This window comes from Synergistaceae bacterium (assembly GCA_017443945.1).
Classification (GTDB): Bacteria; Synergistota; Synergistia; order Synergistales; family Aminobacteriaceae; genus JAFUXM01.
Genome location: JAFSXS010000021.1, coordinates 1 through 57,671, shown reverse-complemented (window position 1 = coordinate 57,671; position 57,671 = coordinate 1). Strand labels below are relative to the sequence as shown.

Here is a 57,671-nt window from a genome sequence, read left to right as displayed (position 1 = left end):
GCGACCCTTGACTCGATAAAAAATTCGCTTTTCCTGTCAGTAACAGCTGGTTTAGTGTGTATGTTCTTGGGCGTAATGATTGCATATGTAATAAACCGCATAAAACCGCGCGGAAAAAGTATATTAGAGATTCTCTCGATTCTGCCTTATTCGATTCCCGGCACAGTTTTAGCAATCGGAGTAATTTTATCGTGGTCAGGCTCAATCATGAACATAACGCTATATAATACGATTTGGATAATTTTAGTTGCTTATATGGCGAGATATTTATCATTCTCGATGAAGAGTGCGAGTGCGTCATTATTGCAAGTTAATTCATCACTTGAGGAGGCTTCGAGGGCTTGCGGTGCGACACACACTGAGTCATTGCGTGATATAACTCTTCCATTAATAAAGCCTGCTATGGTGTCGGGATTTTTCCTGATATTTTTGCCTGCGATGAGAGAGCTTACGACTTCGATTTTGCTTTACGGACCTTATAGCCGCACATTAGGAGTGCAAATTTTCGCGTTACGTGATGCAGGGATGATTCCTCAGGCTGCTGCGTTAGCTTCTGTTGCAATCGTGATAATAATTATCTGCAATGCGATAGTAACATGGATAACTAAGGACAGGAAGGGAGCATAAACAATGAGTGAGCAAATTATTTCACGGCATATAAATATTTTTATGTGTGATTCTCTTGTCCGCTGTTGTTCTTGCTGCAATAAAAACATGAAGCACTTTATCAGGAAGGGAGCGTAAATAATGAATCAAGTAGTTTTACGGCATGTAACGAAAAAATTTACTACACGCACAATGGGAACTGTTACGGCTGTTGATGATTTCAACCTCGAAATAAAAGAAGGCGAGTGCTTCTCATTTTTAGGGCCTTCAGGGTGCGGGAAGACTACGACTTTGCGAATGATTGCAGGCTTTGAAGATTTATCAGAGGGCGAAATTGAATTATGCGGGCGTTTAGTGTCGAGTAAGGCGAAAAATTTATATATTCCTCCTGAAGAGCGCGATTTAGGAATGGTATTTCAGGCGTTTGCGGTATGGCCTCACATGAACATATTTGATAATGTTGCGTTCCCGTTAAAGATTCGCAAGGTCGCAAAAAAGGAGATTGCAGCAAGAGTCAAAGAGGCGTTAAAGCATTGTTCACTTGACGGACTCGAAAAATTATATCCGTCAGAATTATCCGGAGGCCAGCAGCAGAGAATTGCTCTAGCACGCGCAATAGTTACGAATCCAAAAGTAATGTTGCTTGACGAGCCTTTATCGAATCTCGACCCGAAATTACGCGAGACAATGAGATTTGAGATAAAAGAGTTACAGCGCCAATTTGGATTCACGATTATATTCGTAACTCATGACCAGTCCGAAGCAATGGCAATTTCTGACAGAATGATGGTGTGCGATATGGGGAAAATCATGCAGATAGATACGCCCGAAAATTTATATAAGCAGCCTAATTCGAGATTTGTGCATAATTTTTTAGGTGAGTCAACGTTTATAAATGTCGAGATCAAAGACGGTCGAGTCTTCCCGAAAAATGATTATTCGCAGGCGATTAATATTGCGATTCCCAACAGTGCAAATAGTGAAATGGTCATAGCAACGAGGCCGAACGCTATAAAATTAAGCAAAGATTCAGGCTTCATGACTCGAATCGAGAAAAGAATATTTCTCACTGATAAGACAGAGTATTTAGTCTCAGTAGGTGAACAATTAGTGAAGATTCAGACTCCTCATAGAGTAGTATTTGCTCCGGGTGAATCGTGCGGAATAGAAATAACTTCACCGGGCTGGTATCTTCCAGAGGACAAAGCAGCAGAGGCCGAACGCGCAAGAAGACAAAGATTTTAATCTGCACATAAATAAACCCTCCCTGAATGACTCAGAGAGGGCAAAATTTTTCATAAATTATTAATCGTCGAGCTTGAATTTAAGCACCTGACCTGTTACCGCGTCAATGTCAATATCATATTCTTGACCGCCAGACAAGCACTCAATCTGATAAACCGGCCTGAAATTTGTTCCGTTGGGGTAATCGTCGGCTTCATTGTCGAGATCTACATCTTTGAAGATTACATTGCGTGAATTTAATCTGCCTTCTGCAATTGATTTAGCCTGTTCGACGCTGATTAAATGCATGTTTCTGCGAGCTGCTTCCTCGCGGACAAAATAACTGTCATCGGCAAATGCTGCCCCCGCGAAAATTCCTAACACTAGCGCGAAAATAATTGCTGCAAAAAATTTCCTGCTCATTATTTCACACTCCTAAAATATAAATTCTTTCTCGTAATCAGGGCTTGAATCCGGGTAATCTGTCCTGTTATGAGTCCCGCGGCTTTCTTTGCGGTTCAATGCTGCTGCTGCGATTAAATTAATTGCTAGGGCTGTCTGCATTGTTAAATCATCGCGTTTTGCTTCGGGTGAGTTCATTATATCATTTGTAGCGGATAAAGTTTTTTCGAGGTCTGCTCCGTTCCTGTAAACGCCCAAAGAATGACCCGCAATTTTCTGCAATTCAGCAAGATATTTTTCACGCACTGAGTCATCGCGGTTATATATGACGGGTGAGTCTTGAATCTCTCTATCAAATTCGCCGGTTTTCATGATACCTTCAGCGCATAAGAGTCCGGATAGTGTCGCCTGACTCGCTGCATTGCCCGCACACCTGCAAGCGCCGTGAATCCCTCCGCAAGCCTCGCCGATAGCATAGAGTCCTTTAACGTCTGACTCGTAATTGCTGTCGATTCTGATTCCTCCTGAAAAACTGTGCGGCATGGGCCCGACTTCTAATAATTCATTCTTTGGATCGCACCCGCTTTGAATCAACCTATTATAGAACCACGGATAAGCCTTCAAAATGTTTATATCGATATGGCGCAAGTCTACCCAGATTCCGCCGTGAGGGTTGCCTTTGCCTTTTGCGACCTGCTTCCAAATTTCGTGATTGATTAAAGATTTCGGCGCGCCTGCTTCACCCTGAGGACGTACCTCAAGTAAAAATCTTTCTCCGTCAGAGTTAAGCAAATAACCGCCTTCACCTAACATTGCAGTCGGACATGGTTCACCTACAGCACCGGGAGGAGACATCATGACCATTGGCTCAAATTCGATAAATTCAATGTCAACGAGTTTTGCTCCGGCCTGTTTTGCCATTCCTAAAGTATTACCCTTGACATCATCGGGATATGTTGACGTGCCTAAAAGATTCCCGACTCCGCCCCATGATGCTACGACTACAGGCGCATAAACGTTATAAGGCTCTCCGTTGTTCTCAATTACTGTGAAGCCCTCGATTTTTCCGGAAATTTTATTTGTCAGCAGATTAACGACTTGTGAATGATTATGAAATTCGATTCCGGCCTCTGCTAATTTGGGGAGCATAATTTTTTCGATCTCAACGCCGATTAAATTTGTAGTCTGACAAAGTGAACGCGGATAAGTATGTCCCGACACATGACGCAATTTTATAGAGCCGTCTTCATTGTGAGCAAATGTTACGCCCCATCTGCATAAAAGCTCATAGCCCTTGAAAGTATTTGCGGCCATTTCGTTGACTAATTGTTTGTTGCCGATGTTGTAACCGGCCTTTAACATGTCCTGCGCGTAAAGTTCCGGAGTGTCGCCGTATGGATTACCGGGCAGGACGAAATTTATTGCTGCAATGTATGGAGTACCGCCGAGTCCGTTTGCGTAAATTGCGATGTCATTGACTCCGAGTTCATGAAGTCTAGCAGCTGTTGCGAGTGCCGCCAGACCACTCCCGGCGATTATTACTTTGTGATGTTGATTCAAATTGTGCACCTCCTAAAAATTTTTGCCTATTCGCGCTACCCCTTCAATTCGGGTGGGTGGGTGGGCAGAACGAACGATATTTGCACGATAAATTTTCTTGCTATTGAATGCTAGATAAAGTCAAAAGCTAAAACCTTTTTTGCAACCGGGGCAGATTGCGCGTCATTAATTGTATAAATAAAAAATTTTGTTCTATATGCGAGACAACCCCAAACCCGTTTTCTCGCGTTTTTGCCGAGCCTTTCCCCGTCCTTATTTTTACGCTGTTAAGAGTCCGAGAAATTAAATTATCTTGCTGTGTCGCCTCATTGTCGATAAAAAATTTTTTCCTGTATGCGGGGGAACCCCTAAAAACCCGTTCCCCCGTACCCCCTCCCCACCCGTAAAGACTGCCGGGAAAGAGTTTATCGGACGTTATTTCTTCGCATTACGTGCATTGATGAATAAAATCGCAATTCCCAACACTGCACCGACTATAGAGCTTATAATTTCAGGAGCAATCAAGCTCAAAGCAGCAGCAAATAATAAAATTCTCTCAATCGTGTTTAAATGAGTCTTGAAATATCCCGCGACCATTACGGCCAAGAAATATGTTCCTAACGCAAGCTGAATCACTGCAATAATTATTTCGCTCCACTCACCTTTAAGCAATAACGGAGGATTATACACGAACACAAACGGGACTAAGAATCCGACCATAGCGAACGTAAAGCCCTTCAAGCCTGTTTTCATTGCATCAGCTCCGGCAATACCTGCGGCAGTGTACGAGGCCACACAAACCGGCGGAGTTATCTGCGCCATTATCCCATAATAGAACACAAACATATTCGCGCATAAATCAGCAGTCGCACGCGGAAGCCCTGTCTGCAACAAAATCGGCTGAATACACGGCACAAATAAAATTACTCCGACCAAATACGCCGCAACAGTCGGTAACGCCATTCCTAAAATCATGCAGCCAATCATCGCAATAACAAGAGCCAAGAATAAATAACTAGTCCCAAGCGAACGAATCAAAGTCGATAAATTTGTAGCTAATGAAGTCTGCTGAGTAACGACATTTATAATAATTCCGCACGCTGCTGTAGGAATCGCAATCGCCGCGGCCTGTTTAGCTCCATCAACGCAGCATCCCCATAATTTTTTGAGATCTAAGAAATCAGGTTTGTTCACGAAATAATTAATCACGTCGCACGCAAGACACGAGAAAATTCCGACCATACCGGCCCGCATAAGTGAATAACCTCGAATAATCCAGACAACTAATAATATCGCAGGAATCAATAAATATAATCTCGTCAAAATCGGTCTGTCTACTCTGATTGAAGCGTCTGCAGTCGTATCAAGATTTGCTGCTCTCTTGGCCGCTAACTTGTCAACGAGAACAAATACAGCAAAATAATACGCAACCGCAGGAATTATCGCACTCGCCGCAATCGACATATAATTTACGCCTAACATTTCAGCCATTATGAAAGCTCCGACTCCCATAATAGGGGGCATAATTTGTCCGCCTGTTGAAGCTACTGCCTCGACTGCTCCGGCCTCTTCAGGTTCATAACCTATTTTCTTCATCATTGGAATTGTCATAACGCCTGTAGTAGCGACATTTGCGACTGCCGAGCCTGAAATCATGCCCATCAATCCGGAAGATAATACAGCAGCTTTTGCCGGGCCTCCTGATGATTTATTTGATAATTTCATGCCCATATCGATTAAAAGTTGTCCGCCTCCGATTGTCGAGAAAAACGCGCCGAACACGATAAAATAAAATAAAGTATTTGCGCTCGTCAATAATGGAGTACCGAAAACGCCGCTCTCTGTCATTGTCATTCCTGACGTGAACTCTTCTATAAATTGATCGAAAGGCTTTAAATTTGTGTGCAAGATTCCGGGCATATAGGGCGATGTCCACGCGTAAATTATGAAAACTGTAATAAATCCCGCAAGAATCCCGCCGAGAGTTCTATATACAGCAACGAGCAATAATAAAATCGTGATTATCATAGCTGCGTGATCCATCGGGAGGACTTCTTCAACGCCGATAACAAATTCATTTAAGCGCGTAAATTGAGTCAAAATGTACCACACTAAATAAGCTATTCCGGCAAATGCAAAAATGTCTATCCAGTTGACCCAAGAATATTTATTTAATATAACGGGGTCTGGAAGCTCTCCGATGTCTTCAGCTGCTTTCTTGACTTTCTTGCGATAATAATTGTCAGCCGGAAAATAAATAAATACCAGAGTCAGCGCAAAAATTAAGTGTACCGGACTTTGTAACATAGGTGCAAATTGCTTAATAAGCGCGATATACATCTGGAATGCAAAAAACGCTACTGTTACAATAATTGCTGCGATTGAACGCAAACTCATAAAATTTTCAGCTCCTTATTTAATTCATGTACTTACCGCCGTTAATATTTATGCTCTCACCTGTAATAAAACTTGACAGATCTGACGCGAGAAAAACTGCTAAATTTGCAATATCTTCAGGCGTTCCCAAGCGTCTTAAGGGAATATCAGAAATTATTTTCTCTCTGTAGTCTTGAGTCCATTGCAGAGACATATCAGTTTCTACAGGGCCGGGACAAATTGAATTTACACGAATCCCTGAAGGCGCAAAATCGTAAGCAAGTTTTCTAGTGAGTGAGTCAATTCCTGCCTTAGAGACCCCGTAACATAATGACGCGTTCGGGTGTGCTGTTTTTCCTGCGGTTGATGAAAGATTTATAATGCTGCCAAATTTTTGCTCTAACATATGAGGAATAACACTTTTGCACGCGTAAAATGTCCCTGTTAAATTAACTTGTAAAACTTTCTGCCATTCTGAAGGGTCAAGCTCTAAAAATTTCGTTCGTGTGTTAATGCCTGCATTGTTGACGAGAATATCAATTTTGCCGAAATTCTTCATGCACTCGTCCGCAAGTTTTATAGAAGTCTCAAGCTCGCTAATATCTCCGGCAACATAAACGCATTCAATATCGGGTTTACTTGTTAATTTACTGCCATTAAGAACGAGGCTCGCCCCGTTGTCAGCAAAGGCCTTAGCTATAGCCCTGCCGATACCGCGAGTCGAGCCTGTAATAATTGCTGATTTTCCTTCGAGTAACTTATTTGAACTCGTCGAACTCATAGCCTATTTCTTTGTAATACTTCATTGCGCCAGGGTGAAGGGGAGCACCGTTTAATTCATGTTTGCCGGCTGTCTTAGGATCAAACCATTTTAATGAAGCGACTGCTGCTGCGATATCGTCTTTGTTCTCGCAGATACCTTTTACGAGCGCATATGCTACATCGTCGGGCATTGAAGCGGGTACGATAACATTCTGCTGTGATCCCATTGACTGAATGTCATGATCTAAACCGTTCCAAGTTCCTGCAGTAATCGTGATAGGAGCATAGCCCATTGTGTTGAGATTTGCGAGAGTCTCAGGCTTTAACTGTACAAAATGCATTTCATGAGTTAAGCAAATTTCTGTTGTTGTTGCCTGTCCTGCGTCGACGTGGTCAATAGTTGCGTCATATAAATCGTCCTGAATGCCGGATTTAATTGCGTCAGTGCCGGTTTTCTCCCATGTAGCAAACTTTAAGAAATCTGCAACACTGATCCCGCAAGCCTCGATTACGCGTTCTGCTGTAAGTTCGCCGAGAGTACCGTTTTTCTTAGTGATTAATTTGATGGGTACTTTCTTAGCGATTACGTCTTCCATAGTAGTGCAGCCGGTTCTGTCAACAAATTTTTTCGTGAACATTATATTTGCAAATGCGTGGCCGAGACCTCCTGCAATACTTCTGACGTTAGGGCAGTCTCCGAACTGATAATCACTTTTTGAACGCTGATAACTCCAGAGTGAAGGCCCTGCATTACCGACGATTAAATCTGCTCTGCCTCTCTGAATCAAAACGGGTGCGCCGACTCCGCCGGGTGAGTTAGTTGTCAAATCGATAGTAGAACCTTCCGGAAGACCCTTCAACATTGCGCCCTGAATAGCTGCACTGACTGAATATGCGCCTGTGCCGACTTCCTGAGCCGCAAAAATTAATTTCACGGGTGCATCAAGTGCCGCAAATGCTGCGAACGCGAGACAAAGAACTAATACTGCTGCTAATGCTACTTTCTTCATGAAAAATTTACCTCCATAAAATTTTATATTTATGCCTGCAAAGATTTACAAGCATTACTACTCGATTTCAAGAATAGGAACAAGGCTCATAAATAAATCTCTCTGAGCTTTGAGATTCGCTATACTTCCTTCAACGTCAAAATAAAATGGATCTTGCCACGAGAAGTCATTAACTATTTTCTTCCATTCAGGAGTCGCACATGCCTTCATTACAGCGGCGTTCATAGCTTTTACGATTTCTGCGGGCGTTCCCTTAGGTGCTAATAAGGCGTATTCTGTATCGAGCTTTAATTGCGGGATAACGTCAGAAGCTGCCGGCTGCCCGGGTAAAAGTGTAGGCGATTTCGATAAAACTGTGCAAAGGCTCCTTAATTCGCCCTTCTCGATGTAATCTGCTGCGCTCGAATAGGGGATCGATGTTGCGTCAATTGCGTCGCCTAATAAAGCTGTGAGTCTGTTTGCCGCGTCTCCTGCCTCAATAATATTAAATTGTGCTTTGCCGATGTTCATTAGTACGCAGGCCATTATGTAAACTCCTCCGCCCATTGAGATTCCTAGTCTAATTGTGCCGGGCTTGGCTTTGGAAGCGTCAATTAAATCCTGAAGAGTCTTATACGGTGATGATGCTTTGACTACGATATTTTCGCCTGACTGAATCCCATAAACAGCAACCGGTTCAAACGCGTTATAACCAAAATCTACCATTCCGGTGGCCTCGTTGCCGTTAAGAGCTGCCGTATTTGTCGCTATGAAAGTGTAACCGTCTGTAGCTCCGTTTCTGTACTGCTGCATACAAGTTGCACCGTTAGAGCCTGTTACATTGCTTAATACAACGGAAACACCGAGAATTTTCTCAAGCTGCGCACCTAATTGACGAGCCATATAATCAGTATCTCCGCCGGCCGCGTGGGTTACGTAAATATTGATTGTCTTCGTCGGCCAGTCCGCTGCAAATGCACTCGATACAAGAACTAACAATAAAGCTAATGCACAGAAAAATTTTTTTGCCATAATAAAGCCTTCTTTCATAAAAATTTAATTATTTAATTCCTCTGCACGTTCGCGGGCTGCATCCTTCAAATTTGCCCTGACAGAGAAAATTACTACTAAAACCGTTGCGACAATTAATACACAGAAAATCGGATGATTATAAAATGGATCACTTGAAGCTAACTGCGAGACCCTGCGCAAATTCTGCTCAAACGTCGGGCCGAGAATAAAGCCTAATATCATAGGTACTGTAGGAATCTTAGCTTTTATCATCAAGTAAGCCATTAACCCAAAGCCGACCATTACATATGTATCAAATAATTGATTCGCGTTCCCGATTGCACCGATCCCGCATAAGACCATTACAATGGGAAGCAAATAATTTTTTGGAATCTTGAGAACTGACACAAAGAATCTCATTCCCCATAACATGAATAACAGCATGAAGACAGCTGCAACTAACATTGCCGTAAAAATTGCGTAAACGACTGCTCCGTTTTTCTCATAAATCAACGGGCCGGGCGCAACATTGTGAATCATTAATCCGCCGAGTAACATTGCTGTTGCAGGGTCGCCAGGGATTCCAAGCGATAATAACGGGATAACTGCTCCGCCGATTGTCGCATTATTTGCAGTCTCTGACGCTACAACCCCGTCCATTATTCCTGTGCCGTAAAGCTCTCTATGCTTTGATGTATTCTTTGAGACAGTGTAAGAAATCATGCAGGAGACTCCGCCGCCGATACCGGGTAAAATTCCGATTCCTACACCGATTAAAGCCGACACTATTGCATTTGGAATCTGCGCGATAAATTCAGCAAATGTAAAACCGGCTCCCTTCATCTTTACATTTTGCTCGATCGTGAAATCCTGCTTCTTTCTGACTGACTCAGCGAATGACATTACTTCAGAAATCGCAAATAAGCCTATTAACAGCACAACGAGCGCAAAACCGTAATTCAGCTGGTATAAATCAAATGTGAATCTAGGACGAGAGTCAATCGGGGCAAGTCCTACAGTCGCAAGCAATGCACCTAATACAGCACTGATTAAACCCTTTGGCATGTCAGTACCCGTTAATGCTACGACCATACTTAACGAGAACAAAGCAAGCGCGCAATATTCATAAGCCTGAAACTTTAACGCAAATTCACACAAAATAGGCGCAAGAACAATTAATATTGCAATTCCTATTAGAGTCCCGACAAACGAGAAAACGACTCCAGTTCCTAGAGCTTTCCCCGCTTGACCCTTATTCGCCATTGGTTTCCCGTCAAAACATGTTGCAACAGATGAAGGAGTACCAGGAATATTTAACAATATCGCAGAAATCAGACCGCCCGAAATTCCGCCGATATACAACGCCATTAACATTGCAATCCCCTGCGAGGCCGACATCGAATAAGTTACAGGCAAAAACATTACTATTGCCATTGTTGCTGTAAGTCCGGGAATCGCTCCGAAAATTATTCCGACTGCTACTCCGATTGCTATCCATAAAATTGTAAGAGGCTGACAGACCGCTAATATTCCTTCAAGAATCATAATTTCCGCCTCCTATAGACCAAAACCGAACATGCCGACGGGTAATAATACATTCAGCATGACTCTAAACACGTAGAACAGCAAGAATCCCGTTATTACTGCCGTGATTAGCGCAGGAATAAAATTTTTCGCCCATTTCTCAACAGGAGTCAATATCAAAATCTGCACGAAAGTATATATACATGTCGTTATAACAAATCCGATTGACTCCATAAAGCCGACATACAAAGCTAGAGCAATGAAGCTGAAGATTACTTCTCGTTTTTCCCATAAGGATGCAAATAATGACTCGCTTTCAGGAAGTGCACCGGAAATTTTGAGTCTTCTATATTTCATTATCCCGCGAATAATCAGCCAGAGACTCAACGCAAGCATTGAACCTCCCCAAAGCCACGGGATAAAATGATTCGTTAATGGAGTCGCGCCTAAACTCTTGAAGACTCGAATCCCGGAAATTTTTGACATGTAGAAAACTGCAAATACAGCTAGCACTATTCCCGGAATAATATCTAATTTATATTGCTTGTCCCTCTTCATAACTGCGCCTCCGGTCTTCCCTGCCATTTTTCGTGATTGTAGACGCTTTTATCAGCAACAAACGGCCATTTATTACCCTTGAGAATCTCTACACAGCCTCTAACACACATTAACGCCATTTTTATGACTGCTTCTCTTGTCTGGGCTGCTGAATGAGGACTCACAATTAAATTTTTGCAGGTCAATAAGGGATCATCAGTCTTCAAAGGTTCTGCGCAAAAAACGTCTGTAGCTGCTCCTGCAATATCGCCATTATTAAGCGCGTTGATTAAATCTGACTCGTTTATGATTCCTCCCCTGCTGCAATTTATGATTATTGCTGTATTCTTCATTTCGGCGAAATTTTTTGCGTTAATCATATTTCGAGTCTCATCAGTTAAAGGCACGTGAATCGTAACAATATCTGAGTCGCGTAATAATTCTTCATAATCGGCGTAATATTTTGCTCCGAGAGACTCAATTTTTTCCTGACTCAAAAACGGATCATAACCGGCGATTTTCATTCCGCAGGCCTGACAAATTTTTGCTGTCTCGCGGCCTATTGCACCGAGTCCGATAACACCTGCTGTCTTGCCCTCAAGCTCAAAAGTTTTCTTTGCGCCTCGAATCTCCCAATTTCCTTTGCGGGTCTCTGAGTCGGCCTCAACGATATTTTTTGCAAGGGCGAACATCATTGCTACTGCGTGTTCTGCTACACTGCGATTATTTGCGCCTGGTGTAATAACGACGGGGATTCCTTTTTCCGCAGCTTTCTTAACGTCAATTGCGTCATAGCCGACTCCAGTTTTGCCGATAACTTTAAGATTCGGGCTGTTCTCGATTGCGTTTGCGTCGCACTTTGCTATTCTGACGATTAATGCATCAGCGTCCGCCATTTTGTCGAGATAATTATTTGGATCCGGATTATCGGCAGCGTAAATTTCTGTGAAGAGTCCGGAGTCCTCAAGTGCTTTAACTCCTTCAGGGCAGACTGATTGAGTCATCACTATTTTCATTTTATTTGCTGCCTCCTGCGAGTCTGATTCCGTAATCCATAGCATTAACGAGACTCAGTGCATTTGCTCCGCCGTCCCCTGCATGGCCGAAACCTGTCCCGTGATCGACGCTTGCACGAATAATCGGAAGTCCCAGCGTTACATTTATTCCCGCGACCGCTTCCCAGTGATGAGCTTCTTTATTGTAAACAAAGCCTTTGACTTTCAACGGGATATGGCCTTGATCGTGATACATTACGACAACTATATCATACCAACCGCCAAGAGCCTTGCTGAAAACTGTATCAGGGGGAGTAGGCTTCTTTTCGGGAATGTTCACGCCTTCTGACATTGCTTGATCGATTGCGGGTTGAATCTCGTCAATTTCTTCACGTCCAAACATGCCGTCTTCACCGCAATGAGGATTAAGCCCGGCGACTCCGATTTTAGGATTCTCGATTCCAATTGCTTTCATCGCGTTATTTGCGAGTCGTATGCAGTCTAAGACTCTTTCTTTCTTGACTCTGTCGCAGGCCTCTCTTAATGAAACGTGCGTTGATACATGAATGACTCTTAAATCCTCGTGAGCTAACATCATCGCATATTTTTTCGTCTTGGTCTCGTCGGCGTAAATTTCTGTATGACCTGAATAATGATGCCCGGCCATGTTGATAGCTTCTTTGCTGAGTGCGTTAGTGATTGTTGCGTCGACTTCTTTATTTAACGCCATGTGAATAACTTTCACGACATATTGATATGCAGCTTCACCGCCTAATTTTGTAGCACCGAGTCCAAAAGGTTTGGGGTTATTGCAATCTCCGGGAATATCTGAAGGCTTGATTAATCCCATGTCGTAAACGTCAATAGTTCCGTACTCAAATTTTGCGTCCTTGACATCTTTGACGGGGTTAATTTTTACGTCGATTCCTGAAACTTTCTTTGCGACTTTTGCGGCGTATTCCATGCTTGATAAATCACCGACAACAAGAGGCTTGCAGCGGTCATAAACTGTTTTGTCTGCGAGTGCTTTAACAGTAATTTCCGGGCCGTTGCCGAATGGGTCGCCCATGCTGATTCCTAAAATTGGCCGTGTCATGATAAAAATTTCTCCTCCTCACAAAAAATTAATGCAGTCCGTTAGCTTTGCATGTCTCAAGAGTTTTCTTTAATGCTTCCATGCCCTCAGGAGTAATTTTGCTGAATGGCCGTCTGCAAGGTCCTACGGGATTCCCTAATAAACCGGCAGCAAGTTTTACAAGCGTATTGGGGTTGCCGTATTTGAAACAGTTGCGGAAGATTCTAATACTGTCCTGAACTTTTTTCGCGCGTTCCATGTCTCCGGCCTCGAAAGCCTCATAAATTTCTACCATTGTGCGCGGGAAAACATTTGCACAGCCTGCAATACCGCCTTTACCGCCGAATACAAGCGCAGGAAGAATCAGCGAGTCATTTCCTGACAAAACGCTAAAATCTTTGCCGATATTGCTTGTAAGCTCGATATATTGTTTCATGTTGTCGAAATTTCCGCTTGAATCTTTTGCGCCCAAAATGTTGGGTACATCTTTTGCGAGTCTTGCAACTGTTGCGGGTGCTAAAGCGTTTCCGGTTCTTGCAGGAATATTATAGAGAACTACAGGAATTTTCACGGACTCGGCGACTGCTCTAAAATGGTCGTAAAGCTCGTCCTGCGAGGCTGCTGCAAAATAAGGCACTATTACTGACAAAACGTCTGCTCCGATTTCTTCTGCTTCCTTGCTTAACGTGATTGTCTCTCTAGTTGTAGGGCAGCCTGTACCGGCATAAACGGGGACTCGTTTCTTGGCCTCGTCAACTACATTTTTGAGAATCTCGACTTTTTCTTTGTGACTCAGTGCGTAGGCTTCTCCATTAGTACCGAGTGCAAAAACTCCGCTTACTTTCGCGTCTATCATGCGGTTAACTTGATTGCGAAGTTCAGAATAATTAATGCTCTCGTCGTCGTTCATGGGCGTTAAAATGGGCGGGATAATTCCTTTAATGAGCGTCATAATAAATTTTTCCTCCTAATAATAATTACATAATTTCGAGATAAATTTTTCTCGCGTCATCGGGCGTAACTTTCTTGCGATTATTAACTAATAAACGCGTTACTTGCATTCCAGCATCAACAAGCCAATCTAAATCACTCTCAGGGACTCCGAAATCTTTTAAGCTCTTGGGTATGTCCAAATGTTTAACAATTTCGTCAAGCCTCGTGATTACTGCCTGACTCTTTGCTTCTTCCGTCGACGCATTACCCTTCATGCACCTGTCATAAACTTTTGCAAATAAACTCCTGCAATCTGACTCGTTAAATTTCATGACGGGAACTAACAAAATCGCGTTCGAGACTCCGTGTGCAATGTGATATTTGCCGCCTAATGGATAGCTTAACGCGTGTACGGCCGTTGTTCCTGATGCTGTAATTGCTACTCCGCCGTAAAAGCTGCCGATCTGCATATTTAATTTCGCCTGCATTGCGTCAGGATCATCACAAGCTGGGATAATGCTGTTTAGAATCAAGTCAAGTCCTTCAAGCGCAAATGTATCACTGAAGGGGTTTGCTTTGTTGCTCGTGAAACATTCGATACAGTGTGCAAGTGCGTCAATTCCTGTAGCAGCTGCAATTTTTCGCGGCAAATTCTTAATCATTACTGCGTCGAGAATTACATAATCAGAAATCATCGCATTATTGACGATCCCGACTTTTAACTCTTTCTCAGGTACTGCAACTATAGCATTAGGAGTCGCCTCGCTGCCTGTGCCTGCCGTTGTAGGGATAACAAGAGTCTTGATATATTTTCGCGCTCGTGTCGGATCATCAAGCAAATCTTTTATCGTGTAATCTTCCGTCATTAAAACGCTTGAAAGTTTTGCAGTGTCCATTACAGAGCCTCCGCCGACTGCAAGAATAAAATCTGCGCCGTACTCCCTGCACTGGTCTACAAGTTTTTGAGCCTGCATATAACTCGGTTCGGGCGGTAAATCATTTAATATTTCGTAAGCTACTCCCGTTTTCTTGACCTCGTTCAACGGAAAATCAAGAAGTCCCGCGTTTTGTATGCCCTTATCAGTGAAAATTGCTAGTTTCTTCACGTCTTCAGCCTTGAGAATTGCGCCGATGTTGCTTAATGAGTCCTCACCGCTGAAAACTTGTTTTGGCATTCCTAAAGTATATTTCAATTATGATACCCCCTTTATAATTTTCCGGCCAGCTTCACGAGTAAATCAGCCTCGCCGAACCCGCCGGATTTGGTCATGATGTAATAAATTTTTCCGCCGTAAATAAAACTTGTCAGCACGACACCTCTTGCAAGCTCGCAGACAGGGATTAATTCTTTCACGTTTACCGCGTTCATGAGAGCTAATAAAGTATCTCCGCCGACACACATTAAACGCGCTTCAAGTCCCAAGTCCAACAAATTTTTTGCTGCGATCGTAACTGCGTGGGAAATATTTACTCTTACGTCGTCAATGCTTAATTTATGAGCGTTTATATATTCGTTTGCTAAATCTGAATCGTTATCGTTATTTGCGTCAAGAATGGCATTAAAATTTTTTATCTCGTCATACCATTTTTTAGCTGACTCTCTGCACTCTTCACTATCAGGCCAAGAAGGATTCAATTTTTCCCTGACTGATAAAGCTATGTGCTTGAAACCGTTTTTGACCGCAAATTTTACTTGTTCGCGCGTTACAGGATTGACAGAGCCGCAGACCATAAAAAATTTTTCGGGCATTTCCGGAACCTTTGCGCCCCGACCATTAAAGCCGAGAACATCAGCAAGAACCCCCGCAAAACCTGCACACCCAGCAGAGAGTCTCAAATTATTATTTTTCGCGATTAATTTCATGTCTGAGTCTGACTCTGCGTCAAAAATTTTTATTCCGGTCTTGTCTGTCTGCGATGAAATAATTTCCTGAACACTTGAGAATTTCACCGGCTCGAATGGATCTGAACCGAACATACTTTTTGCGACAGGGACTCCGTCGATGTAGTGAACGCCGTTTTTTGTTACGCGATTCATTGCAGGGAATGCAGGCACAAACACGAGCGAGTCATAATTTAGTGCGTCCATGCAGGCCGATAACTCTGCGCCGATATTGCCTCGTAAGCCTGAGTCAGTCTTCTTATATATGTAGGGGGCATTAACGCGCTTTAGAAATTCATACACGATTTTATATGCTTTATCGGGTGATAAGTGGCGTGTCTCTGCGTCAAATATAAGAACGTCAACATTATCTGAATCCGCAAAATTACAGCGCGGATCGGTAACAACTTTTACATTTGCGCCTCTTGCTGCGAACTGGACTCCAGAGTCTAATGAGCCTGTGAAATCGTCCGCTATGATTAATAATTTCAGCACGTTTGACTCTCGCCTGCCTTAAAATTTTTATAGGATGTGCATAATTTATCAGAAAACTTGCAAGATTAAATCAGTCATTTATCATATATTTACCGCTGCAAATGGCGTGTTACTGGGTGGGGGGTGCGGGGGGGCTCTGGGGCCCCGCATCATGAATCACAAAAAATTTTTTATCGCTGCAAATGAGGTAAAAGCAAAGTCAGCTGTTCCTGAGACTCACAAAATTTATTCTTCGTTTGTGCTAGGGGGTATTCCACGCGAATAATTAGTAGTTCCCACCCGCCCACCCGTTTAAAGTTTATACCACGCACGTGAAAGGGGGTATGACGCGCAAAAATCTTTTATCCTGCGTAAAAGTCAATCAAGCCTAATTGTAATTTACTCGCGCGAATGAAATAATTTTAGCTCGAAGGGAGGCAGACTCGAACATGAATCTAAATATAGCTCTTGTAGAAGACTCAAAAAGGGACGCAGACAAATTAAGCTCTGTGATTCATAAATTTTTTCTCGCACAGCCCGAATTAGAACGCTCTATAACCCTTTATAACGACGGGGGCGAATTTCTGCGCGCCTTTGAGCCCGAAAAATTTCATATTATATTCATGGACATACTAATGAACGACATTAACGGCATACAAACAGCAGGCCAAGTGAGACTCAATGACTCTAAAGTCTTGATAATTTTCACGACATCATCAAGAGAATTTGCGCTTGAGTCGTTCTTCTCTGCCTCCGTGCCTGTCAGACCATTTGATTATATATTGAAACCTTATGACTCCGAGCGGCTTTGCAGGACTCTCACTGAAGCAGTAAAAATTTTAGAGTCCCCTGATCCCGCGCTTAGTGTCCGAGTCTCCCGAAGCACTTATAATATTCCATTCCGTAAAATTTCGGCGGTTCTATCAAGCAATCACGTTATAGAAATCGTCATGACCGATAATAACTGCTTAATAGCGACAATGACATTTAACGAGATCGAAAATATTTTATTGGCCGACAAAAGATTTTTGCTGTGCAATCGGGGATTAATTATAAACATGGACTCTGTTCGTTCACTCAGCAAGGACAAAGAAGTATTTATCATGAAGACCGGCGACCGTTACCCATTGAGAGTCAGAGGCCGCGCAAAAGTTATAGAAGATTTCACGCAATACCAGATTTCAAGACTTCGAGGCGGCGTGCATTATGAATAATTTGACTCTCCGTTATGCTCTTGAGTTCGCGATAATAATTCCTGCTGCGATATTTGCGTTTCTGCCCGTTCTTGACCGTATAAAATTTGACTCTCTCAAAGTTTACGGGCTTACGGCGTTATTTATTGCGTGCTTTATTACGTCAGGAGCTGTCATAAAATCTAAACTTTTGCATATTCCGGGCCAGCTTGGACTCTTCATAATTTATTATTTCTGCGTTGATATGAGCCTGCACAAAAAATTATTCTGCTTCTTCAATGCTGCGATGTTGTGTGCGGCTTGTCCGTGTTATACAATGCTTTTAGCTGGGCCTATCGAGCTTGCGAACGAGTCCGGCGTATTCATGATTTCGTCGGGAATAATAAATCTTGTTATAGCTTTCATAATGGGAGCTATTTTTTTCGGGACTATGACTCAAAGATTCCCGGTTTTAATCAACGAAGAAAGAATCAATACAGCGTGGAAATATTTATTTATGCTTCCGTTATTCATGACGATATTTAATTACTGGGTAACACCTATAAGCCCTCGCGTTGTAATGACCGGCCGGGTTCGTCAAATTTCTCTGGCATTGGTAGCATTAATTACATCTATGATATTTGCGTTCTATTATATTTTCTGGTGGACGACTTTAAGACTAACGGAGAGCGCAAGACTCCAGCAGGAAAATATTTTATTGCAGCTAGAGAACAAACGCTATAACGAACTTAAAAGCTATATGAATCACTCAAAAATTTTGCGGCACGATTTCAGACAGCATTTACTCGTAATAAATGAGCTTGCTAAATCCGGGAAAATCAGCAACTTATTAGAATATTTGTCGCAATTAAATGACTCATCAGGAGCAAAATATAAAACTTTTTGTCTTAACAGCGCAGTTGATGCAGTTGCTTCACATTATGACTCTATTGCAGGAAGTCAGGACACAAAAATTTTCTGGCGGTTAGAGCTTCCTTCAGTCCTGCCCATAAGAGAGTCAGATTTTTGCGCGGTATTAGGCAATCTCACAGAAAACGCCCTCAAAGCAGTAAAGACTCTCGACACAACCAGACGGCGAATAAATATAAATTCGTCAATGTTGTCTGACTCAATGCTTGCACTGTCAATCGAGAATCCATTTGAAGGCGCAATTAAATTCGGGAAGAACGGCCTGCCCTCGTCATCAAGCGAGAGTCATGGTATCGGTCTTGCCTCCGTGTCAAATATTGTTGAGCGTTACAGAGGTTCGTTAAATATCAGCACGGAGAATGAAATTTTTTCGGCTGGTGCAATATTTTATTTATAATGGGAGGTATTATATTATGAAGCGTTTTGCAGTAGTATTAGCGTTAGTGTTTGCATTTGCGATTTCGGCATTTGCGGCGGATTTCGGAGCATTTACGGCAGATGTTCCGGCAGGTTGGACAGCACAACAGAACGGCTCTACAGCAATTTTTACGAAAGATGACGGCGCAGGTAATATAACAATTACAGTTGACGAGACCGGCGGAGCTACAATCCAGCAGCTTGCAGAGGCATTCGCGGCAGAATTTGCTAAAAGTGGATTCACTGACATTACGACACCGACACAAGATAACGAGGGCGATTACTCGTTTGACATGAAGAATCCCAACGGCGTAGAGAGTCATGCGTTAATTTCCGTTCATGAAAATAGATATATGCTTGTAACGGCGACCGGTGAAGGACTCGAAGACGATTTAGTAAGTATTCTCAGTACACTTGCAATGAAATAAAATCATCACGCATAATTTTTTTTCGCGGGGGAGTCTGTGAAGTGATTCGCGGGCTCTCTCGTTTTTGTTGTGTAAATGCATAAAATAAAACTGTTTTGCGCCAATAAACTGCTAAAAAATTTTATTGCTCTACGTGGGGGAGCCCCTAAAGCCCCTCCCCCTTGCCCCCCTCCCACCCGGAAATTCCGCCATTTTCGCAGATTTATTTATTTTATTGTATAATTACAAAAATTTTCTCGGAGGTGTTAATTATCATGAAGCGTTTTGCAGTAGTATGCGCGTTAGTTCTTGTAATGGCTATCTCAGCGGGGGCTCAGGATTTCGAGAAATATTCTGTTGATGTTCCTGACGGATGGACAGTAGATTCAATTCAGAGTCTTTCTACCATGATATTTATGAAGAATGACAAAATGTCGATGATCTCAATCACTGCCGACAACGCAACGGGAGCAACGGCACAGCAAATGGCTAATGCTCTTTCTGAAGTCTACAAGAAGCAGGGCTACAAGGATATTTCTACACCTGTCAAAGACGAAAACGGTAATTATTCAATCACGATGAAGAATCCCCATGATTTAGCGTCCAAAGCATTTTTTGCCGTACAAAACGGTAAAGACGGCATTATATTAACTGTCGGCTACGAGAACGGCAGAGAAGCAATCACGAAAATTTTAGAGTCTTTCGCGTTCATTGACGGCAGCGAGAGAAAACTTTTAATCCCAACATTAAAGCTTGATAACATAATTGCGGCCATAAATTAATTTTTCGCGCGGGAGTCTGTGAAGTGATTCGCAGGCTCTCTTGTAATCTTCCGCCATAAAACACTTTAATTCACTAATTTAATTGCCTGTCCGTCCTTAACAGCAAAATTGTATAATGCTAACATAATTATAAAGTATAAGGAGCAAATTATCCCGAAATATCAAGTGTCCATAATAACAGAAGTAGAAAAATTACAACGTCATCATTGATATACTTGATACGATAGACACTCCTTCAAGCCCGCGCAATTTAGGATTTCTTGACGGAGACGACAGTTTTACACCCAGCTGTTTGCAGACGACCGCAGAAAAAATGAAGCAGCACTCCGCCCAAATGGTAGTATTTCGCCGTGAATATGTGCTTGCTTCTCTTCTCACTATGTTTGCCTAGAACATGATAAACGCGAAAAATTTAACACTGGTCGACCGTCAAGCAAACAAGGAATATTTATAGCCGTATATTCACAAAATTCCCATGCTCCCAGTCAATAAAATTATGTACGGAACAAGAAGCAAAACTTTTTTACGAAATCTCGTGTGAAGTCATTCTGCACCCTGAAAATTTCGATAAAGGCCATCATACACAATCAATGTGGAACGGTGAAGGGACTCTTCTTGAAATTTTGAGGCATAACAATAATACTGACTATGGGCAGCGTTACTTTTTTGCGGACTTGCAGTCAGCAGAAGGCTATCAAATCAGAGTCCCGTTATCATCTTACAGCACTTATGCTCCATTAATACAATTACAGACTACACAAAAGCATTTAGAGCCGTATGTAAGAGCATTTACCGATATTGTACGCGATTTACCCTGTTTGAAAGTTTGCCTAAGCCTCGTGCTTATAAGGATCGCGGGGTACTAAATTCTTTGTCTGGTGTGATTCTCTCTGAATTTTTCTGGCAGGAGCGCAACACTTTGCATGGGAGTCACGCTAAATTTACTACACCTGAAGAGCTGTTATTTCCCTCTGAGGCATTAGACACTTTATATCTGCGTGTACTTTTTGCGCTGAGAGAGCGTGAAGTTGAGCATAATATCACCGTCTAACATGGGGAATCGTTGAAGCACTGGCCTTCATGGAAAAAAATTTTGAAATCATCTGTAACGATATAGAACGTGGAGAAATTACATTTGCATTGGACGTTGGCGCATGAGAGGACATTTAATCGGCGATAAAGAAAGAGCCGACAAATTAATGCGTGCATTTAGTGCGGGATTCGATTCAAAAGTTTTGTCAAGAGTTTGGCCGAGTCTGAAGAGAATAATAGCTTTCGGTGATGACTCATTCTGTGTTTATACGGACTATTGCGGAAATATACCGGCGGCATTACATTAAATTCATGACATCAGCGGCTCTTGTCGGTCAGTCAGTTAATGTAGGAGACATTTATCAAGCCATAATCAAGACAGCTGACAAATACGGGCTTAATGTTGCAGATTTTGCCTTCTATGCAGATGAACGATTCTTTTGGAACCTATTGAGCTAACGGAATTGCACAACACATCAGCTGAAATTATAGCCGATTCACTTGACACATTTTTGCAGCAGGAGAATAACAATTACGATTCCCACTGTAAAATTTTATGGAATATGCAGCAAACGCATTTGTTGTATCGTGATTTACGCCGTTATCGTGAACAAACCGCACCGTATCAAATAAAGCCTGCACACTTTTTGAATACGCCGGAAATACAAAATAAAATAATGGCCTCAATGACTCACGTGACATAGATGAAATTTTGCGTATGACCGGCTTTGACAAATTACTAATCGTGAAAGAAGTGTCCGTGAAATTGTCTTCACGCCTTGAAGAACTTATACCCCAGTGTGCAGATTTAGCGCGAAATATTCACCGTCTTATGCCAGCTCCGGGAAGTTTTCCGGCGCAATTATTTCAAGACAGCATTAATTTTACAGAATGAGAAGATATGCTCACGGCCTACAGTGAATGGTGTTGTAATCATCCGTTATCATTCATAGTAGCGGGCTTGTTTTGTTACTCTGAAAATATTGCTGTTTGACTGGGCGGCAGTGGTGAAATTGTCGCTTTGTCTGCTGATTATCTGCGGGGAATTTCTCCGGGACTTCCGCTTTTGTTATTTCTTCCTATGCAGGCTGCAATTGTGTCCGTTTTATGTTTCATGGCTGGCATTGGCGGCGGATCGTTTGTTCAAGGCGATACAAATTTTTTCCTCAATCATATTTTGCTTATGACAACACATTTAACGGCTATAGCGTCATTTGCTGTCCTTAACTCGTTGAACAATATTTTTGCACTCACGATGTCCGGCGTTTTTTCCGGAGAGCGCGATAAAGATTCTCTGCAAAGTCTATTAAAAATTTCACTCATTGAAAGTCTGCTTATAACTTTATTAACAGCTGTTATAACTTGCTGGGCAGCCCCCTTTTTTGTGAGTCTATTTATCGTTGAAGACGTAAAAGTTTTTACAGCAGCGGTTACAGCACTTAGAATTTATATTTGGTACTTGCCCTTATACGCTATTTCAGAAATATTATTTGCGAGTCAATGTCCTGAAAATGACTTATATGTCATCATTCTTGGAAAATTTATTATTTGTCTGTCTGCTTGGATTAATTTTCGGCATGGTCTACGGTGATATAGAAGTATGGACAGCCTTTGTTTTGTCAGAAATATTAACAATCGCTAGTTTTGTAATAATTATTGCTCTGCGAAAAAAAAAGCTATGCCCAGAACGATAGACGATTTTATGGCAGATTTTCGGCGGGGAAAAATATTTACAGGTTCGGCGAGTAATATAAATGAGGTCATTAATTTGTCGGAGTCTGCACGATTATTTTTGCTGTACGAGAGTCTATCTTTGTAGCACTCTTAATTGAGGAAATGGGAAAAAATATAATTTAGACGGCCGAAAACATAGCATTGATATATTCATAAAATGGAATGGCTGAAGATTCATCAGGAAGACGATAGAATCAAAAATGTTAGTATACGCACTATTTGCAGCTTGGCGGCCGAGTCAAGGTATTCACGCACATTGGGAGTGAATTATTTATTTTTGCGCGTTGGAGTCTGTTAAGTGATTTGCAGGCTCTCTCGTTTTATTGCTTGTAACTGAATTATCCGCACTTTTTCGCAGACTCTGATGAATCATGATATAATTTTTCCAATAAACTTTTCACGCAATAATTTCATGTCAGAGAGAAATTTTTTACAACTACATTTACAACTACAAAAACGTTAACTCATTTGTGCATTCATAAATATTCACGGAGAAAAAAATTTTTTTATCGCAACAAAAATTTATCATACACTCATTCACAAAAAAATTTTGTATAATTTAACGTGTTCGAGAGGCTGACTCGCGCGGACAAATAAAAATTTATTCACGCATTCATTTTATCGCAAAAATCTTTGTTTTATGAGATAATGACCAGACGAAACTATCAATAATATGATTGACAAAGACGAAATTTTTTGCGTGATAATTGTAGCCGGGAGTAAAAATCTACATCATTTCGCCCGTCTGCTTTTAACAAACCGGAAAGGAGCTAATTAATTTACATGATACAAAGACTACACAGAAGCGATCTCGGAAATTCTCTCCGCACGCTGATGGAAAATGATCCCGCCTTCCGACCTGTAGCCTACTTCTCAATGGAAGTCGGACTAAAAGAGTCGATTCCTACTTATTCCGGAGGACTTGGCGTCTTAGCGGGCGATATTCTCAAGAGTGCCGCTGATCTCGGAGTCCCTATGGCCGGAGTAACGCTCTTATATCGCAAAGGTTATTTTGTTCAAGAATTTAATCAGGACGATTGGCAGAAAGAAAAGCCCGTTGTCTGGGATCCATCGAAAGAATTGACTCTATTACCTAACAGAATATCTATAACGATTCAAGGTCGTGAAATTCAAGTTGGTGTCTGGGTCTATGAGTGCATCGGCGCGACTGGTTATCCGTTACCGATTTATTTCCTTGATACAGATTTCGAGCCTAACCACCCGGATGACAGAAAACTTTGCTGGTATCTCTACGGCGGCGACAATCGTTATAGACTCTGCCAAGAATTTATTTTAGGTGTCGGAGGCTTGAGAATGCTCCGTGCACTTGGCTATATGAATATTGACACGTTCCACCTTAATGAAGGCCACGCAGGATTCTTAACTCTCGAATTAATGCGCGAACTTGGTTATTATGATCCCGACAGAATTCGCGAACAGGTTGTATTTACGACTCATACTCCCGTACCTGCAGGACATGATTATTTCGAGTTTGGATTAATTGATCAGGTCTTCCCCGATGACGCACTCGCAACTATTAGACGCATGATGCCGAATATGCCCGGTGTATCAATGACTGAATTGGGCTTGCGTTACAGCCGTTACGTAAACGGAGTCGCGAAGAAGCACGCAGAAGTAAGTAATGCAATGTTCAATATGGAAACTGTAGACTGGATAACTAACGGCATTCACCCTACAACATGGATAAGTTCAGGAGTCCGCAAACTTTATAATAAGCACATACCCGGTTGGGAATTAGATCCGGGCAGACTCGTTCAGGCTCTGACGATTCCAAAAGAAGAATTATGGGCAGCACATCAGGCTTCAAAGATGAGATTATTTGCAAGAGTCTTAGAGACAAACGGCGTACAGTTAGACCCGAATAAATTGACTCTGGGCTTTGCAAGACGTGCAGCAACATACAAGCGCGCTGATTTATTATTAACTGATGTAGCGAGACTCAAGAAAATTGCAGGCGGTAAAGTACAATTTATTTTCGCGGGCAAATCTCACCCCCACGATGACGGCGGCAAAAAATTATTGCAGAAAATTCGCAAGGCCGGACGTGAATTCGGCGAAGATATTCCAATTATATTTATTGATAATTACAATATGGAAATTGCGTCGCTTTTGACTCAAGGCGTTGACGTTTGGCTCAATACTCCCATGAGACCCAGAGAAGCAAGCGGCACAAGCGGAATGAAATGCGCAATGAACGGCATTATGAATTTCTCAGTGCTTGACGGTTGGTGGATTGAAGGTTGGATCGAAGACGTTACAGGCTGGTCAATCGGCCCGGAACCTACGGAGACTCAGGCAGACGCGCATTATGATGAAAATCTTGACGCAATAGATCTCTACGAAAAATTAGAGAAAAAAGTTATCCCCACGTACTACAATAATCATGACAAGTGGGTTGATATGATGAGGCATACTATCGCCCTTGACGCAAGTTTCTTCAACACACACAGAGTCGTCAGAGAGTATGCAGCAAAAGCGTATTCTATCGACTTCAGGGGCATGTAATTTTTGCAGTGAAAGGAATGTAATAGTAGTAAATGGCTGTTAAAAACGGTAGTGGAATAAAAGTTTTATTTGTATCGACAGAGCTTGCACCCTTCTCGAAGGTCGGCGGGCTTGGCGATGTGGCGGGTTCTCTGCCTAAAGCATTATGTCAGGCGGGCGTTGATGTAAGAGTTGTTACTCCTGCATGGCCCGGAGTTCTTGAAAGAGTCGCGGCTTCAGGCGTTAAGACAACAACAATGAGAAAAAAAGTTTACGCGGCTTACGATTGGCGCATTCATTCAGCAGAAATAATCAAAGCTGATGTCAACGGCGTAACTACATATTTTCTCAAAGCTGAGGATTATTCGGGCGATATGTACCCGTCGCAATTAAATTTCTGGACTGCTTCACCGTTTGCTGTTTTTTGTATGCAGGCATTAGAGCTGAAGGACGTTATTGACTGGGTGCCCGATATTTATCACTGCCACGACTGGACGAGCGCTTTTCTTCCGTGTGCTTTAGCTTGGCATAGACACTACCGGCAGACCGGCGAGAAAAGCATCATGACTCTTCACAATGTCGCCTATCAGGGAATATTTGAACCCTCGCCATTCTTGGAAGCGTCCGGACTCGAACCTTGGAGCTTTAGTTCGTCAACGATGGAATTTTACGGACAAATTAATTTGCTCAAAGGCGGAATCGTGGCAGCAACAGCAGTAAGCACAGTATCACCGACTTATGCGAATGAGATTCAGACTTATGAGTCAACGCGTGAATTATCCGGGATTCTCTATCAGCAGCGCAGCAAATTACGAGGCATAATTAACGGACTTGATACTAAATTCTGGGATCCTAACGGCGATAAAGCAATCCCCGCAAAATTTTCAGTAAAGGATCTCAAGGGTAAAGCAGCCTGCAAGAGGGAATTATTGAAGCGTGCAGGATTTGACGAGAACACAGACGCTCCTGTTATTGTGTGCGTGAGTAGACTCGTTGAGCAAAAAGGCTTTGACATGGTATTTAATGCAGCACATCAGATCGCAGAGACCGGCGCAAAATTATTGATTCTTGGTTCCGGCCAGGACTGGATCGAAAACGGAATTATGCAGGCAGCAGAAGCTAACCCCGGCAGCATTAAATTATTCAAAGGTTATGACGAGCCTTTATCGCACTTAATGTACGCGGGCGGAGATATTTTCTTGATGCCGTCAGTATTTGAACCTTGCGGATTGTCGCAGATGATTTCAATGCGTTATGGTACTGTACCTGTTGTGCGTGAGGTTGGCGGTCTTCGTGATACAGTTTTTGACGTTGACAGACCCGAAGGCGGGAACGGCTTTACTTTCTTAACCTGCGATGTTGACGGAATGATGTGGGCATTGAGGCGCGCTATCGAACGTTATTACAACAAAGACGCATGGCAGAAAATAATGCTCGAAGGAATGAGCGAAGATTTCACATGGAACAAATCAGCCGGTTTATATAGAGCAATGTACGAGGATTTAATGCAGTAAATAAATTATGTGAAAAAATGCCTCTTGTGAAGAAATTTTTTACAGGGGGCGTTGCTATAAATTATGAAGGAGGTTTAATTTCATGTACACAGGCAAACACGGAAGAGTGTTAGGCATCGTTCTCGCAGGAGGCAAGGGCGAGCGATTAATGCCGCTTACACGTTATCGCGCAAAGCCTGCAGTTTACTTCGCCGCAAAGTATCGTATCATTGATTTTGCACTCTCCAATTTAATTAACAGCGGGATTTATTCCGTTTACGTCTTAACCCAGTTCAAGAGTCAGTCTTTGAGCGAGCATATCGAACGCGGCTGGCAGTTCGGCGGAGCAATGAGGGGTCGTGATTTCTTCGTTACGACGATACCGGCGCAGATGTGGAGCGGTGAACACTGGTTCCAAGGCACAGCAGACGCAGTTTATCAGGCTTTGCACATGATTACGCGTTACAGGGCTGATAGAGTCTGTATCTTTGCCGCAGATCATATTTACAAAATGGACGTTGATCAAATGATCGCGTGGCACATGGCGCAGCACGCAGATGTAACAATCGCAGCTAATGTCGTACCGGTCGAAGAAGCGAATCAATTCGGCTGTATCAAGACAGACAGCAAAGGCCGCATACTTGAGTTCATGGAGAAGCCAAAGAATCCGCCCGAAATTCCCGACAAGCCCGGCTATAGTTATGTATCAATGGGCAATTACGTTTTTGAGCGCAAAGTACTTGAAGACTCACTCACTCAGGACGCAATGAAGGAAGAAACTAGCCACGATTTCGGAAAAGACATTATCCCCGATCTTGTAGCACACGGCATGAAAGTATGTGCTTATGACTTCTCGACGAACGTTTTGCCGCACCCAAGCGCAGAGACAGAATTAATACATCAGTGGAGAACTGATAAACCCTATTGGCGCGACGTAGGGACTCTTTATGCTTATTGGCAGGCTCATATGGAATTAATCGGACACGAGTCAGAAATGACGCTTTATAATCCAATGTGGCCGATTCGCACTGTGTCTTATGGTGATCCGCCTTCATATTGTTATCCTGACAGCGGCCACCCTTGTAATATTAATCGAGTCATGTTATCAGAAGGCAGCAGGATTTTCGGCGCAGATGTGTCTAATTCAGTTCTCGCGAGAAATTGTCTCGTTCAGGCTGGAAGCGTCGTCGAACAAAGTATCATCGGCCATGATGTTGTAATCGGCAAAAATTGCAGAATCAAACGCGCAATAATTGACGGTCATAATATTATCCCGGACGGCACTGTAATAGGCGAGGATCCGGAACTTGACGCGAAAAATTATTACGTCGACCCGAAATCCGGAATTGTCGTCGCAGGCGTGCCCAAAGAATTATATTTAACCGGCGCTGACTCACTTGAAGAGGCTCAGAGCTGGGACACAATGGGCTAACAAAAAATTTTATGAGATTCGCGGGCATCTTCGGGAGAAAAAATTTTTTCCGAGGGTGCTTTATTTATTTGTAAGGAGGTAAAAATTTGTTTAGGTCAATCAAATCAAGAATTAAGGCAAAATTATTGCATATACTCGACGAAGCTCATTATAAATATATCGGGTTCACACCGTTTTATAACAGGTATCATGACATAAATTCAAATTATCCGGAAATATATAATTCATGCGGAGAAAAAATGAAAGTTTTCTTTATATCTGACAGTGATTTTGCGCACGATCCTTATCATATATCTTGGTCTAGGTCCCCGCATTATTTTATATGGGACAGATATAATTACGGCCTCAAGACGCATTTTTATAGCAGGGAGCTTGCATTTAAACCTGTAGGCAGTCCTGATAAAAAATTTGCAGTCTTAATCGAGTCAAAAGCTATAGCACCGAAAATTTACGCTGAATACTTGCGCGAAAAAAGTTATTTCGAGAACAATTTTGACGCTGTATTTACTTATGATTATGACATCCTCAGCAGTATAAATAATGCAAAATTTGCACCGTTTTGCGCCTGTTTCTGGTATGGGAAGATTGATAAAAGCGTTAAACTTTTACGGGATAATTATTTGCACAAGGATAAAAATATTTCGATTCTCTCGTCTGATAAAGAATTTTGCGAGCTGCATAGACTGCGAAAGGTTTTAGCGTTCAAGTGCAGAAATGAAAAACTTGCGGATGCTTACGGGACATTTGCAGATTCTACGGAGGGGGGGGGGGGATACGTTCAGCCGGAACGAACTCTGGAAAAATATAGATATTCGATCATAATCGAAAACGATATAACGCCGTATTTCTTCACGGAAAAAATTACAAATTGTTTTGCTGCCGAGACTATACCAATTTATTTGGGCGCGACGGAAATTCATAAATTTTTCAATCCCGACGGAATAATAACTATTTCAATAAACGATCTCGACAATCTGGAAAAAGTTTTACAGCAATGCACACCAGCTGAATATGAACGCAGACTCCCGGCCGTACTTGACAATTTCGAGCGTGTAAAGCAATATTCTCAAATATGGGACTGGGTATATATAAACTGTCTGAAAGAATATTTTGCTGAGGAGGAATAAATTAATTTGTCGTTATTGTCAGAGATTGAGAAGTTCACGAGAAAATATTTATATTTCACGCCTTATTACAACCGCAAAGACCCGATGAGCTCCGAACCGCCGGAAATTTATAACTCTCACGGTGAAAAATTGCATGTATTTTTTCTGTCTGACGATTCGTCGGCGCATGACCCATATTCAGGACGAGAGCCGCAATATATTTACTGGGACAGATATAATTTTGCGCTGAAGACTCATTTTTACAGCCATGATGAAGCATTTAATCTCGTCGGCAGTCCTGATAAAAGATTCGCGATGTTAATAGAGTCACGTGCAATTAAGCCCGAATTTTACAAGAAATATTTGCGCGAGAAAAAATATTTTGAGAACGAATTTGATTTAATCTTCACATTTGACAGTGAAATACTTGAGAAGATAAATAATGCCCGTCTTGTGCCGTTCGGTGCTAATTACTGGTACGGGGAAGTTGACAAGAGCGTTAAACTTTCACGGGATAATTATTTGCACAAGGATAAAAATATTTCGATTCTCTCGTCTTACAAGAAATCATGTGAACTACATTTACTGCGGAAGGCTTTAGCGTTCAAATGCAGGGATGAAGGGCTTGCAGACGCTTACGGGACATTTGACGGGGGGGCATTAGTTCCGCCTGAAATAACTTTACAGAAATATAGATATTCAATCATAATCGAGAATGACATAACGCCTTATTTCTTCACGGAAAAAATTACAAATTGTTTTGCTGCCGAGACTATACCCGTTTATTTGGGTGCGACAGAGATTCATAAATTCTTCAATCCCGACGGAATAATAAATATTTCAGTCAAGGACGCAGAAAATATCGAAAAAGTTTTACAGCAATGCACACCAGCTGAATATGAACGCAGACTCCCGGCCGTACTTGATAATTTCGAGCGCGTTAAAGAATTTCGTAACATGAATGATTATATGTTCGCGAAGTATCTAAAAAATTTCTATGTAAATTAATAAATCATGAAATACGCCGCAAAAGTAAGCTATATCGGGAAAAATTATTCAGGGTGGCAAATTCAGCCGGATTCTTTAAGCATTCAGGAAATAATCGAGAAGGCTCTAACAAAAATTGCAGGCCATGACGTAAAAATAACCGGTGCAGGACGTACAGACAAAGGCGTTAACGCGTGGGGACAAATTGCATCGTTTAATATCGATAAAATTTTTCTGCCCGATAAATTGAGACTCGCAATAAATTTCTATCTCCCTGAAGATATTAGAATCATGAAAATTTTCACTGTTCCTGACGATTTCAACGCCCGCAGAAGTGCATCATCACGAGAATATAAATATTTTATCTATCATGGCCAAGTCTGTCCGCCGGTGTTAAATAATTTCGCATGGTGGCGCAAAGGAAAAAAATGGAATCTCGATTTAGCCCGCAAAGCATGTGAATTAATTCAAGGCCGGCACGATTTCAGAGCGTTTTGCAGAAAAGGTGAATGCCCCGAAGACTCATACAGGACTATTGACAAATTGAGGCTTCGTCAGCGCGGAAATTTATCTATTATCAGCGTTAAAGCTCAATCATTCTTAACAAACATGGTGCGCATAATTGTAGGCAATATTAACGAAGTCGCATTACAAAAAAGGCCGTTGACTTGGCTTGAAGATTTATTGCAGGGAGGAGAACGAAACGACTCATCAATGACTGTTCCTGCGTGCGGTTTATGGTTCTGGAGAGTTAATTATTAGACAGTGCAAAAAAATAATGAGGGTCTTGCATTCACAGGATCCCTCATAAATTGTGTCAAAGTGATTTCATCTGCTGCCTTTATCGAAGTTTCGCGGTATTGCAGGAGACTGACTACTTTAAGACAGCTTCACAACGTTAGCAGCCTGAGGACCTTTCTCTCCGTTGACGATGTCGAATGAAACTTTTTGTCCCTCGTTGAGAGTCTTGAATCCCTCTCCCTGAATTGCGCTGTAGTGAACAAATACGTCTTTGCCTTCGTCAGCAGTAATAAAGCCGTAGCCTTTGCTCTCGTTAAACCACTTTACGGTACCCTGTGCCATGAAAAAAAAGCCTCCTGATAAATAATAAAAAAAGTATTTCTTGCCCGTTTGGGCGTGATGGTGTTAATTTACAGTTTTTATCGTATTCTGTCAAGCGCAAAATAATTCAGATAAAATTTTTTCTTGCATATAAAATATTTTCAGGCGTATAATTTGCTCATATAATCAATTTTTAATGGGAGCTTGTATTACAGGCTGAGAGGGAATATTTTTCATTCCGACCATAATAACCTGATCCGGATAATGCCGGCGTAGGGAACTTCACGAGTCAGAGTCTAAATGCCAGCCCCAAATCTTTAAGGAGGAAAATATTTTGTCGTTCGGAACTTGTTTAAATAATGTGCGTGAGAAATCACCCCTTATTCATAATATAACGAATTATGTTACTGTAAACGATGTAGCTAATGTATTGCTTGCTTGCGGAGGCAGTCCAATAATGGCCGATGAACCCGATGACGCAGTAGAAATTACAGCCATTTGCAACGGATTAAATATTAATATCGGGACTCTTAATTCACGCACAATTACGAGCATGTTCAAAGCAGGTATTAAAGCATTTGAGCTCGGACACGTTTTATTACTCGATCCCGTCGGAGCAGGTGCAAGCAGCTTGAGAACTCATACAGCTATAAGACTCATGAAGGAAATAAAATTTGATGTCATTCGGGGTAATGCGTCAGAAATTAAGACTCTCGCTTCAGGTTCAGGCACAACTCACGGTGTTGACGCTGACAAGGCCGACTCTGTTAGTGATTCAAATCTTGATTTCATGATTAATTTCGTGAAAAATTTTGCTGACTCGTCAAAATCTATTATCGCATTGACAGGAGCTATTGATTTAGTTGCTGATTCGTCAAAATGTTATGTCATCCGCAACGGGCGCGCAGAAATGGGACGAATCACCGGCACAGGGTGTCAATTATCGGGAATGATGACAGCTTTTATCGCCGCAAATCCTGATAACAAATTAGAAGCCTCAGCCGCCGCCGTTTCTGCAATGGGACTCGCAGGTGAATTAGCATTTAAACAGGGAGTCGGAAATTCTACATATCGCAATAATATTATTGACGCAATTTATAACATGACAGGTGAAGAACTTGACAGAGGCGCAAAATATGAAGTTAGATAGAAAAAATTTAGTTCTTTATGCCGTTACAGATAGATATTGGCTTAATGGCCGTAAATTGTATGACGACGTGAAAGAAGCGATTTTGGGAGGTGCGACTCTGGTTCAACTGCGCGAAAAAAATTTATCTCATGAAGAATTTAAACGTGAAGCAATAGAGATTCAAGCACTCTGCAAAGATTTTCATATACCGTTTATCATAAATGATGATGTAGAGCTGGCGCAGGAAATCAACGCAGACGGGATTCACGTGGGACAAAGCGATATGGAGGCCGGCAACGTACGCGCTTTAATCGGTCATGACAAAATTTTGGGCGTTTCTGTCAGGACACCCGAAGAAGCAATTATCGCCGAGTCAAAAGGTGCTGACTATCTCGGAGCAGGAGCAGTTTTTCACACGGGGTCAAAATCTGACGCGGTCGACATCACTCACGAGGCATTGACGCAAATTTGTTCGTCCGTAAAAATTCCTGTTGTAGCTATCGGAGGCATAACAGCACAAAATTTAATCGAGCTTAAGGACTCAGGAATCGCCGGTGTTGCAGTGATAAGCGCAATTTTTGCACAGGAAAATATCAGAGATGCAGCCAAGAATTTACGCTCATTATCGGAGAAATATTTTGCTTGATTCCCGCATTAAAGCAATAATCTTTGACGCTGACGGGGTATTATTAGACTCTATGCACATTTGGCAGGAGTTAGGCGCAAGATATTTAGAGTCGCTCGACATTCAGCCGGAAAAAAATTTAGCTGAGATTCTTTATCCCATGAGTCTCGAACAAAGCAGCTTATATTTGCGTGATAAATATAATTTGCCGTTTACAGTCAGTGAGATAAAATCAGGTGTCTTGCAGATAATAGAAAATTTTTATCGTTATGAAGTGAATCTCAAGCCGGGAGTCAAAAAATTTCTTGAGTCTCATAATATCCCGAAAGTTATAGCTACATCGGGCGACAGAAATTTATTAACTGCTGCATTAGTTCGTAACGAGATAAATAATTTTTTCGCGAAAATCTTTACTTGCTCGGAGCTCAACACGGACAAGCACAAGCCTAAAATTTTTATGGAGTGTGCAAAATTTTTGAATCTCGAACCGGCAAAAATCGCAGTATTTGAGGATTCTTTATTTGCACTCAAGACGGCCAAGTCAGCAGGTTTTATTATTGCGGGAGTAGAGGACAATTCTAATTTACACAAGCGCATGGAAATAATGAAAATTTCAGATTATTATATTCAGGAGGGCTATATATTTCATGAAGACAGCTTTAACAATCGCAGGCAGTGACTCATCAGGAGGAGCAGGAATCCAAGCTGATATTAAAACTATGACAGTGAACGGCGTTTTTGCAATGAGCGCAATTACTGCATTAACGGCGCAAAATACTTTAGGCGTTACAGGGATTCTCGAATCTTCGCCGGATTTCTTGAATAAGCAGTTAGACGCAATTTTTACGGACATTTTTCCGGACGCAGTGAAAATCGGCATGGTCTCAAGTTCGCAATTAATTCACGTTATCGCCGAGTCTCTGAAGAAATATCAAGCGCGCAATATCGTCGTAGATCCCGTCATGGTAGCAACAAGCGGCGCAAAATTAATTAATGACAATGCAATAAAGACTCTCGCAGATGAATTACTACCACTAGCAGCAATCATAACGCCTAATATTCCGGAAGCTGAAATTTTGTCGGGCATGAAGATTAATAACGAGTCTGACATGATTCAAGCGGCTGAAAAAATTAATGACTCATTCGGTTGTGCAGTGTTACTCAAGGGCGGACACGCAATTAATGACGCAAATGACTTATTATGCACCGGCAAAGGCTTATATAAATGGTATTACGGCAAAAGAATCAACACGACTAACACTCACGGGACGGGCTGCACACTTTCAAGCGCAATAGCAGCAAACCTCGCAAAAAATTTCACCCTCGATGAATCCGTAAGGCTTGCGAAAAATTATATTTCCGGCGCACTAGGGGCAATGTTGAATCTCGGTAAGGGCTGCGGGCCTATGAATCACGCATTTAATATTTCTAACAGGTTTGCTCATAAGTACGGGACTGCTTTTACTGTCAGGAATAACTATAAAAATTTGCTCGAACGTTTAAGAGATTCAGTCTCTGATTTCTGGCCTGAATATAATAATCATCCGTTTGTGAAGGGACTTGAGACCGGCAATTTACCTCCCGAAAAATTCAAGCACTATATCATTCAGGACTATATGTATTTGAACGAGTATTCAAAAGTTTTCGCGCTCGGTGTCGCAAAGGCAAAATCACTTGAGACTATGCAGTTATTCTCAAATGTTATTCAGGCTATAGCAAATGTAGAACTCGATATTCACAAAGGCTACATGGGCAAATTAGGCGTTACTCAGGAAGAAATTGACTCGACTCCGCGAACAATCGAGAATCTTTCTTATACGTCATATATGCTGCGAGTCGCTTATGAAGAGGGCGAACCGGAAATTTTAGCGGCGATTCTTTCCTGTGCGTTAAGTTATGAGGACATCGCAAAAACTATCGTGAAGAATAACCCTGACTCAGTAAATCATGCTTTATATGGGAACTGGATTAAATGTTATTTAGGTGAAGAATATTGCGCGACTAATAAAATTTTAATCAACGCAATCGAGAAGGCCGCCAAAGATTATAACGAACAGCAATTGAATCACTTGGCCGAAATCTTTAGAAATTGTTCGCTCTATGAAATGGGATTCTGGGACATGGGAGACGCTTATAAATGAGTCGCTGCGTAATAGTAGGCGGTGCAGAGATAAAAAATTATGCTCTGATTCGTAAATATTTGCTTCCTGACGACTATTTTATTTATTGCGACTGCGGACTAAAGCACGTTGACTCGCTGGGATTTGCACCTGATTTAATTATCGGTGATTTTGACTCGCACTCCAAGCCCGAAAATTTGAATAATGTCATAGTCCTTCCCGTAATAAAAGATGACACAGACTCAATTTTTGCCGTCAAAGAAGCAATTAAACGGGGCTATGAAAATTTTTTATTAATCGGCGTTACAGGCGGAAGACTCGATCACACTTTAGGGAACATTTACGCGCTCATGATGTTAAAGAACGCAGGCAGGCACGCAATTATTATAGACGATTACTCAGAGAGCGAATTAATTTCATCAGGTGAACGAGTCAGAGTCAAATATGGCTGTAAATTTTTTTCGCTGATAAATATTTCAGGAACAGCAAAGGGAATTGACATCAAGAACGCAAAATATAATCTCGACAACGCCGAAATTTTTCCTGAATATCAATACGGAATAAGCAACGAAGTATTAAGCCCTGACACTGACGCAGAAATTTTTTTACGCGAAGGAAATTTATTGTTGATTCGTGTTCGTCATTAACGGAAAATGAATAAAATTTTTATCCCCCCGGAATTAAACGAGGGGAAATTTTCCGGCAATCTCGCGCGCCTTTATTCTCGCAAGATTAAGAACTTCTATAGCATCATCAAGACTCGCAGGTTCGCTCAAGTCGCAATTATTTAACGTCTCTTCAACCAATGCAGGAATGTCAACAAATCTAATTTTCCCGGACATAAATAAATTTACTGCAACTTCATCAGCACCGACAAGCACAGCCGGAGCAGCTTTTTTCGTGCGCATAACTTCTTTTGCGATTCTCATTGCGGGGAATCTTGACTCGTCGATCTCAAAAAATTTTATCTCGTGCGAAACAAAGTCAGGCCGCTTAAAACTTTCACACGGGAAAAATCTTTCAGGCCAGAAAATAGCGGACGCAGCAGGCAACTTCATATCAGGTTCAGCAGCCAATAATTTAACGCTTCCGTCTTCAAATTCTATTAACCCATGCACAAATGACCCCGGCGATATAAACGCGTCAACCTGATTAGAATCAAGTCCGAACAAGAACATAGCTTCAATTAATTCTATGCCCTTATTCATGAGAGTCGCACTGTCAATCGTAATTTTTGCGCCCATATTCCAAACAGGATGATTTAACGCCATTTCGGGTGTAACATTTTTTAATTGCTCGCTCGTGTAATTTCTGAAGGGGCCTCCTGACGCTGTGAGAAAAATTTTTCTGACAAACTTTTTATTTTCTCCGTGAAGACATTGCCAGATTGCATTATGTTCACTATCGACAGGGCGTAATTGTTCGGGATTCTTTATTAACGGCATGACCCATTTTCCCGCGACTACAATACTTTCTTTGTTTGCGAGAGATACATTTTTCCCGGCCTTGAGTGCACTGCAAAGAGCTTTAATCGCGTCAGTTCCCGACGATGAGAAAACTATATGATTTATTTCGGGATCGTTCGCAATTTCCTCAAGTCCTGCCTGTCCTGACTCTTGATAGACATAAACTTTTGGTACGTTAAATTTTTTCGCGAGAGTCAATAATTTATCAGATCTCGAATTAGCTGCAATAGCTTTCACGCAAATTTTATCGGGCCAAGACTCGCACACTGACATTACAGAACTTCCTACACTGCCGGTAGCTCCGATTATCGCTAAATTAATCATAGAATCACCCTTAATGTTAAATAAGTCAACAGCGCGTTAAATAAAATACTGTCGAAACGGTCTAACATTCCGCCATGACCTGGAATTAATCGCCCTGAGTCTTTCTGTCCTGCTTCACGCTTTATTAATGACTCGGCCAAGTCTCCGATCTGACCTGCAAAACCGCATATGAATCCTATTAAAATCGTAGGATAAGTCGGCAGCCCGAAAAAATAAATTGCTCCTGCGTCTGCTATAAGACTTCCGATTATACCAGCGACAAAGCCTTGAACTGTTTTCCCTTCGCTTACATGAGGACATAATTTGACAGTTCCGAAAGTTTTTCCGCCGATATAAGCTCCTACATCACAGCCCCATGTGCAGATAAAAAGTGTCATCAGCATGTCGCGCCCTACGATATAATCACGAAGCATAATCATACACGTCCATGGAACTGTAATATAAAGCACTCCGGAAATTATCCCGCCCGTATTAGAAATTGCGTAACTTGTTCGAGTTGACTGACGGCGAAAAATTTCAAGCATTAATACAACGCACACGCACAAAGAAAGAATCATAGCTAACACAATCGGCTGCGGATTTTCTCTCATTGAAGCTATCAAGAATATCAAAGAAAAAATATATCCCACACCCGGAGAGAGTCGCACGCCTTCAAGCCTTCCCAGCAGTCTATAATATTCAGCAAGCGAGACAAGAGCAATAAACGACGCTAAAATTTTCCAAAACATTCCGCCCGTATAAATCGCAAATATAACGAGTCCCGCTATTATAATGCTGCTGAACGTCCGCAAACGCAATTCTTTATCAACTCTTAAGCCCGCCATAACGACGCTCCCTCCCTGCGTAATCGCTTAAAGCCTTCTTTAATTCCGCCTCGTCAAAGTCCGGCCAGTGTATGTCAGTAAAATAATATTCGCTGTATGCGCTCTCCCATAACCAAAAATTGCTGAGTCTTAATTCGCCGCTTGTTCTGACTATTAAATCAGGATCGGGGACATCAGGCAAATAAAAATGTCTGCGCAAATCTTCTTCTGTTACTTGGCCGGTGTGTCCTGATTCGATAAGTGAATTAATTGCATCAAGAATTTCAGCACGTCCGCCGTAATTAATGCATATAATGAAATCTAAAATTTTTTGATCTGCTGTGTAGTCTTCCGCCCATGCCATTTGCTTTAACAAATCTTCGGGGAGCCTGTCTTTACGTCCGCAAAATCTTATTCTCGCGCCTTCTGACTTTATCTCGTCAACTTTTCTGCGTATGTAATAACGAAATAGACTCATTAAGCCGGTAACTTCCATTAATGGCCGATTCCAATTTTCAGTCGAGAACGCGTAAACAGAAAAATATCTTATTCCTTCACGTTTTACGAGTCTGACCATGTCTTCAAGTTTTCGCAGTCCTGCACGGTGCCCCATTAAACGCGGTAGATTTCTTTTTTTTGCCCAGCGTCCGTTTCCGTCAAGTATAATTGCTAAGTGTTTAGGCTTTCGTTCTGTTGTATCTGTCAAAATTTTTCAGCTCCTAATAATAAATTATTTATTTCGTAGATTCGAGTCTTGCTTTAACTGCTAGAAAATCTCTGTAGACTACATTTGCGAGTCTTTGATATTCGTCGGGATTTTGCCGTAATAAATAGCTTGGGTGAAATGTCGGCATGATTTGAACTCCGCGCCACTCTACCCAATTGCCCCTAAGTCCTGTTATGCCTTTTGCTGTGCCTAAAATTGATTGAGTCGCGGGATTTCCCATCGTTACAATAATTGAAGGCTGCAATAATAATAACTGAGCTTCCCGAAAATCGCTGCATGAAATAATTTCTTTAATGCTCGGTGTTCTGTTGCCTTCGGGTCTGCACTTAACGACGTTCATTATATAAATTGAATCTCTGTCAATATTTGCGCGTTCGAGAATTTTATTTAACAATTGGCCGGACTTCCCTACAAATGGAATCCCCTGTTTGTCTTCGTCTTCTCCGGGAGCTTCACCGATTATGACGAACTTAAAATTTTCTCTCGGCCCGCAGCCTATGACAGTTTGAGTCCTTGACTTGCATAAATCGCATTTAGTGCAGGCTCTAATTTGTTCGTATAATGATTCCCACGCTGAATTAAATTCTGTATTCATGATAGTTTGCTCATAAAAAAATTTCGTTGACCCTGATATTTACGCGTTTAACGTCCATACCGGTGAAGTAGCTTAAACTTGATCTCAATCTGCGCTGTAAATATTTTGCGATTGATAGTGCGCTCATGTTCGCGAGTGTTAAATCAAGTTCTATGCTTAATTCGATTTTGTCGTCGTAAATGTCCAAATCAATATCTCTGACTCTCTTGACGTGATTGCGAAACTCTAAAAGTTTTCTGCACATCTCAATAATAGCATTTGACTCGATTGTAACTCGGCCGTTAAAGCTGAATAACGGTTTTACGATTGTGTTGCTGCTTTCTTCCTTGTCTCTGCCGCGAAAGAATCCACGAATCTGACTTACTAGTTTTCCCGCAAAATTCTGCTGTATTTGAGCCTTTGCTACCGGGACGACATGCTGTTTTTTCTCGCGCCGTTCGTATAAAGCTGCTTCTATTTCTTCAGGCGTTGAGATGTCCGAGATATTAATTATCTTTGACGGCTGATTGAGTCCGAGTCTAGCAATAATTTTCTCTATCATGTCAACGGAAGTAGCGAGAATCATTAATTTTTCGGGCGGGTGCTTAGTGAGATATTTCACAACCTCGTCGCGGTGTTCGGGATATTCAAAAATTGCGCGTCTGATTGCACGTAACCTGTTGATTTCAGATTTTGCGCTTCGTCCTGCTAAGATTCTCCCGCGTGAAATTAATAATCCGTCGTCGATTATGTTATCAATGCCGTTTTGTTTTGCAACATGAGTCGCACGATGACTCTTGCCTGTACCAGCCGGGCCGACAAACGCGAAAATTTCAATTTTTTGCAGTGCTTCACATGAGTTCAACTTTTGCTCCTAAATCAGTTAATTTTTTGTCAATAGCTTCATAACCGCGCCAAACGTGAGTCATATCTTCGACTCTTGTTTCACCCTTAGCAGCCAGTCCCGCAATTATCAGCGCAGCCCCTGCCCTTAAGTCCGTAGCTTTTACTGCTGCACCGTGCAAATTTTCGACCCCTCTTATTATTGCGACCTCACGCGAAATCTGTATATTTGCGCCCATTCGATTCAATTCCTGAGCATATAGAAATCTCGCCTGAAAAACGCTTTCTTCAATTGTGCTGACTCCTGCTGCGAGTGATAAAGCTGCTGCCATTTGAGGTTGCGAGTCAGTTGGGAATCCGGGATAAGGCAATGTCTTAATCGTTACGGGGTGAAGACGTTTAGCGGGAAAAATCTCTATAACATTTTTCTTGACTGCAAATTTTGCGCGCGCTTCCTCAAGTTTTGCGAGAATTGCATCAATATGCGACGGGACAACATCTTCAACTTTTATATGTCCATTAGTCATGACTCCTGCAAGAATATAAGTACATGCCTCGATTCTGTCGGGTATAACTTTTTCGCGGCCTGAATGGGCTTTATCGATTCCCTTGATTCTGACAGTGCCGACTCCTTCAAGATCGACAGGAACGCCTACACACCTGAGAGTCGCGGCCAAGTTATCAATTTCGGGTTCACGCGCGATATTTTCAATTATAGTTTCACCCGACGCAAGAGACGCAGCCATCATTAAATTTTCAGTTGCTCCTACTGAGGGGAAATCTAAATAAATTCTTCGTCCGCGCAATCTGCCTTTGACTCGTGCATGAACGACTCCGTCTTTAATATCAATTTCTGCGCCCATTTGCTTGAGTCCCTTAAGGTGTAAATCAATGGGTCTTGCTCCGATCGAACAACCGCCCGGCAAAGGTAAAGAGACTCTCCCGCAATTAGCAAGTAACGGCCCTAACATGAGAGAAGAAGCCCGCATTTTTCGCGCAAGAGATTCGGGGACTTCCCATTTAAGCTCGTCGGGGACTCTAAAAATTGCCTGCGAGTTTTTGCCGTCATGAGTATATTCAATTTCAACGCCGAGAGTCTTTAATATGTCCATCATTGAATGAATATCATATAAATCAGGCACATTATCAAGAGTCAGAGTCCCGCCCTTGAGCAGCAAAGCAACAGCCATGACCGGCAGAGCAGCATTTTTCGCACCCTGAGTCTTTATTGTGCCGTTTAACGGGATTCCGCCGGTAATTTTCATAACGTTTAAATTTTCTATGTTCGTTCAGCCTCCTTTGTGAAGAAATTATTTATTGCCTCATGAATCTTTTGTGAAGCTGTACCATTTCCGAACGGCATTATATTTTTTGCGAGAATCTGACTCATATAATCAGAATCATTTAACAGCTTTAATGACTCTTCGCGGATTGAGTCGCGTTTTGTGCCGACTAATATACAAGTTCCGTGATTAACTGCTTCGGGACGTTCTGACAATGTGCGCATGATTAAAACCGGTTTATTGATTGCGCTTGCTTCTTCTTGGACTCCCCCGCTGTCGGACAAAATAAATTTGCTCTTGTTCATAGCATTAACAAATTCGGGATAATTCAACGGTTCTGTAAAAATTACATTTTCGCCGTAATCCTTTAAGCACTCTCTAATAACTTCGCGCACTATTGGATTCTTATGCAATGGAATCAGGAAAATTACATCAGGTCTCGCACGAATAATATCAATAACTCCTGCGCAAATGCCCTTGAGAGTCTCACCCCATGACTCGCGCCTGTGTGCTGTCATCAAGATTAAAGGCCGGTCATTAATTTTTTGCATGTAGGAAGGCTGACTCACTTGTTTAGCTAAAATTTTATAGAGTGCATCAATTACAGTATTTCCGGTGATAAAAATTTTTTCGCGCGGGACTCCTTCATTTATTAAATTATCCGCGTCGCCCTTAGTGGGTGCAAAGAATAAATTTGCGATTCTGTCAGTCAAGACTCTATTTGCTTCTTCTGGGAACGGGAGACTCAAATTATGGCTTCTGAGTCCTGCTTCGACGTGTCCGACCGGTATATGACGATAAAAGCCAGCCAATGCCGCCGCAAAAGTTGTCGAAGTGTCGCCGTGTACAAGTATCATATTTTGCGAATCAGAGTCAAGAATTTCACCGACACCGTTTAACACGCTTGAAGTAATATAATCAAGAGTCTGACGTGCTCTCATTATGTTCATGTCATAATCTGATTTAATGCCGAAATCGTCTAAAGCCTGTCTCAACATGTCCGTATGCTGTCCGGTTGCAAGTGTCTTGACGCAAAAATTTTCGTCCTGCTTTAACTCCTGAATCACTGGAGCCATTTTTATAGCTTCTGGCCGTGTGCCGATTATGCAAATAATTTTTCTCATTGTCCTATCAGCCTGAAATAAACGCTGAGTCCTCCTGCCAACGTGAGAACCTGCAGCAATAACAATATACTCACTGTTATGACATTTGAACCTGTCAGCGAAATTAAAATATGATGCATATGCTTTTTATCGGGATAAAACGGTGATTTTCCCGAAAGTATGCGCCTAGTGAATGCTATAGTAGTATCAATAACGGGAATCCCTCCGAATAGAATCAGCAATAACAAAATATCCGTAAATTTTGCGTTGATTAAATTCGGCATAGCGTTTTTCAGGAAGTGAGACGCAAATAAATAACCTAATAACGTGCTGCCTCCATCGCCTAAAAAAGTTTGTGCCGCCGGAAAATTCCAGCATAAGACTCCAAGTGCCATAGCTCCCATATAAATCCCCGCGTAAGATTTTCCGAGAATGTACAAAGCTCCCGACGACGCAATAAACATCGAGATACATAAACCGTTCATTCCGTCAATTAAGTTATATGCGCTTGTAACTCCTGCAAGCCACACGAGAGAAATAATTGTGATAGTTAAAGGAAGTCCCAAAGGCAGCACAACAATAGAAGCTGCGATAAAGTGCAGACCGAGCCGCAAAAAAGGACTCAGCGAGCACATGTCATCAAGATAACCGCAGAAAAATATAATTGTCGCTCCTGTTGCAATAAATCTTAGTTCAGGCATTGACTCGGACATTATCACAGATATTAGCAAATAACCCATCCACAAGCCAAGACCGGCACCGCGAGGCATTTTACCTTTGTGAATCTTTCTAGCGTCAGGAATGTCAATAATTCCGTAAATTCCTGCGAGCTTAATCGAAACGGGAGCAGTGAAGCCCCCCCAGAAAAAGCCGATTATCAGGAAAATTAATGCTTCAACGTCAATATCAGGCAATTTATTTAGTCCCAAATAATCTGTCGCCGGCATCACCGAGTCCGGGTACGATATAGCCGTGATCGTTCAAATGCGAGTCTAACGCAGCAATAAAAATAGAGACATCCGGATGATCTTTATTTATGCGTTCGATTCCTTCAGGTGCGCCGATTAAGCAGACAAGTGAAATTTTACGGCCTCCCCTTTTCTTGATGAGTGAGATAGCAGCGCTTGAACTTCCGCCCGTTGCAAGCATAGGATCTAACACAAAAATTTCGCGTTCTTCAATATCAAATGGGAGCTTGCAATAATATTCGACCGGTTCAAGTGTTGCAGGATCCCTATATAAACCTATGTGGCCGACTTTAGCATTTGGTACGAGCTGCAAAACTCCGTCGACCATTCCGAGTCCTGCTCTCAAAACGGGAACGATAGCTAATTTTTTGCCTTCGAGAGTCTTAACAGTAGTTTTTGCTACGGGTGTAGTTACTTCTTTGTCTGTTAATGGAAGATTTCGCGTGATTTCATAGACCATCAAGCCTGTAATCTCGTTGAGGAGTTCTCTAAATTGTTTGACGCTGGTGTTAACGTCTCTGATTATTCCGACTTTGTGTTGTACTAACGGATGATTGAATATAACGACCTTGCCTCCGCCCTGATGCATAACTGTTAAAGTAGCTTTCTCGGCCTTAGCGATTTTATTTATGCGTCTTAAGTGTCTGCCTCCCTCGAAAGGAGTATCGAGCCACGTTTTTATAATTTCCGGTACGTCTTCGGGCTTAGTTACATTGCCTCCCATAGCGAGGACGTTAATATTATTGTGCGCTTTTGCCATTTTTGCGTCTTGAACGGTATGACATGCAACGGCTCTGATTCCCGGAATTTTGTTAGCGGCGATTGATATTCCGAAACCTGTACCGCATAATAAAATACCTGCGTCGGTTTCCTCGTCTAAGATTGTCCCGGCGACTTTAAAAGCTGGGTCGCTGTAGTCGTCGTCTTTATTGTATTCATAGGCTCCCATGTCTAATATTTCGATTTCATGAGAGTTCAAGAAATTCACAACTGCATCTTTCAAGACATAACCTGCGTGGTCGCAGCCAAGTGCAATTTTCATGACGTAAATTACTCCTTTATATGAGAAATTTTTTATATTATAGCAACAGATTAATTGCTTGTGCGCAGAAAAAGTTTATACACGTTTTTATTAGATGTTAATTTGCGAGTCTGAAAATTTTTTTGCACTTATAGCAAATACACTTGAATAACTATAAAAATTGTTTCATGTCAGATATATCCGGGCAGGCAAACGAATTATATAAACGCGATAAAATATTTACATTGTAGCTGGCAAGTTAAGTGCGTTGACTGCAAATACACTTGAATACTTGCAAAAATTTTTTCCGTGAATTAATAGCGTAGGTAAAGAAATAAAATTTTTGTGTGAAGAATTAATATAACTGTGAAAAATTAATTTTTTTGTAGTTGCAAATGTAGTTGTAAAATTCTCGTATTTCGTAAAGCATTGAGTGAAAAATTTTCGCTAACATTATAACAGTTACATTTGAGTACTTGCAAAATATCTCATTAATATAATAAATCAAGAGCATTAACTATAATATAAAATATTTATCGCACATAATATAGCAAATACGACTGAATATCCGCGAACAACATATTAACAGAGTGGCGGGCAGGTCAGAATGAAATTTGCTAGCAGTATAAATCAAGTGCATGGAACTGGCATAAAGTGCGTTGAGTATAACAAGAAGGGAGGCCGAAAATTTGTCAGATAAGGATATGAGCGAAAAAACTTTATTTGATTACAACGACGTATTTGCGGATATTGTAAATTTGTATTTTGCTTTGTCAGGAATAAACCGCAGAGTCAAACCTGAAGAACTGCAAAATATTCGTTCGCGTTCGATTTATAAATTTGGTGATGACCTGCACGAACAAGAGCGCGACATTGTAAAACTTTGGAAGCCTGAAGGAATAGCAATTTGTCTCATAGGGCTTGAGAATCAAACAGATATTGATCCTGATATGCCGCTGAGAATATTTGGTTATGAGGGTGCAGATTATCGCGGGCAGCTCACAGACAAAGAAAATGCGCCGTATTTTGTGTTAACGATAGTACTTTATTACGGGACTGAAAGACGTTGGACAGCACCGAAAAATTTATTCGATAGACTCAATGTTCCGCAAGAGTTTAGGCCGTTCGTGAATGATTGCCGAGTTAATGTCGTTGAGCTTGCGTGGCTGACTGATGAGCAGGCTAAAATGTTGGGTAATGATGCATATGTAGTAATAGATTATTTGCGTCAAGTCCGAACAAAGAAGCACTATGATGTGCCGGAAGAAGCAGAAATTAAACACGTTGATGAATTACTCAAGCTGCTTTATGCCATGACGAAAGAGCATAAATTTGAGAAAGTTCGTCAAACATTACCGGAAGGAGAAAATACTATGAAGTACGTAAAGAGTTTTTTTGAAATTGAGAGGGAAGCAGGACGTGCAGAAGGACTCGCAGAAGGACTTGCAAAAGAAATCGCTAACCTGAAAGAAATCGCACAACGTCTTTTAGCAGAAGGAATGCCGCCGGAAAAAGTTGCAGCCATTACAAATTTATCTGACTTTAGCAAATAAACGGGTGCAAAATTTTTCGTTGGGTGTTAATATATTCGCGCTTACACTCGCTGCTTAGAATATTGCGTTCTGGATTGCGCTTTATTCCCAGCTTTGAAGATTTTATCAGGAGGTAAATTTTTTATGATCCAGAAGGACAAGAAACAAGAAGTAATTGCAGAGTACAAGACTCACGAGAAAGACACAGGTTCACCTGAAGTCCAAGTCGCAATCTTAACCGAAAGAATCCGCGAACTCACGGAACATTTGAAGATTCATAAGAAAGATTTTCACTCAAGACGCGGACTCTTAAAAATGGTCGGAAGCAGAAGAAGATTATTACGCTACTTGATGAACAAAGATTTTAACAGATATCGTTCATTAATTGAGCGTCTCGGACTCAGGCACTAATCACAGGAGGCAATTATCATGAAAGAAAAAATTCATCCTGACTATCAGGAATGCAAAGTTACATGTGCGTGCGGAAATACTTTTACAACACGTTCAACAATGAAGGAAATCAGAGTCGGAGTCTGTTCAGCGTGCCACCCGTTTTATTCCGGCAAGAAGGGCAGAGTCTTAACTGAAGCAGGCCGCCTTGAGAAATTCCAGAAAAAATATCAGGGCATCAACTACGGACAGAAAACGGACGTATAATAATTTGTCATGGAAGGGGGCAAATCGCAAGCCCCTTTTTTTATTATATTGCTATGAATGTAACTTTATTAGCTCACACTCCCGAACCTGATCAAATAGTCGCAGCTGCCGCGAAAATTTGTTATAGCGACATAACAGCCGGTGATTTATTGCAGGCTCAAGAACAGAATTTATCGCGCAAATTAATTGCAGAGTTATTCAAAAGCGGTCATCTTTCAACATTTGAGCACGTAAATTTTACTTTCGGGATTGACGGTTTAAGCCGCGTGGCCTCTCATCAGTTAGTCAGGCACAGAGTCGCAAGTTTCAGCCAGCAGAGTCAACGCTATGTGCAAATGAATTTTTCGCCCGATTCGATTATTATTCCCCCATCGATTCAAGATAACCCGGAAGCATTAAAAATTTTTCAGGAACAGGCCGAGTCAGCTCATAACACTTATAAAAATTTGCTCGAAATGGGAATAACGAAAGAAGACGCGCGTTTTATTCTCCCTCACGGTTATTCTACTAGACTCGTTATGACAATGAATGCCCGTGAACTTCATCATTTTTTCAGCCTCAGACTTTGCCGCCGTGCACAATGGGAGATTCACGAATTAGCGCGTAAAATGTTAATTCTTGTGCGGGAAAAAGCTCCGGTTTTATTCGAGAAAGCCGGCCCATCATGTATATTCGGAAAATGTGAGGAGTCCCGCTCATGCAACAAGCCTTATAGAAATATGGAGGATTTATTACTTGTTTAAGAGATTGAATCATTTATTTATGTTAGCAGTAAATTTATTTATATCACAAGCCGAGTCAGACATTAAGAAAATTCCCGTCGGAGGTCAGGCAGTAATTGAAGGCGTGCTGATGAAGGGCAAAAATTTATGGGGACTCGCTGTAAGAAGGCCAACCGGTGAAATATTCAAAGAAAATTGGCCGCATAGTTCACGGACTCAGAGATACCCTTATAAATTGCCGTTGATTCGCGGAGTCGTTACCATGTGTGAAATGTTAGCTACGGGATTCAAAGCATTATCACGTTCGGCAGAGGTCGCACTTGAGGAAACGCAGGAAAAATTGACGTTCAAAGATATTTTATTGTCGATTCTGATTGCGATTTTTGCTGTAGGAGGTTTATTTATCGCGCTTCCGTTGTGGCTGGCTGGTCATATGGCAAGCACTCCCCTTTATGTGAATATTATAGAAGGCGTTTTGCGTGCTGTAATATTTGTTGCTTACGTTGCAATTATAGGACTCTGGTCTGACATTAAAGAAGTCTTCAAGTATCACGGTGCAGAACATAAGACTATTAACGCATTCGAGAGCGGCCAAGCAATGACTCCCGAAAATATTATGAAATGTTCGCGAATACATCCGAGGTGCGGGACATCGTTTTTGCTGATTGCCGTTATAGTAAGCATTATAGTTTTCTCGCCGGTAAAGACTCTTATTGCCGGAGAAAGTTTTATTTTGCAGGTTTTAGCGCGCATTATATTAATTCCCGTCGTAATTGGGATTTCTTACGAGATTATAAGATTCGCATCAAGTTCCGGGAAATTTGGACTCTGCGTAATAGCACCGTTTTTGACTCTGCAATATTTAACAACGAGAGAGCCTAATATAAATCAGGCTGAAGTCGCGTTAATCTCACTTGATACAGCATTAAACGGAGGTTTATTATCATGAACATCGAGCCTAAATTACAAGCTATCGAGCAGGAATATATAGAAGTCGGCAATAAATTATCAGATCCGGAAATAGCAGCTAACCCGAAAGAATTGCAGATACTCGGCAAAAAACGCGCACAGCTCGAACCGGTCGTAATTAAATATCGTGAATATCAAGACGCTTTAAAGTCTATCAGTGAAGCAAAAGAGTTAATCAAATCAGGAGACTCAGAGCTTGAGACCCTAGCACGTGAAGAACTCGCAAATCTTGAACCTAAAATCGAAAATTTTACGCGCGATTTAACTCTTTTATTACTGCCTCAAGACCCTAACGACGAAAAAAGCGTAGTTGTTGAAATCAGAGCAGGCACAGGAGGCGACGAAGCTACTTTATTTGCTGCTGATTTATTTAGAATGTACGTGAGATTTTGTGAGCGTCAACACTGGAAAATTGAAATTATTGAGAGTTCAACAAATACAGCTGGCATAGGCGGCTACAAAGAAATTATATTCAGAATCGACAGTAAAGGCGCTTACAGCAAAATGAAATATGAGTCCGGCGTTCATAGAGTCCAGCGAGTCCCCGTTACTGAAGCAAGCGGAAGGATTCACACGAGTGCTGCAACTGTTGCTGTTATGCCGGAAGCTGATGATGTGGAAATCGATATTAGGCCGGAAGATTTGAAAATTGATACTTACAGATCTAGCGGTGCAGGAGGCCAGCACGTTAATATGACTGACTCAGCCGTGAGAATAACGCATTTGCCTACAGGTATAGTCGTAACTTGTCAGGACGAACGCTCGCAAATTAAGAATCGTGCGCGGGCAATGTCATATTTGAAGACGAAATTATATGACCTCGAACAGCAGAAGCAAAATTCAGAGTTAGCATCAGAACGCCGGGGCATGATAGGTTCAGGCGACAGAAGCGAAAGAGTCAGAACTTACAATTTTCCTCAAAACCGCATAACAGATCACAGAATAAATTTGACTCTCTACAAACTTGAGGCTTATCTCGACGGCGATTTATACGAGATGATTGACGCAATGTTATTAGCAGAACAGACTCAGAAACTGCAAGATCTTGAAGGTTAATAATTTCGCAAAACGTTTAGAGTCTGCCGGCATAAAAAATTTTCAGCAAGAGTCAATATGGCTGATGTCGGCGGCTCTTAATATTAGTCATTCGCAGATTCTTACGCGTCAAAAATTTTCTGATTCTGAGCTGGCAAAAATTGATGAATTTATTTCACGCCGTGAGTCTAGTGAACCATTGCAATATATAATCGGCGAGTCAACTTTTTACGGGCGTGATTTCAAAGTCGGTAAAGGTGTATTAATTCCGCGTCAGGACACAGAGTCATTAATTGAGGCTGCTAAATATTGTTTTGCCCGCGATGAAAAATTTTCGTTTCTTGATTTCGGCACTGGTTCCGGGTGCATTGCTGTAACACTTTTGCTTGAGTTCCCTAATTCATTTGCTTACATGCTCGACAATAGCAAGGAGGCTTTATTTTATGCGCGTGAAAATATTTTGCGTTATGACTTGGCCGAACGTGCGAAAATTATCAAGACTCTTGACGGACTCGAAATTGATTTATTAATCAGCAATCCGCCATATATAGAATCGCAGGAAATTGCAAGACTTGACTCAACAGTGAAAGATTATGAACCTTTGAACGCTTTAGACGGAGGCCCGGACGGAATGAAATTTTACCGTGAAATTTTTGCGTGTGATTTGAAGCCTCGTTATATAATTTTAGAGTCTGGGAATATTGCACAGGTCAGCGCGTTAAAAAATTTGACTCATGAATATAAATTTATGCGTGAATTTCTTGATTATGGGAATTTTCCGAGAGCTTTATTATTTCAGCGTCAGTAATGTATTTGCTATATAATTTTATGAGCTTTATTTAATGGGGAGTGATTTATTTTGCGTCGGAGAAGTGCAGAGACTCTAATAGAATTCTTGACGGCATTGTTAGTTTTTCTCGTTGTAATGACGAGTATATTTACTTTTATGGCCAATCAAACGGAGAATATAGCGCGATTAATTGACAGAGATTTTTTCGTGTTCAATGCTCAAAAATGGCTTAACGAGCGCAAAACTTCAGGCACATTAACAACAATCGAGGGACGCACTATAACATTCACGCGCGATAATAATAATCTCGTACTCAGGGACAACGAAAACGCAAGCTCTATGACATTTCAAGTCAGCTTTGATATATAAAGGGTGTTGACGAATGAAAAAATTTTTATGCTGCTTAGTGATAATTACGGCTTTATTTTGCAGTCCGGCAGAGTCTAACAATTTTGTTGAAGGCTGGCAGAGTCTTAATATTTCCTGTGATTGTGTAGAGTTCAACGGGCAAAAATTTAATCGTGTCTTAGCAGTCGGTGATATTCACGGGCAATTTTCGCGCTTTATGTCAATGTACAAAAAATTAAATGTCAGTGATAGAGACCTAGTAATTTTTCTAGGCGATTATATACAGGGCAAGAAGACCGGCGAAGAGTTAAAGACTATACAATGGCTCATGGAACAAAGCAGGAGAGAAAATTTTATACTCTTGAGCGGCAACAAAGAACGTGAATTTTTGCGCGATAATAATAAAAATTGGGCACTATTGCGCGAATTAAATAGCGTTAATGATCCCGAACTCACGAAAAAAGTTTATGAATTTTTTGCGGGCTTAAAATTTTATCAGGAACTTACGATTGATGGCCGGGATTTTGTGTTTGCTCATGCTGGAATAAATGACGACGGCACAATTAATCCCAACGACGAATTTTCTCTAATGTTCAACAAAAGATTTTGCAGAAATTATCACGGCAATAAATTTGTAGTGATAGGCCACCGTCCGACTCAGTCAGAATTTGGCAAAAAAATTACTGTCCCCGTTAAAGTCAGCGGCAAGAATATTTTAATGCTCGACACTAACTGCAAGCGCAAAAAAGGTTATTCATCGTGCGTAAATATTTTGACGGGCGAATTTTGGCAGAGCGATAAAGATTTTTAGCGGCTATAAGTGTAAGGAGAATTTATTTATCATGACTATACAAGCAAAATATCAGACTCTAAAAAATTATATTGACTCACTCAAGAGTGCAGCTGTTGCATTTTCCGGCGGAGTTGACTCGACTTTATTATTATACATTGCTCATGAAGTCTTACGCGATAAAGCCGTTGCCGTTACGATTCAATCGCGTTTAATTCCAGGCCGTGAGCTTGACGAATCAAAAAATTTCTGCGAGTCTCATAATATCAAGCAAATAATTATTTCAGTCGATGAGCTTGCTATAAAAAATTTCAGCCAGAATCCCCCGAACAGGTGTTATTTATGCAAGAAAGATTTATTTACGCGAATAAAAACTGTTGCGCACGAAAATAATTTATCGCACGTTATAGAAGGCTCGAATCTTGATGACTTAGGCGACTACAGGCCGGGACTCAAGGCAATAGACGAACTCGGAATAAAGAGTCCTTTGCGTGAAGCTGCTTTCACAAAATCTGATGTCCGGGAACTTTCGCGCGCATTGAATTTGCCGACGTGGGATAAACCTTCATTCGCTTGTCTTGCGTCGAGATTCGTTTATGGTGAGACTATTACTCCGGAAAAATTAATAATGGTCGCAAACGCAGAAAATTTATTACAGGATTTAGGATTTCGTCAAGAGCGGGTCAGGATTCACGGCAATATCGCAAGAATCGAGATAACACCAGAAAATTTTTCACGCATAATAGAAGACTCAATCAGGACAAAAATTTATAGCGGGCTAAAAAATTTAGGATTCTCATATGTTACACTTGATTTGCAGGGATATAGAACCGGAAGTATGAACGAAATTATATAACAGGAGGCAAAAAATTTTATGAGGCTTGATAAATTCTTGAAGCTCGCAAGACTCGTCAAACGCCGTACAGCAGCACAAGAAATGATCGAGTTAGGCGCAGTCAGACTCAACGGGCGCGAGTGCAAATCTTCAAGCGAGGTCAACGAGGGAAATATAATCGAAATCGCATACATAAACCGCGTCTTGAAAGTAAAAGTTTTGTGCGCAGACGAGGCAATTTTAAAGCGTCCTAAAACAATTTCATGGGAACAAATCGCAGAACGTACAGTAAAGCCCGACGAATTACCATTTTAAAATTTTCATTACCCGTTTATAATAGCTCGTAAACTAAAATTTTTATCAGGAGGTTTTATTTAATGGCATTAATAGTTGGAGTTCACGGCCGCGAGATTCTTGACTCAAGAGGCAACCCTACAGTTGAAGTTGATGTACAGCTTGAAGACGGTTCATTTGGAAGAGCAGCAGTACCTTCCGGAGCATCTACCGGCGTTCATGAGGCTTTAGAGCTTCGAGACAAAGAGGCGCGTTATAACGGCAAAGGCACTCAGCACGCAGTCAATAACGTAAATGAGAAAATCGCCCCTGAGTTAGTCGGTTGTTATGACGCTGATGATCAATTCGCAGTCGATAAAGCAATGATTGAGCTTGACGGTTCTGACGGCAAAAAGAATCTCGGCGCAAATGCGATTCTCGGTGTATCAATGGCAACAGCGCGGGCAGCAGCAGACAGCCACGGACTTCCCCTTTACAGATGGCTCGGCGGAGTCGGAGGTGCTTTACTTCCTACACCGATGATGAATGTTATTAACGGCGGAGCACATGCAGACTCTACAGTCGATTTTCAAGAGTTCATGATCGTACCTCACAGCGGGAAAAATTTTTCTGAGGCTTTAAGAATGGGCGCAGAAGTTTATCACGCTCTCAAAAGCTGCACAAAAGCTCGCGGATACTCAACAGGTGTCGGCGATGAAGGCGGATTTGCTCCTAACCTCAAGGATAACCGTGAAGCACTTGATTTACTAATGGAAGCAGTAAATAAAGCAGGTTACAAACCCGGTGATGATGTCAGCTTTGCACTTGATGTCGCCTCGTCTGAATTTTTCGTAGCGGAGAAAAATAAATACGTCTTCAGCAAGAGCGGCGGAGCAGAATACACTTCCGGCGAACTTGTAAAACTTTATGAAGATCTTGTCGCAAATTATCCGGTTATCTCGATTGAAGACGGTTGCGCAGAGGACGACTGGGAAGGCTGGGCAGCTCTTACAGCAGCACTCGGCAAAAAAATTCAGCTTGTCGGCGATGATTTATTTGTAACGAATCCAAAGATTTTGGCACGCGGAATTTCTGAAGGTATCGCAAATGCAGTACTCGTCAAGTTAAATCAGATCGGAACAGTAAGCGAGACTCTTCAAGTTATACAAATGGCCGCTGATTCAGGTTATGCCGCTGTAGTCTCTCACAGATCAGGCGAGACAGCAGACACCTTCATTGCAGATTTGGCAGTTGCAACACGTGCAGGCCAGATTAAAACAGGAAGTATCGCAAGAACAGACAGAATCGCGAAATATAATCAGCTTCTCAGAATCGAGGAAGAACTCGGCGACGTTGCAAAGTATGCAGGACTCGCAAAATATTCCCCGATGTGGAAGTAATAAATTTTTCAGGAGGTAATTTTTTCAGACATGGCAGAATCAACAACAGCTGTAAACATTTGCGGCGGCAGTGGTGCAAGTGCTCCGGGCGGCGGTGATGCGGGGGCTGCTCCTCAGGGCGGCGGCTTGATGGGGATGCTTTTCCCTCTTGCAATATTTGTACTGATATTTTATTTCTTTATTATTCGTCCGCAAAGAAAACGCGATAAACAGCATAATAACATGATCGCAAGCATTAACAGGGGCGATGAAATTATTACAATCGGCGGTTTCATGGGAACAGTCAGAGAAGTACGCGAAGACTCTTTCCAAATCGAAATCGCAGAAGGTGTCAGAGTCAGAATCCTTAAATCAGCGGTGCAGACAAAACGAGCCTCAACAACAGCTAACAAAACGGAGGCAAGCGCGTAAATGCTCTCTAATAGAACTAGACTTTGGCTCGTAATTCTTGTAATCGCTGCTGCTTCTGTGTTCGTGTGGTACGAGAGAAATAATATCAATCTCGGACTCGATCTCAAGGGCGGAGCTCATATCGTTTTGCAGGCAAAGGACACACCAGAGAATCCCGTCAGAGATGACAGCATTGACAGACTCTTAGCAGTGCTCAGAAATAGAATCGACCAGTACGGAGTCGCAGAGCCCATTATACAGAAAAGCGGTTCAGATAGAATCATTGTAGATTTACCCGGCATTCAAGACCCTGCAGCAGCACTTGAATTAATTGGACGTACGGCGCAGATGGATTTTCGCGAGGTCCTAGAGACAAACGGCACTCCCCCTCCCGCACCCATTCGCAGCAATTATGATAACGACGTACAATTTGCAGACGCTCAAGAACGCTGGCAGAACGCAGTAAATCAATTAGCAAACGCAAGCGCAGATTTTCAGGCAAAGACAGCCAACACTCCCGGATCTATCGTCGCACCAGGTGAGGAAGCCGGATTATTTTATTTGCTTGGGCCGGTGCTTTTATCGGGCAAAGACTTAATCAACGCTGAAATGAATCCCGACAGCTTAGGCCGCATGGGTGTATCGCTTGAATTTAATTCTAACGGCGCAAATTTATTCGAGCAGGCTACAGCAAGATTAATCGGCAAACAATTAGCTATAGTTCTTGACAATGTAGTAATTTCCGCTCCCGTCGTGCAGGACAGAATCGCAGGAGGACGCGCACAAATTACAGGCAGATTCACAAACGAGGAAGCCGGAAGACTCGCAATCATGCTTAAGGCCGGTGCTTTACCTGTTGCAGTCGAAATCGCAGAAAATAGATCTGTCGGGCCGAGCTTAGGTGCTGACTCAGTAAGACAAGGACTCGAAGCAGGTTTATTCGGTGCTGGAATGGTGCTCGTTTTCATGCTGCTTTATTATCAATTCAGAGGACTTGCGGCAGATTTGGCACTTGCTGTAACTGTTTTGCTTATTTTTGCGGGGTTAATCGCGTTTAATGCAACCTTGACTCTTCCGGGTATCGCAGGAATTATTTTAACGCTCGGAATGGCTGTCGACGGCAACGTTTTAATTTATGAGCGCATAAAAGAAGAACAGAACGCCGGCAAAACTCCTTTAGCAGCACTTGACTCAGGATTCAGAAAAGCTCTTGTTACGATCTTAGACTCGAATATCACGACTTTAATTGCAGCACTTGTATTATTTTATTTCGGGTCAGGTTCCGTGCGGGGATTTGGCGTAACTCTCTCTGTAGGACTTGTAGCAAGCGTCTTCGCAAATATCGTTGTAACACGCGCAATTTTGCAATTATTCGTTAAAAGCGGAAAGGAGATAATCAAGAGAAAATGAGCAGCTTAAATCTAAATATTGACTTCATGAAGCACAGAAGACTTGCTCTGACCATCAGCCTTGTATTAGTCCTTGCCAGTATAATTTTGCTTTTGACGAGAGGCCTTAATTTGGGTATAGACTTTACTGGCGGAAATGTTATCCAGACAGAATTTGAGTCACTTCCGGATATTGCACAGGTCAGAACTGTAATATCAAGTGTCGCAGCAAAAGGCGCAATGATTCAACATTTCGGCGAGAAGGGCATAATCATACGCACAAATGAAGACACCGAACAGAGTCGTGAAGCAGTCATCAAGGCATTGCAGACAAATTTTAAAGATGTCAAGATTACAGGTTTTGAGAAGGTCGGTCCTGTTGTCGGCGGTGAATTAAGGCGGCAGGCTGTTATCGGCGTGTCCATTGCGTTAATTGCGATATTGATTTATATTACTCTGAGATTCCAGTTTAGATTTGCAGTCGTGAGCGTTGTCCCTCTTGTGCATGATGTAATTGTTGCGCTGGGATTCTTCAGTATTACGCAAATGGAAATTTCTTCGTCATTTATTGCGGCGATTTTAACAATAGTGGGCTACTCGTTGAACAATACAATTATTATTCTCGACAGAGTCCGCGAGAACTGGGGCAGTTTGTCGCGCGAAGGAATCGAAAGACTCGTGAATAAGTCATTGAATCAAACTTTATCGCGAACAATTAACACGACATTAACGACTTTATTTCCCGTAATAGCTTTATGTGTATGGGGAGGGCCTGTGTTAATGGCGTTCAGTTATGCAATGTTAATAGGCATTATCGCGGGCACATGGAGTTCAATTTTTGTAGCTACGGGCTTATTAGTTGAGTGGAACAAGAAATAAATTTTTATGAGAATTTGCCGGGAGTCTTAGCGATTCCCGGTTTTATTTTGCCAGCGTTGTAGATCCTTGATTAATTGAGCGGTTCTTATCTTTGCGCCCTCGTTATCAAGGTGCAAGTCTCCATTATAGAAATATTTATACGGTATAAAATAGTCCCTGAAATCTGAAATTATTTCGCAGTCAAGTTTTGAAGCTAACTCATGTTGAAATTTGTCGTACACGTCTGCGGGCTGAGTAAATTCACCGTATGCAATCGGATAACCTGCAATTAAAAGAGTCGCGCCTTTATTCTTTATATATTTGTTGTATTCATTTATTCTATTAATGCAAGTATCATTTATTCGCGGAAATTTAACATTTCCCGGCTTGAACATTTTTTCAACAGTGAGTCTATATTCTTCAGGCTTGATAGCCATGTCGCCAAATTCATTAAATCCCCTGCTTGTGTAGACGCTCGGAGGAACTCTGTTGCCTGTTTCCGTTATCCAGAAAATAAAGCTCCTCCACCAGTAAGCCGGATAACCTCTGAACATATCGAAATAATCTTTTATGCGCAAAATTTTATAGAGTTCCCAGTTATATTCGAGTGCGTCCCATAATATATAAGTGCTTTCGATTCTGTCATTGTCCGCATAATCATGGTGAGAGAGAATTATAATATCTCCGCTGTTAATATTTAATTTCGCTATGTCCTCATTAAATGCATTACCTGCTCCAGCTTGAAAGCCTAGATTTACGACCGGCATATTAAAAGCTGCTTCTATCATCGGGGAATTTGTGCCAAATGCTACACTCGAACTCCCTGCAAGAATTATTTTAGGCTCATTTATTGACTCAAGGCGAGCGACTTTCTTGACTAATCCGGTTTCGTATAATTCTATGTGCTGATTACCGACGACAAAAGCTCCGAAGCTGAAATATAATGCAAATACTAGAATCACTGTAAATGGCAGCAAGATTAATTTACGCAAAAATTTTTTCATGTCATTATTCATTGAGTTCACCCCGTAATTTAAAACTGGAAGTAAATAAATTCTGCCGGATTCCTTGCACCGCTGAATATAGATATAATTGCAAGAAATGTAAGAACGGCATATAACGCCCATCTCTTGAAGGTGCCGAGCTTTGATGTCCACGAAATTATGTCGGTCTCAAGCGAAATATAATCCCAGACTGCTAATGTAATAATGAAGATTGCCGCAAATTTTGTCTCGCCTTGTATAGATTTCAAGTCCCGAATCCCATTATACAAATATGATTTAATGCTCGTTATTCCGTCAAATAAATGT

At 41.7% G+C, this 57,671-nt stretch carries 63 protein-coding genes and 1 riboswitch (1 of these 64 running past the window's edge); of the genes, 38 read left to right on the top strand and 25 right to left on the bottom strand.

The features are described 5' to 3' along the window. Both IJT21_02810 and IJT21_02805 read left to right on the top strand, forming a co-directional pair. Positions 1–627: the end of an iron ABC transporter permease gene (locus IJT21_02810; GenBank protein MBQ7577179.1), read on the top strand. The gene continues 1,086 nt to the left of window position 1, outside the view; only the last 627 of its 1,713 coding nucleotides appear in the window; the start codon falls outside the window, past its left edge; the stop codon is at positions 625–627. A gap of 120 nt (positions 628–747) precedes the next feature. Further along, complete coding sequence (locus IJT21_02805; protein ID MBQ7577178.1) at positions 748–1,851, top strand: ABC transporter ATP-binding protein; 1,104 nt, start codon at positions 748–750, stop codon at positions 1,849–1,851. A gap of 60 nt (positions 1,852–1,911) precedes the next feature. Here IJT21_02805 and IJT21_02800 read toward each other — a convergent pair whose 3' ends face one another. From IJT21_02800 to IJT21_02740, 13 genes are all read right to left on the bottom strand, one after another. Further along, positions 1,912–2,253: a PepSY domain-containing protein gene (locus IJT21_02800; protein MBQ7577177.1), complete on the bottom strand. Its 342-nt coding sequence runs from the start codon at positions 2,251–2,253 to the stop codon at positions 1,912–1,914. 12 nt (positions 2,254–2,265) lie between these two features. After that, on the bottom strand, positions 2,266–3,771 hold the full coding sequence (locus IJT21_02795; GenBank protein ID MBQ7577176.1) for an FAD-binding protein: 1,506 nt from the start codon (positions 3,769–3,771) through the stop codon (positions 2,266–2,268). A 435-nt stretch (positions 3,772–4,206) separates the two neighbouring features. Further along, positions 4,207–6,168 (bottom strand): TRAP transporter fused permease subunit, encoded by a 1,962-nt coding sequence (locus IJT21_02790; GenBank protein MBQ7577175.1) that lies wholly within the window; start codon positions 6,166–6,168, stop codon positions 4,207–4,209. Between the two features lie 19 nt (positions 6,169–6,187). Beyond that, the gene (locus tag IJT21_02785) at positions 6,188–6,928 is read right to left on the bottom strand and encodes a 3-oxoacyl-ACP reductase FabG (GenBank protein ID MBQ7577174.1); all 741 of its coding nucleotides are present in this window, start codon (positions 6,926–6,928) and stop codon (positions 6,188–6,190) included. Continuing rightward, complete coding sequence (locus IJT21_02780) at positions 6,906–7,919, bottom strand: TAXI family TRAP transporter solute-binding subunit (GenBank protein MBQ7577173.1); 1,014 nt, start codon at positions 7,917–7,919, stop codon at positions 6,906–6,908. Before IJT21_02780 ends, IJT21_02785 begins: the two co-directional genes overlap by 23 nt. Positions 7,920–7,976: 57 nt before the next feature. Then, complete coding sequence (locus tag IJT21_02775; GenBank protein ID MBQ7577172.1) at positions 7,977–8,930, bottom strand: tripartite tricarboxylate transporter substrate binding protein; 954 nt, start codon at positions 8,928–8,930, stop codon at positions 7,977–7,979. Between the two features lie 24 nt (positions 8,931–8,954). Then, positions 8,955–10,454: a tripartite tricarboxylate transporter permease gene (locus IJT21_02770; GenBank protein MBQ7577171.1), complete on the bottom strand. Its 1,500-nt coding sequence runs from the start codon at positions 10,452–10,454 to the stop codon at positions 8,955–8,957. A gap of 12 nt (positions 10,455–10,466) precedes the next feature. Next, positions 10,467–10,991, bottom strand: coding sequence for a tripartite tricarboxylate transporter TctB family protein (locus tag IJT21_02765; GenBank protein ID MBQ7577170.1), 525 nt, complete (start codon positions 10,989–10,991; stop codon positions 10,467–10,469). Then, entirely contained in the window at positions 10,988–11,974 is a 987-nt protein-coding gene (locus tag IJT21_02760) for a hydroxyacid dehydrogenase (GenBank protein ID MBQ7577169.1), read from the bottom strand. Before IJT21_02760 ends, IJT21_02765 begins: the two co-directional genes overlap by 4 nt. 13 nt (positions 11,975–11,987) lie before the next feature. Then, complete coding sequence (locus IJT21_02755) at positions 11,988–13,061, bottom strand: 4-hydroxythreonine-4-phosphate dehydrogenase PdxA (GenBank protein MBQ7577168.1); 1,074 nt, start codon at positions 13,059–13,061, stop codon at positions 11,988–11,990. A gap of 28 nt (positions 13,062–13,089) precedes the next feature. Beyond that, positions 13,090–13,992, bottom strand: coding sequence for a 4-hydroxy-tetrahydrodipicolinate synthase (gene dapA / locus IJT21_02750; GenBank protein MBQ7577167.1), 903 nt, complete (start codon positions 13,990–13,992; stop codon positions 13,090–13,092). Positions 13,993–14,017: 25 nt separating this feature from the next. Continuing rightward, positions 14,018–15,148: an iron-containing alcohol dehydrogenase gene (locus tag IJT21_02745; GenBank protein ID MBQ7577166.1), complete on the bottom strand. Its 1,131-nt coding sequence runs from the start codon at positions 15,146–15,148 to the stop codon at positions 14,018–14,020. 32 nt (positions 15,149–15,180) lie between these two features. Then, on the bottom strand, positions 15,181–16,350 hold the full coding sequence (locus tag IJT21_02740) for a four-carbon acid sugar kinase family protein (protein MBQ7577165.1): 1,170 nt from the start codon (positions 16,348–16,350) through the stop codon (positions 15,181–15,183). Between the two features lie 428 nt (positions 16,351–16,778). On the opposite strand from IJT21_02740, the gene IJT21_02735 reads away from it, so the two are divergent. The 16 genes from IJT21_02735 to truA all read left to right on the top strand — a co-directional run bounded on the left by IJT21_02735 (position 16,779) and on the right by truA (position 31,088). Further along, a complete protein-coding gene (locus tag IJT21_02735) occupies positions 16,779–17,543 on the top strand; it encodes a response regulator transcription factor (GenBank protein ID MBQ7577164.1) in 765 nt (254 codons plus the stop codon). After that, positions 17,536–18,828, top strand: a complete 1,293-nt coding sequence (locus IJT21_02730; protein ID MBQ7577163.1) for a GHKL domain-containing protein — start codon at positions 17,536–17,538, stop codon at positions 18,826–18,828. Before IJT21_02735 ends, IJT21_02730 begins: the two co-directional genes overlap by 8 nt. Before the next feature lie 16 nt (positions 18,829–18,844). Beyond that, the gene (locus IJT21_02725) at positions 18,845–19,276 is read left to right on the top strand and encodes a hypothetical protein (protein ID MBQ7577162.1); all 432 of its coding nucleotides are present in this window, start codon (positions 18,845–18,847) and stop codon (positions 19,274–19,276) included. Between the two features lie 254 nt (positions 19,277–19,530). Beyond that, the gene (locus IJT21_02720) at positions 19,531–20,037 is read left to right on the top strand and encodes a hypothetical protein (GenBank protein ID MBQ7577161.1); all 507 of its coding nucleotides are present in this window, start codon (positions 19,531–19,533) and stop codon (positions 20,035–20,037) included. 590 nt (positions 20,038–20,627) lie between these two features. After that, complete coding sequence (locus IJT21_02715; protein MBQ7577160.1) at positions 20,628–20,903, top strand: GH3 auxin-responsive promoter family protein; 276 nt, start codon at positions 20,628–20,630, stop codon at positions 20,901–20,903. A gap of 5 nt (positions 20,904–20,908) precedes the next feature. Then, positions 20,909–21,088 carry a hypothetical protein gene (locus tag IJT21_02710; GenBank protein MBQ7577159.1) on the top strand — a complete coding sequence of 60 codons (180 nt, stop codon included), beginning with the start codon at positions 20,909–20,911 and terminating at the stop codon, positions 21,086–21,088. Between the two features lie 103 nt (positions 21,089–21,191). Further along, entirely contained in the window at positions 21,192–21,377 is a 186-nt protein-coding gene (locus IJT21_02705) for a hypothetical protein (GenBank protein ID MBQ7577158.1), read from the top strand. Positions 21,378–21,381: 4 nt separating this feature from the next. Further along, positions 21,382–21,528, top strand: coding sequence for a hypothetical protein (locus IJT21_02700; protein MBQ7577157.1), 147 nt, complete (start codon positions 21,382–21,384; stop codon positions 21,526–21,528). Between the two features lie 259 nt (positions 21,529–21,787). Further along, positions 21,788–21,964, top strand: coding sequence for a hypothetical protein (locus IJT21_02695; protein ID MBQ7577156.1), 177 nt, complete (start codon positions 21,788–21,790; stop codon positions 21,962–21,964). A 126-nt stretch (positions 21,965–22,090) separates the two neighbouring features. Then, complete coding sequence (locus tag IJT21_02690; protein ID MBQ7577155.1) at positions 22,091–22,660, top strand: hypothetical protein; 570 nt, start codon at positions 22,091–22,093, stop codon at positions 22,658–22,660. 926 nt (positions 22,661–23,586) lie between these two features. Further along, positions 23,587–25,329 carry an alpha-glucan family phosphorylase gene (gene glgP / locus IJT21_02685; GenBank protein ID MBQ7577154.1) on the top strand — a complete coding sequence of 581 codons (1,743 nt, stop codon included), beginning with the start codon at positions 23,587–23,589 and terminating at the stop codon, positions 25,327–25,329. 32 nt (positions 25,330–25,361) lie between these two features. After that, a complete protein-coding gene (locus tag IJT21_02680; protein ID MBQ7577153.1) occupies positions 25,362–26,822 on the top strand; it encodes a glycogen synthase in 1,461 nt (486 codons plus the stop codon). A gap of 82 nt (positions 26,823–26,904) precedes the next feature. Then, entirely contained in the window at positions 26,905–28,233 is a 1,329-nt protein-coding gene (gene glgC / locus IJT21_02675; protein ID MBQ7577152.1) for a glucose-1-phosphate adenylyltransferase, read from the top strand. 86 nt (positions 28,234–28,319) lie between these two features. Then, positions 28,320–29,360, top strand: coding sequence for a hypothetical protein (locus tag IJT21_02670; GenBank protein MBQ7577151.1), 1,041 nt, complete (start codon positions 28,320–28,322; stop codon positions 29,358–29,360). A gap of 6 nt (positions 29,361–29,366) precedes the next feature. Next, positions 29,367–30,347, top strand: a complete 981-nt coding sequence (locus IJT21_02665; GenBank protein ID MBQ7577150.1) for a hypothetical protein — start codon at positions 29,367–29,369, stop codon at positions 30,345–30,347. 6 nt (positions 30,348–30,353) lie between these two features. Then, on the top strand, positions 30,354–31,088 hold the full coding sequence (gene truA / locus IJT21_02660) for a tRNA pseudouridine(38-40) synthase TruA (GenBank protein MBQ7577149.1): 735 nt from the start codon (positions 30,354–30,356) through the stop codon (positions 31,086–31,088). 117 nt (positions 31,089–31,205) lie between these two features. Here the strand turns inward: truA and IJT21_02655 are convergent, their stop codons facing one another. Next, on the bottom strand, positions 31,206–31,409 hold the full coding sequence (locus IJT21_02655) for a cold-shock protein (GenBank protein ID MBQ7577148.1): 204 nt from the start codon (positions 31,407–31,409) through the stop codon (positions 31,206–31,208). Positions 31,410–31,574: 165 nt separating this feature from the next. Next, positions 31,575–31,686, top strand: a riboswitch (TPP riboswitch). Positions 31,687–31,722: 36 nt separating this feature from the next. Between IJT21_02655 and thiM the strand changes: the two genes are divergently transcribed. From thiM to IJT21_02630, 5 genes are read left to right on the top strand one after another with little or no spacing between them, the layout of a single operon-like run. Continuing rightward, positions 31,723–32,538, top strand: a complete 816-nt coding sequence (gene thiM, locus IJT21_02650; GenBank protein MBQ7577147.1) for a hydroxyethylthiazole kinase — start codon at positions 31,723–31,725, stop codon at positions 32,536–32,538. Beyond that, positions 32,525–33,163, top strand: coding sequence for a thiamine phosphate synthase (gene thiE, locus IJT21_02645; GenBank protein ID MBQ7577146.1), 639 nt, complete (start codon positions 32,525–32,527; stop codon positions 33,161–33,163). The genes thiM and thiE overlap by 14 nt, the downstream gene beginning before the upstream one ends. Beyond that, complete coding sequence (locus tag IJT21_02640) at positions 33,117–33,821, top strand: HAD family phosphatase (GenBank protein ID MBQ7577145.1); 705 nt, start codon at positions 33,117–33,119, stop codon at positions 33,819–33,821. Before thiE ends, IJT21_02640 begins: the two co-directional genes overlap by 47 nt. After that, complete coding sequence (gene thiD, locus IJT21_02635; GenBank protein MBQ7577144.1) at positions 33,790–35,283, top strand: bifunctional hydroxymethylpyrimidine kinase/phosphomethylpyrimidine kinase; 1,494 nt, start codon at positions 33,790–33,792, stop codon at positions 35,281–35,283. Before IJT21_02640 ends, thiD begins: the two co-directional genes overlap by 32 nt. Then, a complete protein-coding gene (locus tag IJT21_02630) occupies positions 35,280–35,909 on the top strand; it encodes a thiamine diphosphokinase (GenBank protein ID MBQ7577143.1) in 630 nt (209 codons plus the stop codon). The genes thiD and IJT21_02630 overlap by 4 nt, the downstream gene beginning before the upstream one ends. A gap of 33 nt (positions 35,910–35,942) precedes the next feature. Here the strand turns inward: IJT21_02630 and IJT21_02625 are convergent, their stop codons facing one another. The 9 genes from IJT21_02625 to upp are packed head-to-tail and all read right to left on the bottom strand — an operon-like array spanning position 35,943 to position 44,395. Continuing rightward, positions 35,943–37,052 (bottom strand): 1-deoxy-D-xylulose-5-phosphate reductoisomerase, encoded by a 1,110-nt coding sequence (locus IJT21_02625; GenBank protein MBQ7577142.1) that lies wholly within the window; start codon positions 37,050–37,052, stop codon positions 35,943–35,945. Beyond that, positions 37,049–37,876: a phosphatidate cytidylyltransferase gene (locus tag IJT21_02620; GenBank protein MBQ7577141.1), complete on the bottom strand. Its 828-nt coding sequence runs from the start codon at positions 37,874–37,876 to the stop codon at positions 37,049–37,051. The genes IJT21_02625 and IJT21_02620 overlap by 4 nt, the downstream gene beginning before the upstream one ends. Further along, positions 37,857–38,561, bottom strand: a complete 705-nt coding sequence (gene uppS / locus IJT21_02615) for a di-trans,poly-cis-decaprenylcistransferase (protein MBQ7577140.1) — start codon at positions 38,559–38,561, stop codon at positions 37,857–37,859. The genes IJT21_02620 and uppS overlap by 20 nt, the downstream gene beginning before the upstream one ends. Positions 38,562–38,589: 28 nt before the next feature. Beyond that, positions 38,590–39,180 (bottom strand): uracil-DNA glycosylase, encoded by a 591-nt coding sequence (locus tag IJT21_02610; GenBank protein MBQ7577139.1) that lies wholly within the window; start codon positions 39,178–39,180, stop codon positions 38,590–38,592. Positions 39,181–39,187: 7 nt separating this feature from the next. Next, positions 39,188–40,021, bottom strand: coding sequence for a hypothetical protein (locus IJT21_02605; GenBank protein ID MBQ7577138.1), 834 nt, complete (start codon positions 40,019–40,021; stop codon positions 39,188–39,190). Beyond that, positions 40,008–41,264, bottom strand: a complete 1,257-nt coding sequence (gene murA / locus IJT21_02600; GenBank protein ID MBQ7577137.1) for a UDP-N-acetylglucosamine 1-carboxyvinyltransferase — start codon at positions 41,262–41,264, stop codon at positions 40,008–40,010. Before murA ends, IJT21_02605 begins: the two co-directional genes overlap by 14 nt. A gap of 14 nt (positions 41,265–41,278) precedes the next feature. Continuing rightward, positions 41,279–42,406, bottom strand: a complete 1,128-nt coding sequence (gene wecB, locus IJT21_02595; GenBank protein MBQ7577136.1) for a UDP-N-acetylglucosamine 2-epimerase (non-hydrolyzing) — start codon at positions 42,404–42,406, stop codon at positions 41,279–41,281. Beyond that, positions 42,403–43,332 (bottom strand): undecaprenyl/decaprenyl-phosphate alpha-N-acetylglucosaminyl 1-phosphate transferase, encoded by a 930-nt coding sequence (locus IJT21_02590; GenBank protein ID MBQ7577135.1) that lies wholly within the window; start codon positions 43,330–43,332, stop codon positions 42,403–42,405. Before IJT21_02590 ends, wecB begins: the two co-directional genes overlap by 4 nt. Further along, positions 43,301–44,395 carry a uracil phosphoribosyltransferase gene (upp, locus tag IJT21_02585; GenBank protein MBQ7577134.1) on the bottom strand — a complete coding sequence of 365 codons (1,095 nt, stop codon included), beginning with the start codon at positions 44,393–44,395 and terminating at the stop codon, positions 43,301–43,303. The genes IJT21_02590 and upp overlap by 32 nt, the downstream gene beginning before the upstream one ends. A 668-nt stretch (positions 44,396–45,063) precedes the next feature. Between upp and IJT21_02580 the strand changes: the two genes are divergently transcribed. The 15 genes from IJT21_02580 to secF all read left to right on the top strand — a co-directional run bounded on the left by IJT21_02580 (position 45,064) and on the right by secF (position 56,382). Continuing rightward, positions 45,064–45,927, top strand: a complete 864-nt coding sequence (locus IJT21_02580; protein MBQ7577133.1) for an Rpn family recombination-promoting nuclease/putative transposase — start codon at positions 45,064–45,066, stop codon at positions 45,925–45,927. Between the two features lie 123 nt (positions 45,928–46,050). After that, entirely contained in the window at positions 46,051–46,317 is a 267-nt protein-coding gene (gene rpsO / locus IJT21_02575; GenBank protein ID MBQ7577132.1) for a 30S ribosomal protein S15, read from the top strand. Between the two features lie 18 nt (positions 46,318–46,335). Further along, positions 46,336–46,563 (top strand): 50S ribosomal protein L31, encoded by a 228-nt coding sequence (gene rpmE, locus IJT21_02570; GenBank protein ID MBQ7577131.1) that lies wholly within the window; start codon positions 46,336–46,338, stop codon positions 46,561–46,563. Positions 46,564–46,610: 47 nt separating this feature from the next. Continuing rightward, positions 46,611–47,306, top strand: a complete 696-nt coding sequence (locus tag IJT21_02565) for an FAD-dependent thymidylate synthase (protein MBQ7577130.1) — start codon at positions 46,611–46,613, stop codon at positions 47,304–47,306. A 19-nt stretch (positions 47,307–47,325) separates the two neighbouring features. Next, positions 47,326–48,234, top strand: a complete 909-nt coding sequence (locus IJT21_02560) for a DUF1385 domain-containing protein (protein ID MBQ7577129.1) — start codon at positions 47,326–47,328, stop codon at positions 48,232–48,234. After that, positions 48,231–49,310, top strand: coding sequence for a peptide chain release factor 1 (gene prfA / locus IJT21_02555; protein MBQ7577128.1), 1,080 nt, complete (start codon positions 48,231–48,233; stop codon positions 49,308–49,310). The genes IJT21_02560 and prfA overlap by 4 nt, the downstream gene beginning before the upstream one ends. Next, positions 49,300–50,097: a peptide chain release factor N(5)-glutamine methyltransferase gene (locus IJT21_02550; protein MBQ7577127.1), complete on the top strand. Its 798-nt coding sequence runs from the start codon at positions 49,300–49,302 to the stop codon at positions 50,095–50,097. The genes prfA and IJT21_02550 overlap by 11 nt, the downstream gene beginning before the upstream one ends. Before the next feature lie 51 nt (positions 50,098–50,148). Further along, a complete protein-coding gene (locus IJT21_02545) occupies positions 50,149–50,448 on the top strand; it encodes a hypothetical protein (GenBank protein MBQ7577126.1) in 300 nt (99 codons plus the stop codon). A gap of 13 nt (positions 50,449–50,461) precedes the next feature. Continuing rightward, positions 50,462–51,238 (top strand): metallophosphoesterase, encoded by a 777-nt coding sequence (locus IJT21_02540; protein ID MBQ7577125.1) that lies wholly within the window; start codon positions 50,462–50,464, stop codon positions 51,236–51,238. A 31-nt stretch (positions 51,239–51,269) separates the two neighbouring features. After that, entirely contained in the window at positions 51,270–52,073 is an 804-nt protein-coding gene (larE, locus tag IJT21_02535; GenBank protein MBQ7577124.1) for an ATP-dependent sacrificial sulfur transferase LarE, read from the top strand. Positions 52,074–52,091: 18 nt separating this feature from the next. Further along, on the top strand, positions 52,092–52,367 hold the full coding sequence (locus IJT21_02530) for an RNA-binding S4 domain-containing protein (GenBank protein ID MBQ7577123.1): 276 nt from the start codon (positions 52,092–52,094) through the stop codon (positions 52,365–52,367). A gap of 62 nt (positions 52,368–52,429) precedes the next feature. Further along, a complete protein-coding gene (eno, locus tag IJT21_02525) occupies positions 52,430–53,725 on the top strand; it encodes a phosphopyruvate hydratase (protein ID MBQ7577122.1) in 1,296 nt (431 codons plus the stop codon). Between the two features lie 135 nt (positions 53,726–53,860). After that, a complete protein-coding gene (gene yajC, locus IJT21_02520; GenBank protein MBQ7577121.1) occupies positions 53,861–54,136 on the top strand; it encodes a preprotein translocase subunit YajC in 276 nt (91 codons plus the stop codon). Then, entirely contained in the window at positions 54,137–55,525 is a 1,389-nt protein-coding gene (secD, locus tag IJT21_02515; protein ID MBQ7577120.1) for a protein translocase subunit SecD, read from the top strand. Beyond that, complete coding sequence (gene secF, locus IJT21_02510) at positions 55,522–56,382, top strand: protein translocase subunit SecF (GenBank protein MBQ7577119.1); 861 nt, start codon at positions 55,522–55,524, stop codon at positions 56,380–56,382. Before secD ends, secF begins: the two co-directional genes overlap by 4 nt. Positions 56,383–56,408: 26 nt before the next feature. Here secF and IJT21_02505 read toward each other — a convergent pair whose 3' ends face one another. Together IJT21_02505 and IJT21_02500 are read right to left on the bottom strand one after the other, a co-directional pair. Further along, on the bottom strand, positions 56,409–57,377 hold the full coding sequence (locus IJT21_02505; GenBank protein MBQ7577118.1) for a hypothetical protein: 969 nt from the start codon (positions 57,375–57,377) through the stop codon (positions 56,409–56,411). A gap of 17 nt (positions 57,378–57,394) precedes the next feature. Then, a partial coding sequence (locus IJT21_02500) for a hypothetical protein (protein ID MBQ7577117.1) occupies positions 57,395–57,671 on the bottom strand: 277 nt, incomplete at its 5' end.

What these genes read in the sequence shown, in the direction of transcription:
- IJT21_02805 (MBQ7577178.1), top strand. Translation starts at nt 748, where the DNA reads ATGAATCAAGTAGTTTTACGGCATGTAACGAAAAAATTTACTACACGC.
- IJT21_02800 (MBQ7577177.1), bottom strand. Translation starts at nt 2,253, where the DNA reads ATGAGCAGGAAATTTTTTGCAGCAATTATTTTCGCGCTAGTGTTAGGA.
- IJT21_02790 (MBQ7577175.1), bottom strand. Translation starts at nt 6,168, where the DNA reads ATGAGTTTGCGTTCAATCGCAGCAATTATTGTAACAGTAGCGTTTTTT.
- IJT21_02785 (MBQ7577174.1), bottom strand. Translation starts at nt 6,928, where the DNA reads ATGAGTTCGACGAGTTCAAATAAGTTACTCGAAGGAAAATCAGCAATT.
- IJT21_02780 (MBQ7577173.1), bottom strand. Translation starts at nt 7,919, where the DNA reads ATGAAGAAAGTAGCATTAGCAGCAGTATTAGTTCTTTGTCTCGCGTTC.
- IJT21_02775 (MBQ7577172.1), bottom strand. Translation starts at nt 8,930, where the DNA reads ATGGCAAAAAAATTTTTCTGTGCATTAGCTTTATTGTTAGTTCTTGTA.
- IJT21_02770 (MBQ7577171.1), bottom strand. Translation starts at nt 10,454, where the DNA reads ATGATTCTTGAAGGAATATTAGCGGTCTGTCAGCCTCTTACAATTTTA.
- IJT21_02765 (MBQ7577170.1), bottom strand. Translation starts at nt 10,991, where the DNA reads ATGAAGAGGGACAAGCAATATAAATTAGATATTATTCCGGGAATAGTG.
- IJT21_02760 (MBQ7577169.1), bottom strand. Translation starts at nt 11,974, where the DNA reads ATGACTCAATCAGTCTGCCCTGAAGGAGTTAAAGCACTTGAGGACTCC.
- IJT21_02755 (MBQ7577168.1), bottom strand. Translation starts at nt 13,061, where the DNA reads ATGACACGGCCAATTTTAGGAATCAGCATGGGCGACCCATTCGGCAAC.
- dapA (MBQ7577167.1), bottom strand. Translation starts at nt 13,992, where the DNA reads ATGACGCTCATTAAAGGAATTATCCCGCCCATTTTAACGCCCATGAAC.
- IJT21_02745 (MBQ7577166.1), bottom strand. Translation starts at nt 15,148, where the DNA reads ATGCCAAAACAAGTTTTCAGCGGTGAGGACTCATTAAGCAACATCGGC.
- IJT21_02735 (MBQ7577164.1), top strand. Translation starts at nt 16,779, where the DNA reads ATGAATCTAAATATAGCTCTTGTAGAAGACTCAAAAAGGGACGCAGAC.
- IJT21_02730 (MBQ7577163.1), top strand. Translation starts at nt 17,536, where the DNA reads ATGAATAATTTGACTCTCCGTTATGCTCTTGAGTTCGCGATAATAATT.
- IJT21_02725 (MBQ7577162.1), top strand. Translation starts at nt 18,845, where the DNA reads ATGAAGCGTTTTGCAGTAGTATTAGCGTTAGTGTTTGCATTTGCGATT.
- IJT21_02720 (MBQ7577161.1), top strand. Translation starts at nt 19,531, where the DNA reads ATGAAGCGTTTTGCAGTAGTATGCGCGTTAGTTCTTGTAATGGCTATC.
- IJT21_02715 (MBQ7577160.1), top strand. Translation starts at nt 20,628, where the DNA reads ATGTGGAACGGTGAAGGGACTCTTCTTGAAATTTTGAGGCATAACAAT.
- IJT21_02705 (MBQ7577158.1), top strand. Translation starts at nt 21,192, where the DNA reads ATGAGAGGACATTTAATCGGCGATAAAGAAAGAGCCGACAAATTAATG.
- IJT21_02700 (MBQ7577157.1), top strand. Translation starts at nt 21,382, where the DNA reads ATGACATCAGCGGCTCTTGTCGGTCAGTCAGTTAATGTAGGAGACATT.
- IJT21_02695 (MBQ7577156.1), top strand. Translation starts at nt 21,788, where the DNA reads ATGACCGGCTTTGACAAATTACTAATCGTGAAAGAAGTGTCCGTGAAA.
- glgP (MBQ7577154.1), top strand. Translation starts at nt 23,587, where the DNA reads ATGATACAAAGACTACACAGAAGCGATCTCGGAAATTCTCTCCGCACG.
- IJT21_02680 (MBQ7577153.1), top strand. Translation starts at nt 25,362, where the DNA reads ATGGCTGTTAAAAACGGTAGTGGAATAAAAGTTTTATTTGTATCGACA.
- glgC (MBQ7577152.1), top strand. Translation starts at nt 26,905, where the DNA reads ATGTACACAGGCAAACACGGAAGAGTGTTAGGCATCGTTCTCGCAGGA.
- truA (MBQ7577149.1), top strand. Translation starts at nt 30,354, where the DNA reads ATGAAATACGCCGCAAAAGTAAGCTATATCGGGAAAAATTATTCAGGG.
- IJT21_02655 (MBQ7577148.1), bottom strand. Translation starts at nt 31,409, where the DNA reads ATGGCACAGGGTACCGTAAAGTGGTTTAACGAGAGCAAAGGCTACGGC.
- thiE (MBQ7577146.1), top strand. Translation starts at nt 32,525, where the DNA reads ATGAAGTTAGATAGAAAAAATTTAGTTCTTTATGCCGTTACAGATAGA.
- IJT21_02640 (MBQ7577145.1), top strand. Translation starts at nt 33,117, where the DNA reads ATGCAGCCAAGAATTTACGCTCATTATCGGAGAAATATTTTGCTTGAT.
- thiD (MBQ7577144.1), top strand. Translation starts at nt 33,790, where the DNA reads ATGAAGACAGCTTTAACAATCGCAGGCAGTGACTCATCAGGAGGAGCA.
- IJT21_02630 (MBQ7577143.1), top strand. Translation starts at nt 35,280, where the DNA reads ATGAGTCGCTGCGTAATAGTAGGCGGTGCAGAGATAAAAAATTATGCT.
- IJT21_02625 (MBQ7577142.1), bottom strand. Translation starts at nt 37,052, where the DNA reads ATGATTAATTTAGCGATAATCGGAGCTACCGGCAGTGTAGGAAGTTCT.
- IJT21_02620 (MBQ7577141.1), bottom strand. Translation starts at nt 37,876, where the DNA reads ATGGCGGGCTTAAGAGTTGATAAAGAATTGCGTTTGCGGACGTTCAGC.
- murA (MBQ7577137.1), bottom strand. Translation starts at nt 41,264, where the DNA reads ATGAAAATTACCGGCGGAATCCCGTTAAACGGCACAATAAAGACTCAG.
- wecB (MBQ7577136.1), bottom strand. Translation starts at nt 42,406, where the DNA reads ATGAGAAAAATTATTTGCATAATCGGCACACGGCCAGAAGCTATAAAA.
- IJT21_02590 (MBQ7577135.1), bottom strand. Translation starts at nt 43,332, where the DNA reads ATGCCGGCGACAGATTATTTGGGACTAAATAAATTGCCTGATATTGAC.
- upp (MBQ7577134.1), bottom strand. Translation starts at nt 44,395, where the DNA reads ATGAAAATTGCACTTGGCTGCGACCACGCAGGTTATGTCTTGAAAGAT.
- rpsO (MBQ7577132.1), top strand. Translation starts at nt 46,051, where the DNA reads ATGATCCAGAAGGACAAGAAACAAGAAGTAATTGCAGAGTACAAGACT.
- rpmE (MBQ7577131.1), top strand. Translation starts at nt 46,336, where the DNA reads ATGAAAGAAAAAATTCATCCTGACTATCAGGAATGCAAAGTTACATGT.
- IJT21_02560 (MBQ7577129.1), top strand. Translation starts at nt 47,326, where the DNA reads ATGTTAGCAGTAAATTTATTTATATCACAAGCCGAGTCAGACATTAAG.
- prfA (MBQ7577128.1), top strand. Translation starts at nt 48,231, where the DNA reads ATGAACATCGAGCCTAAATTACAAGCTATCGAGCAGGAATATATAGAA.
- IJT21_02540 (MBQ7577125.1), top strand. Translation starts at nt 50,462, where the DNA reads ATGAAAAAATTTTTATGCTGCTTAGTGATAATTACGGCTTTATTTTGC.
- larE (MBQ7577124.1), top strand. Translation starts at nt 51,270, where the DNA reads ATGACTATACAAGCAAAATATCAGACTCTAAAAAATTATATTGACTCA.
- IJT21_02530 (MBQ7577123.1), top strand. Translation starts at nt 52,092, where the DNA reads ATGAGGCTTGATAAATTCTTGAAGCTCGCAAGACTCGTCAAACGCCGT.
- eno (MBQ7577122.1), top strand. Translation starts at nt 52,430, where the DNA reads ATGGCATTAATAGTTGGAGTTCACGGCCGCGAGATTCTTGACTCAAGA.
- yajC (MBQ7577121.1), top strand. Translation starts at nt 53,861, where the DNA reads ATGCTTTTCCCTCTTGCAATATTTGTACTGATATTTTATTTCTTTATT.
- secD (MBQ7577120.1), top strand. Translation starts at nt 54,137, where the DNA reads ATGCTCTCTAATAGAACTAGACTTTGGCTCGTAATTCTTGTAATCGCT.
- secF (MBQ7577119.1), top strand. Translation starts at nt 55,522, where the DNA reads ATGAGCAGCTTAAATCTAAATATTGACTTCATGAAGCACAGAAGACTT.
- IJT21_02505 (MBQ7577118.1), bottom strand. Translation starts at nt 57,377, where the DNA reads ATGAATAATGACATGAAAAAATTTTTGCGTAAATTAATCTTGCTGCCA.